The sequence below is a fragment of the Micromonospora sp. NPDC020750 genome, assembly GCF_044334565.1.
Taxonomy (GTDB): domain Bacteria; phylum Actinomycetota; class Actinomycetes; order Mycobacteriales; family Micromonosporaceae; genus Micromonospora.
This window is the reverse complement of the sequence record NZ_JBIRTH010000004.1, coordinates 112,973-170,147: the sequence shown is the minus strand read 5'-3', so window position 1 is coordinate 170,147 and position 57,175 is coordinate 112,973. Positions and strand designations below refer to the sequence as shown.

Below are 57,175 nucleotides of genomic sequence, written 5' to 3'. Positions count from 1 at the left end.
ACCGGCTGCGCCGTCACCTACACGACCAACAGCTGGGCCGGCGGGTTCACCGCCTCGGTCACCATCAAGAACCTCGGGGCCGCGGTCAGCGGCTGGACCCTCGGCTTCAGCTTCCCCCACTCCGGGCAGCGGGTGGTGCAGGGCTGGTCGGCCACCTTCAACCAGACCGGCAGCGCCGTCACCGCCCAGAGCCTGAGCTACAACGGTTCGCTGGCCACCGGAGCGAGCACCAACATCGGCTTCAACGGCTCCTGGACGAGCAGCAACCCGGCGCCGACGTCGTTCACGCTCAACGGCACGGTGTGCACGGGCGGGACGACGCCCACCACCGCGCCGCCGCCGACCAGCACTCCCCCGCCGACGACGCCCCCGCCCACCACGCCGCCGCCGGGGGGCACGACGCCCGTGGCGATCAACGGCCAGCTCCGGGTGTGCGGGGTCAACCTGTGCAACCAGTACGGCAGGCCGATCCAGCTGCGGGGCATGAGCACCCACGGCCTCCAGTGGTTCTCCCAGTGCTACAACGACGCGTCCCTCGACGCGCTGTCCAAGGACTGGCTGGCCGACCTGCTGCGCGTCTCGATGTACGTGCAGGAGGACGGCTACGAGACCGACCCCGCCGGCTTCACCAACCGGGTCAACACGCTGGTCGACGAGGCCACCGAGCGCGGCATGTACGCGCTGATCGACTTCCACACGCTGACGCCCGGCGACCCGATGTTCAACCTGGCGCGGGCCAAGACGTTCTTCGCCGCCGTGTCGGCCCGGCACGCCAGCAAGAACAATGTCATCTACGAGATCACCAACGAGCCCAACGGCGTGAGCTGGTCGACCATCAAGAACTACGCCGAACAGGTCATCCCGGTCATCCGCGCCAACGACCCGGACGCGGTCATCGTCGTCGGCACCCGCGCCTGGTCCTCGCTCGGGGTGTCCGAGGGCGGCAACTCCACCGAGGTCGTCAACAACCCGGTGAACGCCGGCAACATCATGTACGCGTTCCACTTCTACGCCGCGTCGCACAGGGACAGCTACCGCGCCGAACTGGAGCGCGCCGCCGCCCGGCTGCCCATGTTCGTCACCGAGTTCGGCACCGTCACGTACACCGGTGGCGGCGCCGTGGACGCGGCCAGCAGCACCGCCTGGCTGGACCTGCTGGACCGGCTGAAGATCAGCTACGCCAACTGGACGTTCTCGGACGCCGACGAGGGCAGCGCCGCGTTCCGCCCGGGCACCTGCTACGGCGGGACGTACACCGGCCCCTCCGTGCTGACCGAGTCCGGCACCTTCATGCGCAACCGGATCCGCACCCCGGACAACTTCCCCACCAGCTGAGCCCGCCACCCGTACCCGGTGGGACCGCCCGCGCTCGGCGGCCCCACCGGGTACGTCGTAATCAGAGCGGCTGCACGAAGTACGGGGAGACGTCGAACCAGCCGTTACCGGCCGCGCCGCCCAGCCGGCCGCTGCTGGCGGTGGACAGGGTGTACCAGGAGTCCACGTAGTCCGGGTCGTCGGTGTACCAGGAGGTCGGGATGGCGTCGAGGATCGCGCTCACCAGCGGCTGGTACACCCCGCCGTCCACGATCACCAGCAGCGCGCCGACGATCGCCTGGACCAGGGCCTTGTAGTTGGTGTCGCCGTCGTCCTCCATCATCACCACGTCGGCCAGGTTGTACTTGTAGGCCGAGAAGTGCACCAGGAGCTGGTTCGGGCGGTAGGTGGTGCCGTCGTGGTCGAGGTAGGGCATCTGGACCAGGTCGACCGTGGGCTTGCCGTCGAGCCCGAACCCGGCCACGAGGCTGTAGATCTCGGCGTCGCCCTTGAGCCACGGCTCGTGGTCGTCGTTGAGCCGTACCGCGTCGACTTTCGTGGCCCAGTAGCCGGACGCCGCCGCGGTCCGCGCGGTGGTCGCCGCCCGCGCGGCGGCGGTGTCGGTGATGCCCCGGCGGGCCAGTTCCCCGCGCATCAGCTTCAGGCCGGCGGACAGCGCCCGGCCGGTGTCGACCTCCACCAGCAGCACCGGGCGGTCGGGAACCCGGGCGGCGTCCAGCAGCACCGGCCGGGCAGCCCGGTCGTAGGCGGTGACGCTCGTCAGTTCGTCGTCGGTGGGGGTCGCCGCCACCAGCGGAACCGCGCCCCGGGTCGCCGCGGCGCGCATGTCCGGGGTGGCCCAGCGCAGCCGCAGCAGCGACCCGGCCGTTGCCGGCAGGCCCTTGGCCGCGAGCACCCGCCGGTTCGCGGCCCGCGCCTCGGCGGGCAGGCCCGCTGCCGCGAGCGGGACGGCGAGCAGGTCGGCCGGGCCGTCGGCGGTGGCCGCGAGGACCGCCCGGGTCGCCGCCGGGTCGGCGAGGGCCCCGGCGAGCCGACGGGCCAGCCCGTCGGTGACCGAGAGGACGGCGCCGGCCGGGGCGGCGGCTGGCGCGGGGCCCCGGTGCTCGGGGAAGGCGTACGCGGGGGTGGCAACCGGGGTGGCCAGGACGGCCGCCGCGAGGCCGGCCGCAAGCGCGGCGCGGCGGAGGGTGGGAGTGTGCACGCGGGCTCCTCTGCATGGTCCGACCGCCGGCTCGTGGCGACGGTGCAGAGAAGATATACATCCAGACCGTTGCACTTATCAATGTCATGGGTCGGCCCGCATCGCGCGGACGGCCTCCCCCGCGTACAGGCAGGCGGCCTCGTGCCCGGCGGCGACCTCGACCAGCGCCGGGTCGGTCTCGGCGCAGTCGGGGCGGGCCTGCGGGCACCGGGTCCGGAACCGGCAGCCGCTCGGCGGGTCGACCGGGCTCGGGATGTCGCCGCTGAGGATGATCCGCCGGCGGTGCCGCTCCACCTTCGGGTCGGCCACGGGGATGGCCGACAGCAGCGCGGCGGTGTACGGGTGGGCGGGCTCCCCGTACAGCTGCGCCGGCGTGCCGGTCTCCACGATCCGGCCCAGGTACATCACGGCGACCCGGTCGCTCATGTGCTCGACGGCGGCCAGGTCGTGCGCGATGAACAGGTAGGTCAGCCCGAGGTCGCGCTGCAGCCCGCGCAACAGGTTCATGATCTGCGCCTGCACGCTCAGGTCGAGCGAGGCGATCGGCTCGTCGAGGACGATCAGGTCGGGTTCCCCGGCCAACGCCCGGGCGATGCCGACCCGCTGGCGCTGCCCGCCGGAGAGCTCGTGGGGATGCCGGCCGGCGAGGTCGGCGCGCAGGCCGACCATCTCCAGCAGCTCCGCGACCCGCCGGCGGCGGGCGTCCGCGGAGTCGACGAGCCGGTGCACCACCAAGGGCTCGGCGATGCTCGCGCCGATCGTGAGCCGTGGGTCCAGCGACGCCTGCGGGTCCTGGAACACCATGGCCACCCGGCGGCGCAGGCCACGCAACTGGCGGCGGGACCACCACGTCACGTCCCGGCCACCGACCCGGACCGACCCGCAGGTCGCGTCGACCAGGCGCAGCAGCGCCAGGCCGGCGGTCGACTTGCCGCTGCCCGACTCGCCGACCAGCCCGAGCGTCTCGCCCCGCCGGATGTGCAGCGACACCCCGTCGACGGCGCGGACGGCGGTGCCACCGGGCGCGGGGAACCACACCCTGAGCTTGTCGAGCTCGGCGACGGGCTCGCCCGGACCGGCGGCGGGAAGGGGTACGCCCCGGGCGGTGTCGGCGGTCATGCGTCCTCCGAGAGCGGGTAGAAGGTGCGCACCCGGTGACCGGGGGCGACCGGGACCAGGGGCGGCAGCTCGTGCTCGCAGCGGGCGTCGCCGCGAACCGGGCAGCGGGGCCAGAAGGCGCAGCCGGCGGGCAGCTCGAGAGGGCTCGGCGGCGACCCCTGGATCGCCGGCAGGTCCCCGTCCCGAAGGCCAGGGCCGGGCCGGGCCGCCAGCAGCGCCCGGGTGTACGGGTGCGACGGCGCGTCGAACACGGCGTCGACCGGCCCCTGCTCGACGATCCGCCCCCCGTACATGACGGCGACGGTGTCGGCGACCCCGGCGACCACGCCGAGGTCGTGGGTGATCCAGACGACGGCGGTGCCGAGCCGGTGGCGCAGGTCGGTGACGAGCTCGACGATCTGCGCCTGGGTGGTGACGTCCAGCGCGGTGGTCGGCTCGTCGGCGATGAGCAGGGCCGGCTCGCAGGCCAGGGCCATCGCGATGACGACCCGTTGCCGCATCCCGCCGGAGAACTGGTGCGGGTACGCGTCCACGCGCTGCCGCGGCGACGGGATGCCGACCATGTCGAGCAGTTCCACGGCCCGCTCCCGGGCCTGGCGGCGGGTCATGCCCAGGTGCTCCTCGCAGGCCTCGGAGACCTGCCTGCCCACGGTCAGCACCGGGTTGAGCGAGGTCATCGGGTCCTGGAAGACGAAGCCGACCTGCCGGCCGCGCAGCCGGCGGCGGCGCGGCTCGGGCAACGCGGTCAACTCCCCTCCGAGCAGCCGGACCCGGCCGGTGACCCGGGCCGTGCGGGGGGCCAGCCCGGTGGCGGCCAGCACGGTCATGCTCTTGCCGCTGCCGGACTCGCCGACCAGGGCGAGAGTCTGCCCGGCCCGCACCGACCAGCTCACACCGGCGACCGCCCGCGCCGGGCCCCGGCGGGTGCCGAGCGTCACCGTCAGGTCCTCGATGGCCAGCACCGGCTCGGCGTCGGTCACGGCGCCGGGGTCGCGGTGGGCCGCCCCGGGATCACGGCCGGACTGTGCCGGGGTGCCCGTGCGTTCGCTCATGCCCCGCTCCTTCTCGCCTCGCCGACGGTGAGCTGACGCGGGTCCAGCACGTCCCGCAGCGCGTCGCCGACCAGGTTGAAGGCGAGCACGGTGAGGAAGATGGCGGCGCCGGGGAAGACGCCGAGCCACCACGCCTCGGTGACGAACCCGCGTCCGTCGTAGAGCATCCGGCCCCACGCCGGGTCCGGCGGCTGGATGCCGAGGCCGAGGAAGGACAGGGCCGCCTCGGACAGGATGGCGAAGGCCAGGGACAGCGACGTCTGCACGATCAGCGGCGCGGCGATGTTGGGCAGCACGTGGCGGCGGAGGATCCGGGCGTCCGACGCCCCGATCGACACGGCCGCCCGGACGAAGACCTGCTCCCGCACCGAGAGCACGCCCGCGCGGGTGACCCGGGCGAAGATCGGGGTGTAGACCACCCCGATGGCGACCATCGCGGTGAGCAGGCCCGGCCCCAGCACGGCGACGATCGCGACGGCGAGCAGCAGCACCGGGAACGCGAACAGCACGTCCATGCCGCGCATCAGGACGTTGTCCACCCAGCCCCGGTACCAGCCGGCGAGCAGCCCGACGGTGACCCCGACCAGCAGCGCGATGCCGACGCTGACCAGGCCCACCTGCAACGACACGCGGGCGGCCACGAGCACCCGGCTGAGCACGTCCCGGCCCAGCTCGTCGGTGCCGAACGGGTGGTCGAGGCTGGGCGGGCGGAGCATCCCGTCGACGTCGACGTCGTTGACCCCGTCCGGCGCCAGCCACCGGCCGGCCACCCCGACCACGAGCAGCAGGAGCAGGACGACGGTGCCGACGACGGCCGGTGGGTCGTGCCGCAGCGCGGACAGCGCCCGGCGCAGCGTGCCGTCCCCCGGGCCGCTCCCCCGGCCGCTCACCGGACGCCGATCCGCGGGTCGAGGCGGGCGTAGAGGACGTCCACCAGCAGGTTCATCAGCAGGAACAGGGCGGCAACGAACAGCACCGCGCCCTGGAGCACCGGGTAGTCACGGGCCTGGACGGCGTCGTAGGTGAGCCGCCCGACGCCCGGCCAGGCGAACAGCACCTCGATCACGATCACCCCGCCGATCAGGCTGGCAAACTGCACCGCCACCACGGTGACCACGGGGATCAGCGCGTTGCGCAGCACGTGCCGGACGACCACGACCCGGGAACGCAGCCCCTTGGCCTCGGCGGTGCGCACGTAGTCCTCGGAGAGCACCTCCAGCACCGAGGAGCGGATGAACCGGGTGAGGATCGAGGCGGTGACCAGCCCGACCGCCGCGGCCGGAAGGAGCACGTGGGACGCCCACCCCGCCGGGTCCTCGGTCAGCGCCACGTACCCCGACGGCGGCAGCCAGCCGAGCACCCCGGCGAAGAGCAGGATGCCCATGATGCCCATCCAGAAGTCGGGCACCGACACCCCGAACTGGCTGAACACCCGGGCGGCGTGGTCGAGGGCCGAGCCGCTGCGCACGGCGGAGAGCACCCCCAGCGGGAAGGCGACCAGCAGGGCGAGCAGCACGGCGGTCACCGCCAGGGACAGCGTGGCCGGCAGCCGCTCCAGCACGATGGTGGTGACGGGCTGGCCGCTGCGGAAGCTGACCCCGAGATCGCCGGTCAGCGCGTGGCCGACGTAGCTGACGTACTGCGCGACGAGCGGCCGGTCGAGCCCGGACCGCTCCCGCAGCGCGTCGTAGGTCTGCTGGTCGAAGCGGGTGCCGAGGGCGACCCGGACGGGATCGCCCGGCACCAGTTGGAGCAGGAGGAAGACGACGAGCGTCACCCCCAGCAGGACGACGACCGACTGGAGCAGCCGGCGGAGGACGAAGCGTGCCACGCGAGGCTCCCGTCAGCTCACCGGTCGAGGCCGACGTCGCGGAACCGGACGGCCCGGTCGGAGCGGACCTGATACCCGGTCACCTGCTTCGACCAGCCCTGCACCACCTCGGGGTTGTACAGGTAGAGGTAGCTGGCGTCGTCGACGATCTGCTTCGCGGCCTGGTCGTACGTCCGCTTGCGGGCCGCCGGGTCGGTCTGGGTCCGGCCGGCGTCGAGGAGCTTGTCGACGGCCGGGTTGCTGTACCTGTGGAAGTTGAACGTCGCGCCGGTGCGGTGCTGGGCGTAGTAGAACTCGTCCGGGTCGATGTTGCCGAGCCAGCCCAGCATGAACGCGTCGAAGTTGCTCCTGCCCTGCTCGTCGAGCCACTGGGCGAAGTCGAGGGTGCGGATCTTGACGGTGATCCCGACGTCCTTGAGCTGGGCGGCGATCACCTGGGCGGCGGCAACCGTCTCCGGGTACTCGTTGGTCACCATCAGGTCCATGGTCAGCCCGCGCACGCCGGCCTGCCCGAGCAGCTGCCGGGCCTGGGCCGGGTCGTGCCGGTACGGCGCGTACTCGTGGTACCAGGAGCTGCCCTCGGGGATGGCGGTCTGGTTCGGCTTCGCCAGACCGAACTTGGCCGCCTTGGTGATCGCCTCGCGGTCCAGGGCGAAGGCGACCGCCCGGCGCACGTTCACGTCGTCGTACGGCTTGCGGCCCTGGTTGAGCGCCAGGTACCAGTAGTCGGTGGAGGGCCTCGACTCGACGGCGACGCCGCCGCCTTCCTCCTTCAGCGCCGCAACCTGCTGGGGCGGGAGGTTGTCGGTCCACTGGACCTCGCCGCCGCGCAGGTTCTGCAGCGCCACGGTGGGGTCCTTGACGAAGGTGAAGGTGACCCCGTCGAGCTTGGGCCGGCCGCCCCAGTAGGCGTCGTTACGGACCAGCTTGACGCTGTCGCCGGAGGTGTAACCAGCCACCGCGAACGGCCCGCTGCCGACCGGCTTGGTCTTGACCGCCCCGGACTCCACGTTGGACTTCTCGACGATCGCGACGCCCTTGAAGCCGCCGAGGTTGGCCAGCAGGTTCGGGGTGGGCTTGGTGAGCGTGACGACCACGGTGGTCGGGGCCGGCGCGGCCACCGACTTCACGGTCTCGAACTTGTACGCCTGGTTCAGCTTCTCGGAGATGATCCGGTTGTACGAGTACGCGACGTCCTCCGAGGTCAGCGGCGATCCGTCGGAGAACTTGACCCCCTCGCGGAGGGTGAAGGTCCAGGTGAGCTGGTCGTCGCTGGTGGTCCACCCCGTCGCCAGCGACGGGCCCATGCGCAGGTCCGCGCCCGGCTCGACCAGGGTGTCGTAGACGTTCTCCAGCACCTGGAAGCTGTAGTAGGCCGAGGTCCTGTGCGGGTCGAGCTGGTCCGGTTCCCCGCCGATGGCCGCGGCGAGCGTCCCCCCGGCGCCCCCGCCGCCCGGGTCACCGGCGCCGCCGACGTCGACGCTCTCGCCGGAGCTGCACCCGGCTGTCGCAGTGAGCGCGAGCGCGAGTGCCGCGCCGGCCAGCCTGGATCTGGTCATGGACCGGTCCCCTCCCCTGGTGAGCGGGGCGGGCCCCGCGGCCGTCGAGCGCCGCGATCCGTCCCGTCCACTTTCGACGGCTTCCCACCACCATGCCCGCCCCGGCCCGAATGCGAAACCTGAGGCGAGGAAACCAGGGGGCGACGGGAGCCCCTGCGGCGGCGTCACCGCCGCGAGCCCCGCCGATCCCGGCGGCCCTCGGTTTTGTCACGCAACTGTCATACGACTGGGAGATCCCCTCCAAAACCACGTAGCAGGGTTGCGGTTGCCCAGACGCCGCGGCGGCCCCGTGCCGCCGCCAGGCGGTGACCGACGGGTCCGGGCCGGGTCGGTCGGTGTCACACCGATGCCCGGCCGACGTCCTCCGGGGCCCGACCGCGGCAGCGGACAACGAGAGGAATCCGGGATGACCGTCGTACCGGACGATCGCCTGATGACGCTGATCTGCGACGACTGCGGCGACACCACCACCGGTCACGCCTGTGTGCTGCCCGACGCCGAGGTCGTCTGGACACTGGTGTCCGAGCACGGCTGGAGCGGCTCACCCTTCGCGGTCGGCCCGCACCGCTGCCCGCCGTGCAGCATCGCCGGCCCGGAGGGCGGCCCCCGCTGGGCCGGCCCGGCCCTCGGTCTGGACCACGTCGACGACTGCGACGAGGTCACGGGCCGGGACGAGGGCGCCCTGCGCGCCGCGCTCGACGACAGGGTCGAGTTCGACGGGCGGGCCGTCGTGGACCTGCACGGCGTGGAGCAGATCGACCCGGCCGGGCTGGGCCTGCTGGTGCGCGCGCACCAGCAGGCCAGGAACCGGGGCGTCGTGCTGTGCCTCGCCGCCCCGTCCCGGTTCGTCCGCACCGTGCTGCACACGATGCGACTGGACGGCGTCTTCCCGGTCTTCGACACCCGGCGCGAGGCCCTGCTGGACCGACCCCGGCCCGTTCGTACCCCCGGGCGGTGAACCCCGGCCCGCCCGGCGCCGGGGTGACCACCGGACCGGGCGGGTGTGGATCCGGCCGGTTCAGCGGCCGTCGGGCCGCCCGGGCTCCGGCTGGTAGACGTCGGGCACCCCGTCGCGGTCGAGGTCGACGTTCTCGGCCTCGTGCACCTGCCGGTACAGCCGGCTGCGCCCGCGCAGGATCACCGTGGCCAGGACGGCGGAGACCAGGGAGCCGGTGAGCACCGCCACCTTGACGTGGCCGTCGCGCTCGCTGCCGAGCCCGAAGGCCAACTCCCCGATCAGCAGCGAAACGGTGAACCCGATCCCGCCCAGCAGCGCCAGGCCGAGAACATCGAGCCAGTTCAGTCCCTCGTCGAGGTCGGCCCGGGTGAACCGGGAGACCAGCCAGGTGGCCAGCACGATGCCGATCGGCTTGCCGAGCACCAGGCCGACCACGACGCCGACCGCCGCCCGGTCGGTCAGGGCGGTGGCCAGCCCGGCGAGGCCGCCGATGGTGACACCGGCGGACAGGAACGCGAAGACCGGCACCGCGACGCCGGCGGAGAGCGGACGGAACCGGTGCTCGAATTGCTCGGCCAGGCCCGGACCGGCGTCCGGGCCGCCGGCGGCCCGGCTGCGGAGGACCGGCACGGTGAAGGCCAGCAGCACACCGGCGACGGTGGCGTGCACCCCGGAGGCGTGCACCAGGGCCCAGGTCGCCGCCGCCAACGGCAGCAGCAGCCACCAGGAGCGCACCCGGCGCCGCACCAGCAGGGCGAAGGCCGCCAGCGGGACCAGTGCGCCCAGCAGTGGCCCGACGGCCAGGTCGGAGGTGTAGAACACGGCGATGATGACGATGGCCAGCAGGTCGTCGACCACGGCGAGGGTGAGCAGGAACGTGCGCAGCGCCGCGGGCAGGAACCGCCCGACCACGGCGAGCACGGCCAGCGCGAAGGCGATGTCGGTCGCGGTCGGGATCGCCCAGCCCTTCACCGCGTCGGCGTCGGCGATCAGGGAGTAGAGGACTGCCGGCACGAGCACCCCGCCTGCGGCGGCGGCCACCGGCACCGCGGCCCTGCGCGGGTCGCGCAGGTCACCGGCGACGAACTCGCGCTTGAGCTCCAGCCCTGCGACGAAGAAGAAGATCGCCAGCAGGCCGTCGGCGGCCCAGGTGGCGAGGCTGAGGTCCAGGTGCAGCGCCGCCGGGCCGAACCGGAGGTCCCGCAGCGCCTGGTATCCGTTGGACCAGGGCGAATTCGACCAGATCAGGGCCAGCAGGGCCCCGGCGAGCAGGAGCGCCCCGCCGACGGTCTCCTTGCGCAGGATGGCCGAGATGCGACTGGTCTCACCCCACGAGCGTCGGGCGAACAGGCTGGTACGGCGCCGGGGGGCGTCGGTCACGGGATCTCCTCGTCGGCAGGGGTCGCGTCATCCATCGCCGACCAGACTTCCCGGCACACCAGGATGCCAACGTTAGCCGGCACGCGGGCCGGACCGCAGCGGGGGAAGGCTCACCCGTCGGCGCCGGCCGACCGGCCCGCCCCGCCGGGGGCAGGGGCGCGGACATCGGGCACGGGTGCGGATGACACCGCTACCCCGTTCGCGAGGTTGCCAGACGGGCACAGGCTATCCATACTGATGGATGTTCCTGAGCCGGACATGATCGGGCGCCGGGCAGCCTCGATCGGCAACCCTGTCGCATTCGCATTCTCCGGAGGAACCCGTCCATGAGAGCGAAGATCAGATTGCTGTGCGCCGCCCTGGCGGCCGCCGCGGTGACCGCGCTGACGGCGCTGGCCGTCCCCACCCCCGCGTCGGCCGCGGCTCTGACCGAGGTCACCGGCTTCGGCACCAACCCGAGCAACCTGCGCATGTACCTGTACGTTCCGGACAACGTCGCGCCCCGACCGGCGCTGGTGGTCGCGGTGCACTACTGCACCGGCACCGGCCCGGCCATGTACTCCGGCACCCAGTTCGCCGCCCTGGCCGACCGGTACGGCTACATCGTGGTCTACCCGTCCGTGACCCGGAGCAGCCAGTGCTTCGACGTCGCCTCACCCCAGGCGCTGCGCCGCGACGGTGGCAGCGACCCGGTGGGCATCAAGTCGATGATCGACTACGTCCGGCAGCGCTACCCCGTCGACCCGAACCGGATCTTCGCCACCGGCGTCTCCTCCGGGGCGATGATGACCAACGTCCTGCTCGGCCTCTACCCCGACGTGTTCGCCGCCGGCGCGGCGTTCGCCGGTGTTCCGTTCGCCTGCTTCGCCACCACGAACGGCTCGGAATGGAACAGCGAGTGCGCCAACGGGCAGCTCACCAGGACGCCGCAGGCGTGGGGCGACCTGGTCCGCAACGCCTACCCCGGGTACACCGGCAAGCGGCCCCGGATGCAGCTCTGGCACGGCACGAACGACGAGGTCCTGCGCTACCCCAACTTCGGGGAGGAGGTCAAGCAGTGGACCAACGTGCACGGGCTGAGCCAGACCCCGACGTACACCGACACCCCGCAGTCCGGCCACACCCGCACCCGGTACGGCGGCAGCGGCCCCACCGCGCCGGTCGAGGCCATCAGCATGAGCGGCGTGTCGCACAACCTCCCCGTGGACGCCGCCCAGGCCATCCGCTTCTTCGGCCTCGACAGCACCACCCCGCCGCCGACCACCGCCCCACCGACCACGCCGCCGCCCACCACCCCGCCCCCGACCACGCCGCCGCCCGGCGGGGCCTGCCGGATCGGGTACGCGGTCAACGCGTGGAACAGCGGCCTGACCGCCTCCGTCACCATCACCAACACCGGCAGCGCCGCGGTCAACGGCTGGACCCTGGCGTTCACCCTGCCCGGCGGACAGACCATCACCAACGGCTGGAACGCGTCCTACTCCCCCGGCAGCGGGGCGGTGACCGCCCGTAACGTCTCCTACAACGGCGCCATCGCGCCGAACGCCTCGGTCGACATCGGCTTCCAGGCGACCCACACCGGCAACACCGCGAAGCCGACCTCGTTCACCCTCAACGGGGCGGCCTGCGCCGTCGCCTGACCGTCCGCGCGGGCAGCGGTGGGCGTCGGGGACGTCGACGCCCACCGCCACCCCACCCGCAGATTCCGGGGATGCCCACTGGGCGTCGGTGAGGTCGGGTCCTGCTACCGGCTCAGCTCCGGGACATGATTGCCGTCGCGCTTCATCCAGGCAAAGATCCATGGATGCCTACGAGCGTATCCACTGACCGGCTCCACGACCTACGGACCCGCACGGCCGAGATGGTGGGGCAACTCGGCCGTCTGGTCTCGGTCGAGACGCCGTCCACCGACCTGTCGGCCTGCCAGGCCGGGGCGGAGACGGTGTCCGGTATCGCCGAGGAGATCATCGGCGTGCCCGCGGATTCCGTCGAGGTCGACGGACGGACCCACCTGCGATGGCGCTGGCCCGCCGCATCGGGCCAGCCGACCGTCGCCCTGATCGGCCACTACGACACCGTCTGGCCGTTGGGCACTCTGGACCGCTGGCCGTTCACCCTCGACGACGCGGCCGGGACCGCCACAGGCCCCGGCTGCTTCGACATGAAGGCCGGGATCGTGCAGCTCTTCCACGCCGTGGCTACGCTGCCGGATCGCGCCGGGCTGGAGATCCTGCTGACCTGCGACGAGGAGATCGGCTCTCCCACCAGCCGGAAGCTCGTGCAGGAGACGGCCCACCGCTGCGACGCCGCTCTCATCCTCGAACCGTCCGTCGACGGAGCGGTGAAGACGAGTCGCAAGGGGATCGGCCGGTACCGCTTCGACGTGCACGGACGCGCCGCCCATGCCGGGCTGGACCCGGAGCTCGGCCGCAACGCGCTGACCGTGCTGGGTCGCCTGCTGCTCGACGTCGGGGAACTCGCCCGGCCCGACCTCGGCACGATCGTCACGCCGACCATGGCCGGTGGCGGCACCGCCGGCAACGTGGTGCCCGCGCACGCCTGGCTGGGGGTCGACGTCCGGGTCGCCGTCGAGAGCGAGGCGGAGCGCGTGGACGGGGAACTGCGCTCCCTCAAGCCCATCCTGCCCGACGTGTTCGTCGAACTCGCCGGTGGGGCGAGCCGGCCACCGCTGCCGGCGTCCTCCACCGCGGCCCTGTTCGCGCGGGCTGTGGCCCTCGCGCCGGCGCTGGGCCTCGGTCCGCTGCGGGGCGCCGACGTGGGTGGCGGGTCCGACGGCAACTTCACCGCGGCCGTGGGCTGTCCCACGCTCGACGGTCTCGGCGCCGTCGGGGACGGCGCGCACTCCGAGGGCGAACACGTCGTCGTCGCGGCCATGCCGGAGCGGGCGGCGCTGGTGGCGGAACTGATCGAGGACATCCGCCGGAACCAGAACGGGGGTCCACAGGACCGCTGAAGGGTCTCTGAACACGGCGGCGGGCCACTTGCCGCCGCTGGTGTCCTCCTGTCGGTGGCCGTCGCCGTGGCGGCCTGCGCCGGTGGGTTGATCGGTGCGCTGACCGGGACGGTCTCCGTGCTGGCGGCCGCCGGGTTGGTCGGGCTGGCCCTGGCCGCGGGCCGCCTCGCAGCCGGACTCGCCGTCCGCCGCTCCGGCACCGACCACGTCCTCCTGCTGGTAGCGCAGGGGCACGCAGATCAGGGGTGCCTGTTCGTCAGTGGCGGTCGGCGTACGCCCGGACCTTGGCCCGGTTGCCGCAGACGGCCATGCTGCACCAGCGCCGCCGGCCCCGGGGGTCGAGGAACAGCCACCCGCAGTCGGCCCCGGGGCAGGCGCGGACGTGAGCCCGTGCCGGCGTGCAGAGCAGGTCCGCGGCGGACCGGGCGCACGCGAGCAGCGGCAGGTCGAGGGTGTTGTCCGGAGAGAGGGTCCAGGACGCGACGCCGTCGGCGCCCGCCGTCAGACGTGCGGCGGCGGCGGCGCGCCGGGCCTGGGCCGCGACGGCGCGGAACGCCCCGGCGTCGCCCGGGTCGAGAAGGAGGGTACGCAGCGAGGTGCGGAAGGACCGCGCCGCGGCCAGGGCGCGCTCGGCCGTGGCGGGCTCCCGACGCGCGGCGGCGCGCAGCCGCCGTACGGTGGGCACGTCGAGCAGCGAGGCGTGCCCGGCCCAGGTGGCGAGGTGGTCGTAGCCGCGCAGCCATTCCCGTTGCGGGCCGGGGGGATGGCCCCAACCCGCCCAGGTGTTGCAGAGCTCCAGCCCCGGGTGACCGGCGAGCAGCACTGGCATCCGGAGGCCGTCGACATCGGTCCAATGCACGACACCAGTATGCCTTGACCGGCCGTCCACTAACCAGACATTGTCAACACACCGGTTAACTCGACGAGAATGGTTAGGTGAGGCATGTTGCTGTCCAAGGTCGCATCCCCGGGCCTACGGGTCATGCTGGCGCTAGCCGCGGTGGCGGTGGCCATCCCCGCGCCCGCCATGGCAGCCGGCACCGAACGTTCCGCCCAACGGTCACGCCAGCCCGAGCCCTGGCGGCCCTGGACGCAGGAGGAGTGGACCGCGCCGGCCGGCCGGTACTGCGCGTTTCCGCTGCGGGTCCAGGTGGTCTCACAGGACGTCCGGGTCCGGGTGGTCGACCGGTATCCCGACGGGGCCGTCAGGCGAGAGGAGTTCGCCGGTCCGCTCGTGGTCGATTTCGTCGACGTCGCCACGGGACGGATGACGCGCCGGGACGCGGGCGGGTCCGGCGCGGCCGACTACCGCCCGGACGGCGGGTGGCTGCGGTACACCATCGTCGGCCCCGCGGGCTTCGGTTTCCGGGCCGGGGACCACTATCCGCAGGGTTACTACCTGCTCGACGGGCTGCACGTCATCACGTTCGACGCCGCCGGAACCCGCCGGATGGCGGTCGCCGTCGGTAGGCAGGACAACGTCTGCCAGACGCTCGCCGGCCCGGCCTGACCGGCCGGGTCAGGTGGACGGCAAGGTGGTTCCGGCGATCGTGTCGGGCGCGGCAGGGGCTGGTCCGGCCGCCGGGACCGGTCCCCGGGGCCGGATCGTGGCGTGGGCGGTGTTGACCGGTACCAGCGGGTTGACCGCCGCCTCCGTGGTGGCCTGGTGTGTGGCGGCACCGCCCTGGCACCCGTGGATGCTCTACACGCTGGTGGACCTCGTGGTCGGCGCGGTCTACGGCGTGGTCGCCTGGCTGACCCTGCTGCGCCGTACCCATCTGGCCTCCTGGATCATGGCCGCGGCGGGCGTCGGCGGGTCGCTGTCGGCGGCGACGGCCTGCTGGAGCATGGTGGTGTACCGCTGGCCCGACCTGTGGATGACCGGGCAGCTCGCCGGCGTCGCGTACTGGGCCTGGGTGCCCGGCTTCTACGCCCTCGTGGTGTTGCTGCCCTGGCTCCTGCCGGTACGGCCGCTCGATCGGAGCACCCGGGTCGCCATCGGCGCCGGCGCCGTCCTCATCGTGGTCGCGCAGGCGTGCGCCCTCACCCTGCCCGGTGGCCTGCACGCGATCCCGCTCACCGACGACACCCTCGTCGCGGCCCGCGCGGCGGTCGATCCCTGGGTGGAGCCCGCGCTCGTCGTGCTCGGCGTCGCCGCCGCCGTCGGCGTGCTGGCCCGCCGCCGTACCCTGCCGCGGCAGCAGCGGCACGGCCTCGGTTGGCTCGCCATCGGCACCCTGCTGCTGGCGGCGGCCTTCCTGCCGCTCGCGCTGAACCCCGCCTTCCACGTCGCCGTCCCGGTGCCGTTCGCCCCGCTGCTCATGCTCGGTGCCCAGGCTTTCTTCCCCGCCTCCGTGCTGGTCGTGGTGCTGCGTCAACGGCTGTGGGGCCTGGAGTTGACCATCCGCCGGACCCTGGTCTGGGCGTTGATGACCGGGCTGGTGATCGGCGCGTACGTCGTGGGTGTGCTGCTGCTCGGCACGGTCATGCCGGCGACCTCGGCGGTGCCCGAGGCCGTGGTGACCGTGCTGCTCACCGCCGGGTTCCAACCCGCGCGCGCGTGGGTGCAAGGCAGGGTGGACCGGCTGGTGTACGGCGACGACGGGCCACGCCTGATCCGGCAGGTCGCCGACCGGCTGCGCGCGGCGGAGCCCAGCGCCCGGATGCTCGACGCGGTGGCGGACGGCATCGCCGACTCGTTGCGGCTGGCCTCGGCCACGATAACCCTGACGGGAGTCCCGCCCGTACCGCCGCGCCGCGCCCCGGCCTGGGAAGGGCCGTCGGCGCGCGGGCCGGCCCTGGTGGTGTGTCTGGACGGCGGGAACGGGTCGGTGGGAGAGCTGTGGGCCTGGCCGCGCCCCGGTGAGCGGCTCGACGGGCGGACCGCCGCGCTGCTGCACGACCTGGCGCCGGTCGTCACCGCGCTCGCCCTGCTCGCCCTCGCCCAGCGCGACCTGGACCGTTCCCGGGTGCGGCTGGCGCAGAGCAGGGACGAGGAGCGCCGCAAGCTACGCCGTGACCTGCACGACGACCTGGGGCCGGCGATCAGCGGAGTCGGGCTCGCACTCACCGCGGGCCGCAACATGCTGCGCCCGCACCGCCACCTGTCCGAGATCGCGGCGGCCGACGACCTCCTCGGACGGCTCGTCGCCGAGATGGACCGCCAGGCCGCGGGAGTCCGGGAGATCGCCCGGGACCTCGTGCCGCCACCGCTGGAGGGCGGCGGGCTACGGCCGGCGCTGTACCGGCTGCGGGAACGCTACGCCGATGCCGGGTTGACGGTGCTGGTGCGGGCGCCCGACGTGGCGCTTCCCGACACCGTGGCGATCGCGGTGTACGGCATCGTGGGCGAGGCCGTGCGCAACGTGCGCCGGCACGCCGGTGTGAACCGGTGCGTCATCGACGTCTCCGTGGCACCGGACAGCCTGGTCGTGTGCGTCACGGACGAGGGGGTGGGCATCCCCGCCCCGCTGGTCGCCGGCGTCGGCACCGCGTCGATGCGGGAACGCGCGGAGGGCATCGGGGCCGCGCTCACCATCGCGCGGGCGGATCCCGCCCACGCCCGCCCCGGCACCACCGTCCAACTCGTGCTGCCCGTCCCGGCGCTCGTGGCCCGCTGATTCATCCCGGCGGTGCCAGACTGGCCGCCATGACGGCGATCGGCAACCTGGCGCTGACCAACTACGGGCACTTCACCACGATGCGGGTGCAGGACGGTGCGGTCCGCGGCCTCGGCCTGCACCTCGACAGGTTGGTCACCGACTGCGCCACGGTGTTCGGGGCCGAACTGTCCCGCGGGCACGTCCGGGAGCGGATCCGCGGGGCGATCGCCGAAGCCGACGGCCCGCTGACGGTCCGGGTCACCGTGGCCGATCCCGGCCTGCGGCTCACCCACCCCGCCGCCCCGGCCGATCCGCAGGTGCTGGTCACCACGCGCGCCGCCACGCCGCAGGCGCAGCCGCCGATGCGGGTGCGCTCCACCACCTACGCGCGCGACGTGCCCGCGGTCAAGCACACCGGGCTGTTCGGCCCGCTGTTCGCACGCCGCCGCGCCCAGCTCGACGGCTACGACGACGCGCTGTTCACCGACGGCGGCGGGCGGGTCGCCGAGGGACCGACCTGGAACGTCGGCTTCGTCGACGGCGACACCGTGGTCTGGCCGCTGGCCGACGCGCTGCCCGGCGTGACCATGCGGCTGCTCGCCGCGGCCCACGACGGCCCGCAGCGCACCGAGCCGGTCGAGCTGTCCCGGCTGGCCGGCATGGCGACCGCCTTCGCCACCAACGCGGCCGGCGGGATCCGGCCGATCGTCGCCGTCGACGGGGTCACGTTCGCGACCGGTCACCCGATCATCGGCCTGCTGCGCCGGCGGTACGCCGAGGTCGTACCGGAACCCGTCTGACCGCGACGGACGGGCCGCCGAGCGGCCGGTCGGTCAGCTGAGCTGTCCTCCGTAGACCGGGCGCCGCTCGGCGAGCCGGTCGACCCGCGCCCGCAGCACCTCACCGGCCTCAGGCGCGGTCATCGCGGTGGCGATGATGTCGGCCACCTCGACGAAATCGTGCTCGTCGAAGCCCCGGGTGGCCAGCCCCGAGGTGCCGATCCGCAGCCCCGAGGTGACCATCGGCGGGCGGGGGTCGAACGGCACCGCGTTGCGGTTGACGGTGATCCCGACCTCCTGGAGCAGCCGTTCGGCCTGGGCGCCGTCCAGCTCGGCCCGCCTCAGGTCGACCAGGACCAGATGCACGTCGGTGCCCCCGCTGACCACCCGGATTCCGGCGTCGCGCACGTCGGTCGCGGCAAGGCGTTCGGCGACGAGCCGGGCTCCCCGCAGCGCCCGCCGCTGCTGGTCGCGGAACTCGTCCCCGGCAGCGATGCGGAAGGCCACCGCCTTGGCCGCGATCGCGTGTTCGAGCGGGCCACCCTGCTGGCCGGGGAACACCGCCGAGTCCAGCCGGCGGGCGAGTTCGGTGTCCGCGCTGAGAATGGCGCCACCGCGGGGGCCGCCGAGCGTCTTGTGCGTGGTCAGGGTCACCACGTGCGCATGCGGTACGGGGTTGGGATGCAACCCGGCGGCAACCAGCCCGGCGAAGTGCGCCATGTCGACGAGCAGGTACGCGCCGACGGCGTCGGCGATCCGCCGGAACCGCGCGACGTCCAGCACCCTCGGATACGCCGACCAGCCCGCCACGATCAGCTTAGGCCGGTGTTCACGGGCGAGCCGTTCGACCTCGTCCATGTCGACCAGGAAGGTCTCGGCGTTCACCCGGTAGCCCACCGCCCGGTACAGCCGGCCCGAGAAGTTGACGCGCATCCCGTGCGTCAGGTGACCGCCGTGCGCCAGGTCCAGGCCGAGGATGGCGTCGCCCGGCGTGAGCAGGGCCGTCATCACCGCCGCGTTGGCCTGGGAGCCGGAGTGCGGCTGCACGTTGGCGTACGCCGCTCCGAACAGCAGCCGGGCCCGTTCGATCGCCAGCCGTTCGATGGTGTCGACATGCTCGCAGCCGCCGTAGTACCGCCGGCCCGGGTAGCCCTCCGCGTACTTGTTGGTGAGCACCGAGCCCTGTGCCTGCAGGACTGCCCGGGGCGCGAGGTTCTCCGAGGCGATCATGCCGAGGGTCCGCTGCTGACGCCGCAGCTCGGCGGTGACCGCCGTGGCGATCTCCGGGTCGGCGTCCCGCAGGTCGTCGTCGAGTACAGCCACAGTGGCCTCCGTCAGTGGGATTCGGTGAGGTAGGTGCGGTACTCGTCGGCCGTCATCAGCGCCGGCGGGTCGGTCACCCGCAGCCGGAACAGCCAGCCGTCCCCGTAGGGGTCGCCGCCGATCAGGCTCGGGTCGGCGACGACCGCCTCGTTGGTCGCGAGGATCCGGCCGGTCACCGGCATGTACAGCTCGGCAACCGACTTGGTGGACTCGACCTCGCCGCAGACCTCCCCGGCCACCAGGTGGGCACCCGGGTCGGGCAGTTCGACGTAGACCACGTCGCCGAGCGCCGAGGCGGCGAAGGCGGTGATGCCGACCGACGCCGGCTCGACGCTGTCGTCGACCCACTCGTGGTTGGCGCTGTAGCGCAGGCGCGCGGGAACATCCATTTCCACTATCTCTTCCTCTTCCGGCAGGTTTGCGCATCAGCGCGGACGGCGGTAGAAGGGCAGCGTGACGGGCGTGGCCGAGAGGTGACCGACCAGCGCGTGGCCCAGCACGGCCGGGGCCAACGGCCCGCAGACCTCGATCTGTCCCATGTGGCTGAGGTCGAACAGGCCGGCCCGTTCTCGTACGGCCCGGTGCTCGGCGGTCTCGCTGCCTTGACGTCCTCTCCGCCCTGAAGGGCGAAGATTCCGGTCTGCTACACCCCCGAGGGGACAAGCTCCCGGCGGGTTACCGCTTCCCTGCGCGGTGCCGGAACAAGTCCCGGTCCTACCTGCGCTCCACGGTCGTTGAGGTCCGCCCGTCCGGCGGCCCTGATGTTGCGGGCCGCGTTGACGTCCCGGTCGTGGTGGCTGCCGCAGGGGCAGTCCCACGCTCGGACGTCCAACGCCATCTTGTCGTTGATCCGAGCGCAGTCGGAGCACATGCGGGTGGACGGGAAGAAGCAGACACTGCGTTTTTGCGCCCTAGCCCGCATTTGGTAGCGCAGCGGCATGGACCAACCGGCGAAGCCGGTGAACCGGGCACCCAGCTCGACGTGCACGGCGTGCAGGGGTGGGCGGGTCAGGGTCGTCGGACTCTGATGCATGGAGGCGCTCCTTCGTCCCGACGCGGTCGCGTCGTACGGTCGGTTGCCTCCCGCTCTGTCATGGACCTGAGAGCTTCACCGCCTGGCGGCGGTTTGCACCGTGGGTGAGACGACGGATCGTCTGCTTTCCAGAGTTCACCTCGCCTGCGCGGTAACGGGGCCTGAGAGTTTCTTGGGAGTTTGCTCCTTCGGCGCCCCGACGGTGGCCGGGGACTCTCCCGCGCGGGTTCGAACGGTGTCTGTGCAGTTGTGGGCGATGCTGCCCGCGACCCTAGGCGACCGGCCGAACACGTGTCAACGATGCGGCGCGGGTCGCCGGACCGTTCCCGCGTCGGGCTCGCGCCGGCCACGAGGTCGCCGGAGCTGGGCCGCTGCGGCCGACATCCCGACCCCATGATCGATCATCAACAATTCTTTACACCGATGTGTGATGTGTGCCATTGTACTGGCCACGTCCGGCGCGACATCGACCCAGATCGACGAGTGTCGACGCGGGATCCGCCCGCAAAAGCGGCGGAACCGACCACCACAACCGCCCTGACGTGCGCGGAGACACGCAGGGACCCCCGCACCCGGCCGAGCCCGGTCCACACCGGACCCGACCACATCCCCCCATCGACCCGGCCCCGAAGCCCCGTCGACACCCCGCCCAGGAGGCGACCCCCGATGATCCGACTGTTACGAAAGCGACGCGCCCGGCTGGCCGCCGCGCCCCTGACCCTGGCCCTGGCGCTGGGGCTGAGCCCGCTGGCCGCCCCCGCCACAGCGAGCGCGGCACCGGCGGCGACACCCGCCCAGGGCGCCGCCCCGGCCGACGCCGGCGCCGGCGACCGGCACGTCCGGCGGAACGCGCTGCCGCTCGACGAACGCGCCCCGCTGCCCGCCGCCCGCGACGAGCTGCGCCGCGACTACGACGAGCCCGACGGCGGGCAACGACGCACCGCCCCGTCCATGCGCGGCCGGGCCGCCCTGGCCGCCGCCCCCTGCGCGACCAGCGACTTCACCAGCCGCACCGGCAGCGCCCTGGTGCAGCAGATCAAGGCGTCCACCACCGACTGCGTCAACACGCTGTTCAACCTGACCGGCAACGACGCCTACCTGGCGTTCCGCGAGGCGCAGATGACCAGCGTCGCGTACGCGCTGCGGGACGACGCCGCCTCCTACGACGGCACCAACCGCACCGGCACCGCCTCCCTCGTGCTGTACCTGCGGGCCGGCTACTACGTGCACTGGTACTACCCGTCCACGGTCGGCACCTACGGCAGCGGCCTGCGTACCGCGATCCGCGCCGGCCTGGACGCCTTCTTCGCCAACGGCCACTCCGGCGACGTCAGCGACGCCAACGGCGAGATCCTGGCCGAGGCCGTCACCCTCATCGACAGCGCCGAGGAGAACGCCCGCTACCTGTACGTGGTGAAGCGCCTGCTGACCGGCTACAACAGCTCGTACAACACGTCCTGGTGGATGCTGAACGCGGTCAACAACGTCTACCTCGTGCTGTTCCGGGGCCACCAGGTGCCCGAGTTCGTCACCGCCGTCACCGCGGACCCGAGCGTGCTGGACACGCTGTACGCCTTCGCCTCCGGCCACCGCGCCCTGCTCGGCACCGACCAGGGCTACCTGGTCTCCAACGCCGGCCGGGAGCTGGGCCGTTTCCTCCAGCACACCGCGTTGCAGGCCAAGACCCGGCCGCTGGCCCGGGGACTGCTCAACCTGAGCGCGATCACCGGCCCCACCGCCGCCCTCTGGGTCGGCGTCGCCGAGATGACCGACTACTACGACCGGTCCAACTGCGCCTACTACGACACCTGCGACCTCCAGGCGCGGCTGGCCGCCGTCGTCCTGCCGATCACCTACACCTGCGGCACCACCATCCGGCTGCGCGCCCAGCAGATGACCTCCGCCGAACTGGACCGGGCCTGCGCCAGCATGCGCGACCAGGACGCGTACTTCCACTCCGTGGTGGCGGACCCCGGGCCGGTGGCCAACGACCGCAACACCACCCTCGAGGTGGTGGTCTTCGACTCCAGCACCGACTACCAGACGTACGGCGGGCCGATGTTCGGCATCGACACCAACAACGGCGGCATGTACCTCGAGGGCAACCCGGCCGCCACCGGCAACCAGCCCCGCTTCATCGCCTACGAGGCGGAGTGGCTGCGCCCCACCTTCGAGATCTGGAACCTCAACCACGAGTACACCCACTACCTCGACGGCCGGTTCGACATGTACGGCGACTTCACCGCGAACATCTCCACCCCGACGATCTGGTGGATCGAGGGCTTCGCCGAGTACGTGTCGTACTCGTACCGGAAGCAGACCTACCAGGCCGCGATCACCGAGGCCGGCAAGAAGACGTACGCCCTGCGCACCATCTTCGACACCACCTACGACCACGACACCACCCGGGTCTACCGCTGGGGCTACCTGGCCGTGCGGTACATGCTCCAGTCGCACCGCGCCGACGTGACCACGCTGCTCGGCCACTACCGCGCCGGCAACTGGGCCGCCGCCCGGACGCTGCTGACCAGCACCATCGGCAGCCGCTACGACCCCGACTGGTACGTGTGGCTGGACGCCTGCGCGGCCGGCGACTGCGGCGGCGGCACCAACCCGCCCGCCAACCAGGCCCCGGTGGCCGCGTTCACGGCGACCACCAGCGGCCTGACCGCCACCTTCACCGACCAGTCCACGGACGGCGACGGCAGCATCGCCTCCCGGGCCTGGACCTTCGGCGACGGCACCACGTCGACGGCGGCCAACCCCACCAAGACGTACGGCGCCGCCGGCACCTACCCGGTCACGCTGACGGTCACCGACAACAAGGGCGCGACCGGCACCACCTCACGCACCGTAACCGTCACCGGTGGCACCACGCCGTTGCCGGAGTGCACCGGGAGCGACATCCGGACGCTGGGCAAGAACTGCCGGCGGGGCGGCCTCCAGGCCACCGCCGGGAACCTCTACCACCTGTACCTCTACGTCCCGGCCGGCACCACCAGCCTGAAGCTCACGTCGTCCGGGGGCACCGGCGACGCGGACCTGTACTACAGCTCCACCGGCTGGGCCACCACGACCAGCTACACCCGCCGGTCGGTCAACACCGGCAACGGCGAGACGATCACGGTCAGCAACCCGGCGGCCGGTTACCACTACGTGAGCCTGCACGCCCGGCAGGCGTTCACCGGGGTCACGGTGACCTCGCAGTACTGAGCGCGCCGCACCGCCGCCGCGCCGTCCTCCTCGGAGCCGGTGGGCTCCCGCCCCGGCGGGACCACCGCCTCCGGGAGGGCGGCGCGGTCCGTGCGGCGTCGCCGCCGGGCAGGAGCGGTCAGCCGCCGGCGGCGAGGTGGCCGAGCGTGACCGGCTGCGCGACCGGGCGGGTGGCGAACCCGGTCAGATCCGCCCCGGTGAGGGCACGGCCGGCCGCCCGCGCGGTCAGGCAGGCGGTGGCGTAACCGCACGTCCGCCCCTGGCACCAGCCCATGCCGGCCCGGGTCATCAGCTTCGCGCCCCGCGCGTCGGCGACGGACAACTCCCGCACCGCCTGCCGTACCGCCCCGACCGGCACGTCCTCGCAGCGGCAGACCAGCGTGTCGTCGGCGCACCAGTCCGGCCAGCCGGCCGGCACCGGGTGCACCGCGTGCAGCGCCGAGGCGAACCGGCGCAGCCGGCGCCGGGCCCGCAGCAGCCGGCCGTGCCGCCGGCCCGACCAGGGCAGCGGGCGGCCCAGGGACAGCGCCGCGCCGGCACCGGCCAGCTCCCCCTCCACCAGGGCGAGCCCGGCCCCGCCCACCCCGGTCACCTCACCGGCGGCGTACACCCCGGGCACCGAGGTCGCCTGCGCCGCGTCGACGGTGAGCACCAGGCTCCCGTCGCCGTCGAGCCGGGTCGCGCACCCCAGGGCCAGGCCCAGCTCCACCTGCGGGGTGAAGCCGAAGCCCACCGCGAGCCCGTCACACTCCAACTCGGACTCGGTGCCGGGCAGCATCGCGCCGCCGGCGTCGACGGAGGCGAGGGTTACCCCGGTCAGCCGGTCGGTGCCGTGCGCGGCCACCACCACGGTCAGACGCCGGTACGGCACCCGGTGCCGCAGCATCCGCCAGCCGTACCGCCCCGCCTCGGCCAGCTTGCCCGCCGCACCGGCGACCGGGCGGAGCTGGCGGGCGTACCCGAGCGGGTCGTTCGCCTCGCAGACGCCGACCACGACGCTGCCGGCGGCGGCCAGGCCGGTCGCGACGGGCAGCAGGAACGGGCCGGTGCCGGCCACCACGACCCGGCTGGCGAAGCTCACCCCCTGCCCCTTGAGCAGGGCCTGGGCGCCGCCGGCCGTGACCACCCCGGGCAGGTCCCAGCCCGGGAAGGGCACCACCCGGTCATGGGCGCCGGTGGCCACGACCAGTCGCCGCCCGTACACCGTTCCGGCCCGGGTGTGCACCGCGAAACCCGGCTCCCCGGCGATGGTGTCGGCCTCGACGAACCAGACGGCGGCGTCGGCCCGGTGGGTGACCCGGCCGAGCTGTTCGCGCAGCCGGGTGAACGTCTGCCAGTCGTGGTGGCCGGCTCCGTCGGCCCCGGGGCGGTGCCGCCAGAACTGCCCGCCGGGCCGCGCCGCGGCGTCCAGCACCACCACCAGGCAGCCGGCCCGCGCCGCGCCGGCCGCCGCAGCCAGCCCGGCCGGACCGGCGCCGACCACCACCACGTCGTACCCGGTCATTCCCGCTCCTCGCCCTCGTCCTGGCTGTCGACCACGTCGCCCGGGCGGGCCACCACCAGGCAAGCCCGCTGCGCCGGCACCCCGTTGACCCGCACCAGGCAGTCGAAGCAGACCCCGATGCCGCAGAAGACGCCCCGGGGGCGGCCCTCGACCCGGCTGCGCCGCCAGGAGTTGATCCCGACGGCGAGCAGCGCGGCGGCGATGCTCCGCTCCCCGTCGCCGGGCACCGGCCGGCCGTCAAACGTGAACATCGTGGCGCTCCGGGGCGAATGGTCGAAGGTCCACCTGTGGGGGACGCCCGGTCAGCAGGGCCGCGACGGCGTGCCCCGTCGCCGGGGCGAGCCCGATCCCGGCGCCCTCGTGGCCGCAGGCGTGAAACAGGCCCGGCACCCGGGGGTCGGCCCCGATCATCGGCAGGTGGTCGGGGCTGTACGGCCGGAACCCCCGGTACGCGCGGATCACCGACACCGAGGCGAGGACCGGGAAGAGACGTACCGCCCCGGCCGCGAGCTGGCGCAGGGCCGACAGCGGGACGGTCCGGTCGAAGCCCACCCGCTCCCGGGTGGAGCCGATCAGGACGGTGCCCGCCCGGGTTCCCTCGACCACCGGGGAGACCTCCAGCCCCTCGGAGCCGCGCCCGACGTTGGCGACGTAGCCCGCCGCGTACACCTTGTGCCGGATCAGCGGCGGCAGCGCCTCGGTGACCAGGATGAACCCGCGTCGGGGCAGGACCGGCAGCCCCACCCCGGCCAGGCCGGCGACCCCGGCGGCCCACACCCCGGCGGCGTTGACCACCGCCGGGGTGGGTAGCGATCCCCGGTCGGTGACCACGCCCCGGATCGCGCCGGCCGCGTCGCGCCGCAGGCCGGTCACGGTGGTCCCGGTCAGGACCGGCACCCCGGCCGCGCGCAGCAGGTGCGCGGCGGCCAGCATCGGCTGGACCTGCATGTCCTGCGGGTAGTGCAGACCACCGGCGAGATCCCGGGCCAGGTGCGGTTCGTGCTCGGGCAGCGCGTCGGCGGGCACCTCCACCACCTCTACCCCGGCGGCGCGCTGGCCGGCGGCGAACGCCCGCAGCGCGGTGTGCTCCGCCGCCGAGGCGGCCACCACCAGCCCGCCCTTGCGCTCCAGCTCGATCCGCTCGCCGCCCAGGTCGTCGCCCAACTCGTGCCAGAGCCGCACGGAGTGCCGGGCCAGCGTCAGCTCCGGCCCGGGCGGCTTGTCCGAGAGCAGGATGTTGCCCTCACCGGCGCCGGTGGTGCCGCCGGCCACCCCGGCCCCGTCGACCACCGTCACCGCCAGCCCGGCCCGCGCCGCGTAGTAGGCGCAGGCCGCGCCGACCATTCCCGCCCCGATGACGACGACATCCGCGCCGGTGGCACTCATGACCCGATCCGGTGCATCCACGCCTCGACGTCGTCGGCCCGGCGGGGCAGGCCGTCGGAGAGCACCCGGTAGCCGTCGTCGGTGATCAGGATGTCCTCCTCGATGCGGAAGCCCAGTCCGCGCAGTTCGACCGGGATCAGCTCGTCGTCCGGCTGGAAGTACAGCCCCGGTTCCACGGTGAGCACCTGCCCGGCGGCGAGCCGACCGTCCAGGTAGACGTCGGCCCGGGCGGCGGCGCAGTCGTGCACGTCCAGACCGAGCATGTGGCCCGACCCGCACAGGGTCCACCGCCGGTACAGGCCGGACTCCTCCGCCAGCGCCTGCTCCGGCGGGCAGGGCAGCACCCCGAGGTCCGCCAGCCCGTGCGCCAGCACCGTCATCGCCGCCCGGTGGAACGCCCGGAACTCCACGCCCGGCCGCAGGCAGTCCAGCGCGGCGTCGTTCGCCCGCCGGCACAGCTCGTACAGGTCCCGTTGCAGAGGGCTGAACCGGCCGGAGACCGGCAGCACCCGGGTGATGTCGGCGGTGTAGAGCGACCGCGTCTCCACCCCGGCGTCGAGCAGCAGCAGGTCCCCGTCGCGGACCGGCCCGTCGTTGTCGGTCCAGTGCAGGGTGGCCGCGTGCGCGCCCGCCGCCACGATCGAGTGGTAGCCGACGTCGTTGCCCTCCAGCCGGGCCCGCTGCCAGAACACCCCCTCCAGGTGGCGCTCGGAGGTGCGCATCGCCGTCGGCAGCGCCCGGACCACGTCCTCGAAGCCCCGGGTCGTGATCGCCACCGCCTCCTCCAACTGGGCGATCTCCCACTCGTCCTTGACCAGGCGGAGTTCGGCCAGCACGGAGGCGAACTCCGCGTCTGCGCCCCCGGCTCGGCCGGGCGCCAGGGTGTCGACGTGCCCGTCGACGCCGCGCAGCACCCGGGTGGGCGCGGCCACGGCCACCGCCTCGGCCAGCTCGGCGACGTGCCGGGTCGGCAGCCCCAGCCGCCGGCTGCTCTCCCCCAGCGTCGGACGCCGGCCGGCCCACAGCTCGCCGTAGACCCGGTCCCGGAAGAACTCGCCGTCGGCGCGGCCGGAGCGGGGACGCAGGAAGAGCGTCGCCTCCCCGTCCGGCTCGACCACCAGCACCCCGTCGGAGGACTGGTCACCGGTCAGCCAGGCGTAGGCCGAGTGGGGCCGGAACCGGTGGTTCTGGTCGTTGGAACGCCGCTGATAGCTGCCGGCCGGCACCACCAGCCGCTCGCCGGGGAACATCCGGTGCAGCCGGGCGCGGCGCGCGGCAGCCCAGTCGGCCACCTCGTCGACCGGCAGGTCACGGTGCTCGGTGTCCGCCCAGCCGGTCAGCATGAACTCCTCGAGCGCGGAGCTGACCGGCAGGTCGTGGCTGCCGGTACGCAGGTCGGTACGGGTCACAGCGACTCCTTCACGGGACGGGTGGGGGCTGTCGGACGGGGGCGGTGGCCCGGTCAGGGGGCCGGCGGGGCCGCGAAGGTGACGGTCCGGGTGGCGGTGTAGAAGTCCAGGGCTGCGGTGCCCTGCTCGCGCGGGCCGTAGCTGGACGCCTTCTCGCCGCCGAAGGGCGCGTGGAAGTCCACCCCGGTGGTCGGCGCGTTGACCCGGACCAGGCCGGTGTCGAGGCCACGTACGGCGTGCAGCAGCGCCCCGACGTCCCGGCCGTGCACCGAGGTGACCAGGCCGTAGCGCACGCCGTTGGCCAGCTCGACGGCGCGGGCCAGGTCCGGCGCGGACAGCACGGTCGCCAGCGGGCCGAAGGTCTCCTCCTGGGCCACCGGATGGGTCGGCTCGACGCGGTCCAGCAGCACCGGTGCGACGAAGAAGCCGTCCCCGGTCCCGGGCCCGCCCCCGGTGAGCACCCGTGCCCCGGCCTCCCGCGCCGCCGTGACGGCGTCGCGCATCCGGGTCCGGGCGGCGGCGCTGATCACCGGACCGGCGGCGACCGCCGGGTCGGCGGGATCACCGACCCGGACCGCCTCGACCGCCGCCACCAGCGCCTCGGTGAACTCCGCGGGGTCACCCACGACCACGATCCGCCGGGTCGCGGTGCACTTCTGCCCGGCGTACCCCATGGCGGCGCCGGCCAGCAGCGCGGCGGTCGGGCCGGGGTCGGCGTCGGGCAGCACCACGGCGGCGTTCTGGCCGCCCATCTCCGCCTGCACCAGCCGGCCGGCGCGGGCGGCGGCGACCGCGACCTCCGCGCCGACCGAGGCGGAGCCGGTGAACGAGACGACGTCGCTCGCCGCGACGACCGCGCGCCCGGTCTCCGGCCCACCCTGTACGACCTGCAGCAGCCCGGCCGGCAGCAGCCCGTCGAACAGCCGCTGCACGGCCTCGCCGCAGGCCATTGCGTCCGGGGAGGGCTTGAGCAGCACCGCGTTGCCGGTGGCGAGGGCCGGTGCGGCCTTCCACAGCGGGATGGCCAGGGGGAAGTTCCACGGGGTGAGCAGCCCGGCGACGCCGCGCGGCCGGCGTTCGGTGTAGAGCAGGCCGGGCTGGTCCGCCGGCAGGGACGGTGGCAGCAGCTCACCGGTGGCGGCGAGGCACGCCTGCGCGTAGTAGTCCAGGATCGACGCGCCCCGGGCCACCTCGGCGCGGGCCTCGCCGACCGGCTTGCCCACCTCGCGGACGATCAGGTCGGCGAGCACGTCGGCCCGCTCCCGCAGCCGGTCGGCGGCGGCCCGCAGGGCGGCGGCGCGGCCGGTCGCCGACTCCCGGCACCAGCCGGCCTGCGCGGTACGGGCCCGCGCGGCCAGCGCGCGGACCTGGTCCGGGGCGACCGCCGCCCGCTCGACGACCAGCTCGGTGGGGCGCTGCGGGGAGCAGCTACGGATCAGTTCGCTCACAGCTGGAATCCTGCCGGGAAGGGGTCATCGGGGTCGAGGAAGAACTGCGCCGTGCCGGTCAGCCAGGCCCGCCCGGTCACCGTCGGCACCACCGCCGCAGCGCCCGCGACCGTGGCGGTGCCGACCAGCCGGCCGACGAACCGGGTGCCGAGCAGCGACTCGTTGGTGAAGTCCCGCTCCAGCGGAAGCAGTCCCCGGGCGTGCAACTGCGCCATCCGGGCCGAGGTGCCGGTGCCGCAGGGCGACCGGTCGAACCACCCCGGATGGATCACCATGGCGTGCCGGGAGTGCTGCGCGTCCGAGCCCTCCCCGGCCAGGTACACGTGGCGGCAGCCGGAGATCCCCGGCTGCTCGGGGTGCACCGGCCGGTCGGCGGCGTTGATCGCCGCCATGATGGCCAGGCCCGCGTCGAGCAGCCGCTGCCTGTCACCCCGGTCCAGCCGCAGTCCCACCTCGGCGAGGTCCACGATGGCGTAGAAGTTGCCACCGTAGGCCAGGTCGTAGCGGACCCGACCCAGGCCGGGCACCTGCACCGAGGCGTCCAGCGCCACCACGAAGGACGGCACGTTGCGGATGGTCACCGCGGTGGCGCGACCGCCGGTCACGGCCACCGACGCCACCACCAGCCCGGACGGGGTGTCCAGCCGTACGGTGGTGACCGGCTCGGTGACCTCGACCATTCCGGTCTCGACCAGCACGGTCGCCACCCCGATCGTGCCGTGGCCGCACATCGGCAGGCAGCCGGACACCTCGATGTAGACCACGCCGACGTCGGCGTCCGGCCGGGTCGGGGGTTGCAGGATCGCCCCCGACATCGCCGAGTGGCCCCGGGGTTCGTACATCAGGAAGGTCCGCAGGTCGTCGAGGTGCGCGATCAGGTGTTCCCGGCGCTGGGCCATGGTGGCGCCCGGGATCACCGGGACGCCGCCGGTCACCACCCGGGTGGGCATCCCCTCGGTGTGCGAGTCGACCACGTGGATCACCCGGCTGCTGCGCATCAGCGGTGACCCGCCGCGAGCAGCCGTTCGGTGGTCTCCCGGATGACCGTGGCGACCGCCGGAGACAGCGGCTGGCGCGGCGGGCGGGTGGGCCCGCCCGGGCGGCCGGCGACGTCCATGGAGAGCTTGATCGCCTGGACGAAGTCGGGCCGGGAGTCCCAGCGCAGCAGCGGGTGCAGCGTGCGGTAGAGCGGCAGTGCGGTCGCCAGGTCCCCGGCGACGGCGGCCTGGTAGAGGCGGACGCAGCTGGCCGGGACCGCGTTCTGGTAGCCGCCGATCCAGCCGACCGCCCCGCCGAGCAGGAGTTCGAGGGACACGTCGTCGGCGCCGGCCAGCAGGTCGAGGCCGGGGGCGAGCTCGGCCAGCTCGTACGCCCGGCGCACGTCGCCGCTGAACTCCTTGACCGCGACGATCAGGCCCTCGTCGTGCAGCCGGCGCAGCAGGGCCGGGGTGAGGTCGACCCGGGTGTCCAGCGGGTTGTTGTAGGCCACCACCGGCAGGCCCGCCTTGGCCACCTCGCGGTAGTGCGTCAGCACGGCGGCGTCGTCCGCCCGGTAGGCGGTGGGTGGCAGCAGCATGACGGCCGGGCAGCCCGCCTCGGCGGCCTGGTCGGCCCAGCGCCGCGCCTCGTCCGCGCCGTACGCCGACACGCCGGGAACCACCGAGAAGCCGGGCGGGGCCGCCGCGACCGCGGTGCGCACCACCTCCGCGCGTTCGGCTGCGGTCAGCGCCTGGTACTCGCCGAGCGAGCCATTCGGTACGACGCCCTGGCAGCCGTTCTCGGCGAGCCACCGCACGTGCGTGGCGTACGCCTCGTGGTCGACACCCAGGTCGGAAAGCCGGAACGGCAGTGCGGTGGCCACCAGGACGCCCCGCCACGGAATCTGTTCCACCGAACCTCCAGTAGTATGTTACATGGCACCGTAACACGGTTGGCTAGACCGACCAATAGCCACGGATGTCTTCCGACAGGCGCAGGCGCCGCCGCCCCGGTTCGTGGTGCCGGGCTGGGCGGCGGCCGGGACGAGGGCGGCGCGGAACGCCGCCGCGCCGCTACTGCTCGGGCCGGGCGGCCCAGATTCCCCGTACGTGCTGCAGGTGCCGGCGCATCAACTCGACGACCGCCGGCCGGTCCTTCGCCTCCAACAGGTCCACGAGCTGGACGTGCTCGTCCGCCGAGCTGACCAGCTGGCCGCTCTTGACCAGCCCGTCCAGCCCGTACAGCCGGGTGCGGTTACGCAGGTCGGCCACGGTCTCCACCAACCGCAGGTTGCCACCGGCGCTCAGCAGAGTCAGGTGGAACGCGCTGTCCGCCTCGATGTACGCGACGATGTCGCTCCGGCTCGCGGCGGTCACCACGGCCTCCGCCAGGGTCCGCAGTTCCCGGAGTTGCTCCTCGCCGAGCCGGCCCACCTGGTCGGCCACCACCGGGATCTCCAGCAGCTCGCGGATCTCGGTGATCTCGTCGAGCTCCCGGTCGGAGAGGGACTTGATCCGGAAGCCCTTGTTCTTGACGATCGTGATCAGGCCCTCCTTGGCCAGATCGAGAATCGCCTCCCGCACCGGCGTCGGGGAGACGCCGAACTGGGCCGCCAGGGTCGGCGCCGAGTAGATGGTGCCGGGCCGGATCTGGCCGGCCACGATCGCGGCACGGAGCGCCTGGGCCACCTCCTCGCGCAGGCTCAGCCGGCCCTGCAGGGCCACCAACGCCAGTCCCGACCCTGCTGCGCCGGCACCCCCTCCGGCCTGCCAGTCCACTGTCACGACCACTCCCACCCGGCTCGTCCGCCCGCGTCACGACCCACCACGCCCGGCGTCACCGCCGGGTCTCCCGGGGTCGACCGGGCCGGCCGGACGACGATCGGCGACCGGTCCGCCGACGCGTGCTCACCCGCCGACAGTACGCGCGCTGGAGGATGCAGCTTACCGACCGGCCCGCACCGGGCCAGGTGACCGCCGGCGGCCCACCCGCCCGGGACCGGCGGGGAGCACGGTCAGGGCTCGGGCCCCACCGGCTCAGCGGCGGATGAGGCCGAGATCCGTCGCCGCGGCGACGGCGGCGGTACGGGAGTCGACGCCGAGCTTGGCGTAGACATGGGCCAGGTGGGACTTGACGGTGCCCTCGGTGAGGTGCAGCCGCTGGCCGACGGCCTGGTTGGACAGCCCCTCGGCGACCAGGGCGAGAACCTCGATCTCGCGCCTGGTCAGGGCGGCCCTGGGGGCACGCAGCCGGTTCATGAGCCGGTCGGCGACGGTGGGAGCCAGGGTGCTGCGGCCGGCGGCGGCGGTGCGCACAGCGGCGGCCAGATCCTCGGGCGGGGCGTCCTTGAGGAGGTAGCCGGTGGCGCCGGCCTCGATCGCGGGCACGACGTCGGCGTCCGTGCCGTAGGTGGTGACGATCAGGACCCGGGGGGCTCCGGTCCGGGCGGTGATCACGGCGGTGGCCTCGGCCCCGTTCATCCCCTTGCCGAACTGCAGGTCCATCAGGACGACGTCGATGTCGCCCTCGGCGGCGCGGCTGACGGCGGCCTCGGCGGTGGCCGCCTCGGCCACGATGGTGAAGCCGGGCTCGGTCTCCAGCACGGCACGCAGCCCGGCCCGCACCACCGGATGGTCGTCGGCCAGGAGCAGCCGGATGAGCGACTCGGTCTCAGTCACGGGCGGTCCCGGCGGTGGTGAGCGGCAGCTGGGCGGCCAGGGCGGTGCCGCGGCCGGTCGCGGACTCGATGGTGAGGGAGCCACCCAGGGCGTCCACGCGGGCGCGCATGGCGGCCAGACCGAACCCGCCGTGGGGCGGGCCGGCGGTGGGCGGCCGGTCGTGGGCGAAGCCGGCTCCGTCGTCGACGACGTCGACGGCGACGCGGTCGCCGAGATAACTGAGGGTGACCTCGGCGTGGACGGCTCGGGCGTGACGGACGGTGTTGGACAGGGCGGACTGGGCGATGCGCAGCAGGGCGACCTCGTGCGCGGTGGGCAGGGGCACGGGATCACCGGTGAGGTGGAAGCGGGCGGTGAGCGGGTGGCGCGTGGACGTGGTGGCGCACAGGCGTTCCAGGGCGCCGGCCAGGGTGGTGCCCTCCAGGGTGGGCGGGGTGAGTGCCGCGACGAAACGGCGGGCCTCGGCAAGGTTGTCCACGGCTGCCTGACGGGCCTGGTCCACGTGGCGGGCGGCGGCGTCGGGCCTGCCGGGCAGGGCGCGTTCGGCGGCGCGCAGCAGCAGTTGGATGCTGGACAGCCCCTGGGCGAGGGTGTCGTGGATCTCGCGGGCCAGGCGTTCGCGTTCGGCCAGCACACCGGCGGCGTGCTGAGCCTCGGCCAGGTCGGCGCGGGTGGTGGTGAGTTCCTCGATCAGCTTCCGGCGCTGTTCGCTCTCCCGGTACAGCGCCTGATACCCCCAGACCACCGCCACTGCCACGGCCGCCCCGAGGGCCGGGCCGACCGCGATGGCCAGGGTGAAGGCGCCGTTGTGGGCGGCGAAGGCCGCGACGGCCGCCGCGGCGGTGGCGACGACCGCGACCAGGCCGACGCGGCGCGGCAGCAGGTGGAGCTGGAGGAAGTACAGCGGGAAGGCGACCCAGATCCCGTCGGGAGACAGGGCCAGCAGCACCAGCCACAACGCGCCGACGGCGGCCAGCCACACCGCGGCGGCGCGGCGGTCGGCGCGGACGCGCGGCAGCAGTTGGCCGGCCGCGTACGCCAGCCCCATCGCGGCGGCCGTCACGACGACGGCCGTGGGCCGTGGCGCCCCCTCGGCCACGGACCGGGCCGCGGCCAGAACGAGCAGGCCGACGATCAGCAGGTGCAGGCACCACGCGAGTGTGCGGGTGGTGGGGGTCGGCGCGGTAGTGGTCGTGTTCACGGTCCTTCCAGCGTAGGAGACGGCGACCCGCGGCGCGTCGATCGAAAGTTAGAGACCGCCTGCCACCCTCCGATCCGAGAACTGTCCCCCTGCGCCAGATGTCCCGACCGGGGACCGGCTGCGACGGTGGACGGGTACCGCTTCCAACCAATGAAAGTGCAGGTCACAGCATGTTTGTCGCCTGGAGGGACCTCAGGTTCGCCAAGGGGCGGTTCGCCCTGGTCGGGGCCGTCATCGTGCTGATCACCCTGCTGGTCGGGCTGTTGTCCGGGCTGACCGCCGGACTGGGCCAGCAGAACGTCTCCGCGATCACCGACCTGCCCGCGAACAAGATCGCCTTCGAGCCTCCAAGCGGCGGGCAGGAGCTGTCCTACGCCAACTCGACGGTCACCGAGGAGCAGTGGCGGCAGTGGGCCGCAGCCCCCGGCGTCACGAGCGCCGAGCCGCTCGGGATCACCACGACCAAGGCCACCGCCGGGGACAGGAGCGCCGGCGTGTCCGCCTTCGGCGTCCGACCCGGCGCCTCGCTGGCCCCGGACAGCGACAGGATCGACGATGACTCGGCGGTGCTGTCCCGCAACGCCGCCGACGAACTCGGGCTCGGGCCCGGCGACGCCCTCAGCATCGCCGGCCAGCCGCTGACCGTCGCGGCCGTGAGCGGTGACGCCTCCTTCAGCCACACCCCGGTGATCTGGATCAGCCTCGACGCCTGGCAGGAGATCACGCCCGCTGTCGGCGACGACCACGGCCCCAGCGCCACGGTCATCGCCCTGAACACCACCTCCGGCGTCGACGTGCAGGCCACCGACGAGGCCACGGGCACCAGGACGGTCTCCACGAGCAGTTCACTGTCCGCCATCGGCTCCTACTCCTCCGAGAACGGCTCGCTGCAGCTGATGCGCGGCTTCCTGTTCGCCATCTCCGCCCTGGTCATCGGCGCCTTCTTCACCGTCTGGACGATCCAGCGCAGCGCCGATGTCGCTGTCCTCAAGGCCCTGGGCGCCTCCACCGCCAACCTGCTGCGCGACGCGCTCGGCCAGGCCGTCGTCCTGCTCGCCGGCGGAACCCTCATCGGCACGGTCGTCGCCGTCGCGCTGGGCGCCCTCCTCGGCGGCACCGCCGTACCGTTCCTCCTCACCCCCGCCACCGTCCTCACCCCCGCCGCGGTGATGATCCTCCTCGGCGCGCTCGGGGCCGCCCTGTCCATCCGCCGGATCACCTCCGTCGACCCGCTGACCGCCCTGGGGAGCGCCCGATGAGCCTCAACCTGACCGACGTCACCCTCACCTACCCGGACGGGGACAGCCGCCTGACGGCCCTGGACCACGTCACCCTGGACGTCCCCAAGGGCACCCTGACCGCCGTCATCGGCCCCTCCGGCTCCGGGAAGTCCAGCCTGCTCGCCGTCGCCGCCACCCTGATCACCCCCGACTCCGGCACCGTCACCGTCGACGGCACCACCACGACCGGCATGACCCGCGCCGAACTCACCGACCTGCGCCGCCACAAGATCGGCATCGTCTTCCAGCAGCCCAACCTGCTGCCCTCCCTCACCGCCGCCGAACAGCTCCAGGTAATCGCCCACCTCGACGGCCGCTCCCCCACCCGGGCGCGCGGTCGCGCCATGGAACTGCTCGACGCCGTCGGCCTGGCCGCCCAGGCCGACCGCCGCCCCCACCAGCTCTCCGGCGGCCAGCGCCAACGGGTCAACATCGCCCGCGCCCTGATGAACGACCCCACCGTCCTGCTGGTCGACGAACCCACCAGCGCCCTCGACCACGAACGTGGAGCGGCCGTCATCGGCCTGATCACCCGTCTCACCCACCAGCAGGCCACCGCCACCGTCCTGGTCACCCACGACCGCACCCTCCTCACCGCCGTGGAACAGGTCGCCGAGGTGGACGACGGGTGCCTGCGGCTGCCCGCCCCGGCCCGCTGAGCACCACCCGGCCGGCAGCATCGAGAGCGGTGAACTCCAGCTACCCGCGCTGGTCGGCGGCGTAGGCGGGGCCGGGGCGGTCTCGCCAACCCGAGAACGGTGGCCGGTGGTGTCGGGAAACCGTTGCGGCGTCACGTGTGCCGATCGACCAATATAGGGGCATGGTGTGGCTGGAACACGACGATCGCGCGGGGGACGACACGGTGGGCGTCAGGGTTCGGGACGTGGTTCGCGATGTCGTCACGGAGGTCGCCCCGGCCGAGCTGCCGGTCGTGACGGGGCTGGCGACCTTCGACGACGCCGTGGTGGTGCGCCGGTTGGGCCGGCGGTCCCGGCGGCGTGAGCCGCTGGGGTTCGGTCTGGGCGAGATCGTGCCGCTGGTGACCGCGGTGGTGTGGCTGGTGCTGGACCAGATGGCACAGCAGGCGGCGGGCTCGGTGGCGGACCGCGCGGGCAGGGGCGTGGGTGCCCTCTGGCGCAGGCTGTTCCGCCGCAGGTCCCTGGCCGTGGTCGTCCCCGCGCTGACCCCGGCGCAGCTCGCCGAGGTGCATCAACAGGTGATCGAGGTGGGCGTGCGGCAGGGTCTGGAGAGGGAACGGGCGGCGGCAGTCGCCGACGCGGTGCTCGCCAGGCTGGTGCTGGCGTCGCCTGAGCACGGGGGCCAGGGACGGCTCGGTCCGGGCGACGCAGTCGGCGGCGACCAGGGTTGACGGGGGCGCCTGGTGCCGCCCGGCCACGGGTCACCGGGCCCGGCCCTGCTCCTGTAGCGGTACCAGCTCGCCGTCGGCGCCGTACCGCGCACGCCTGACGGACCGAACCGGGGCATGGTCGGTTGGCGCCACCGGCCCGACCCGATCGGACGGACGCGGCAGGCATCGACGCGTCGCTTCTTTAAGATCTTGAAATTAGCCATGTTTCGTTATCTGCACGTTATTGACGTGGCCCGCGTCACTCCGGTTGACTGCGACCGGAACCGCTTCCGCAACCGGTTCCGAAACACTCCCCCAACACCTTTGACCCGGGAGCGTCACGTGCCGATCACCATCGCCGACGTCGCCATCCGGGCGGGGGTGAGCAAGACGACCGTCTCCCGGGTCCTCAACGGCAAGGGCGAGCTCGGCCAGGCCACGGCGGCCCGGGTCCGCGCCGTGATCAAGGAACTGGGCTACGTGCCCAGCGACCGCGCCGTCGGGCTGGCCCGGGGCCGGGCCCGGGTGGTCGGCATGCTGGTCCCCTCGCTCACCTGGCCGTGGATGGGCGAGGTGCTCCAGGGAGCGGTCGACGTGGTGGAGAGCGAGGGCTACGGCCTGCTGCTGTTCACCTGCAACCGGGGGGACGAGTCGATGCGGCGGTTCGCCTCCCAGGTCTCCGCGAAGTCCTTCGACGGCCTGCTGGTGGTCGAGCCGGAGGGCACCCTGGACTACATCACCGCGCTGCACGACCGGGGGCTGCCGGTGATCCTCATCGACGACCGGGGGCACCAGCCGCAGTTCCCCTCCGTCCGGACCACCAACCGGGCCGGCGCCCTGGCCGCGGCCGAGCACCTGCTCGCCCTCGGCCGGCACCGCCCCCTGGTCGTCACCGGCCTGCACCGGTTCGGCTGCACCAGCGAGCGGCTGGACGGCTTCGCCGAGGGCTACGCCCGGGCCGGCCTGCCGCTGGACCCGAACCTGGTGGTCGAGGGCGACTTCACCCTCGACTGCGGGCGGGCGGCGGCGCAGCGGTTGCTGGCGGCCGGTACGCCCTTCGACGCCGTCTTCGCCCACAACGATCTGTCCGCCGCCGGGGCACTCCAGGCGCTGCGCGCCGCCGGCCGTCGCGTCCCCGAGGACGTGGCGGTCGTCGGCTTCGACGACCTGCCGCTGGCGGCGCACACCCACCCCCCACTGACCTCCGTGCACCAGCCGTTGCGCCAGATGGGCGAGGCCGCCGCCCGCGCCCTCATCGCCCACTTCGACGGCACCCCGCTGCCCGACACACCGACCGTCATACCCACCACGTTCACCGTTCGTGGCTCGACCGCCGGGTCCTGAGCCGGCCGCACCACCCGCAACCCGAGAGACACACCCTCCACGCCACCGGTCGGGGCTTCGAACCGACCGGGCGCGACACCGCACACCCTTGCCCCACCACCGACCCCGCGCCCGCAGCGGGGAGCATCGAGGGAGACCACCATGAGAAGACGCCAGTTCGTCGCCGTCGCGCTGGCCGGCGCGATCGCCGCCACCGGGACCGCGTGCAGCGAGACCGCGAACACCCGGAACCGGGACAAGGGCGGCAGCGGCGCGACCGTGCTCAACGTCGGCATGCCCAACGGCCCGCAGACGGAGAACCACAACCCGTTCCTGACCACCTCGTCGGCGGCGTCGCTGGGCTACCGGTGGCAGATCTACGAGCCGCTGATGATGTGGAATCCGGTCAAGCCCGCCGATCCGTTCAAGCCGTGGCTGGCCTCGAAGGCCGAGTGGACCGCGGATTACCGCTCGGTCACCGTCACCCTCCGGGACAACGCCACCTGGTCCGACGGCAAGCCGGTCACCGCCGCCGACGTCGCGTTCACCTACAACCTGCTCAAGGCCAACGAGGCGCTCAACATCGCGGCCACCCCGTACACCTCGATCACCACCGCCGGCAACCAGGTGACCCTCGGCTTCGCCTCGCCGCAGTTCGTCAACCAGCAGAAGATCATCGCCCAGGTGCCGATCGTGCCGCAGCACATCTGGTCGGCGATCAAGGACCCGGGCACCAACGTCAACAAGAACCCGGTGGGCAGCGGCGCGTACACGCTCACGTCGTTCACCCCGCAGACCACCACCCTGACCGTGCGCACCAGCGGCTACTGGCAGGAACTGCCGAAGGTCAAGGAGCTGCGCTACACCTCGTTCACCGACAACAACGCGCAGACCACGGCGCTGGCCAACGGCGAGTCCGAGTGGAGCTTCGTCTTCATCCCCAACGTCAAGACGGTGTTCGTCGGCAAGGACCCGGCCAACCACAAGGTGTGGGCACCACCGGTGCTCGGCATCCACGGCCTGTACATCAACACCACCCGTAAGCCGTTCGACAACCCCGCCCTGCGCCGGGCGATGAACATGGTGGTCAACCGGGAGGACATCTTCCAGCAGGCCTCGGCCGGGTACTTCCACCCGGTGGTGACCAGTGTGACCGGGCTGCCGAGCCCGGCCGGCGACGCCTACGTCGCCGCCGAGTTCAAGGGCCAGCAGCAGCGGATCGACGTCGACGGCGCGAAGAAGGTGCTCACCGAGGCGGGCTTCCGGTACGCCGGCGAGAAGCTGGTCGACCCGAGCGGCAAGCCGGTCACCCTCACCCTGACCGACCCGTCCGGCTGGTCGGACTACCAGACGAGCCTGGAGATCGTGAAGGACAACCTGTCCACCATCGGCATCACCGCCACCGTGGAGAAGGCCAACCAGGACGCCTGGTTCCGCAACGTCGAGGAGGGCCGGTTCGACGCGACCTTCCGGTGGACCAACGGCGGGGCGACCCCGTACGACATCTACCAGACGGTGATGGACGGCCGGCTGCTCAAGCCGATCGGCAAGGCCTCCCCCGCCGGCAACTTCGGCCGCTTCGACAACCCGCAGGCCACCGCCGCGCTCGCCGCGTACGCCAACGCCACCGACGACGCCGCCCGCACCGCGGCCCTGGCCACGCTCCAGAAGGTCTTCGTGGAGCAGACGCCGATCATCCCGGTCGGCGCGGACAACGTCGGGTCCGCGTACAGCACGAAGAACTGGACCGGGTGGCCGGACGACGCGAACGCCTACGGCGCGGGGCAGCCGACCCAGCCCAACGCGGCGGACGTCGTGCAGCACCTGCGGCCCGCCGGATCCTGAGCCGGGCGCCGGTGGTCCGGGCCCTCCGCCCGGACCACCGGCGGCCACGCCGCGACCATCCCTGAGCAGACAGGAACCCGGATGACGACGCCCACCCCGTCGGCCCCGGCCGCCGGCGAGGAGGTGCTGGAGGCGATCGGCCTGACCAAGCACTTCCCCGTCCGCAGGCGGCTGCGCGGCCTGTTCTCCCGTACCCGAACGGCCGTGCACGCGGTCGACGACGTGCAGCTGACCCTGCGCCGCGGCCGGGTCACCGCCCTGGTCGGCGAGTCCGGTTCCGGCAAGTCGACCGTCGCCCGGCTGCTCGCGCAGCTCTATCCGCGCACGGCGGGCACCATCGCGCTGCACGGCGAGCCGGTCACCGTCCGCGGCGGGCGGCCGTTCCGGGCGTACGCCCGGAAGGTCCAGCTGATCTTCCAGGACCCGTTCGCGTCACTGAACCCGGTGCACACCGTGCGCTACCACCTGACCCGGGCGCTGCGCGTGCACGGCAACGCCGGCCGCACCGACGCCGACCTCGACGCGGCGCTGCGGCGGCTGCTCGAACGGGTCCGGCTCACCCCGGCCGAGCGCTACCTGGACTCCTTCCCGCACGAGCTGTCCGGCGGGCAGCGGCAGCGGGTCGCCATCGCCCGCGCGCTCGGCGCCGACCCGGAGGTGCTGCTCGCCGACGAGCCGGTGTCCATGCTCGACGTGTCGATCCGGCTCGGCGTGCTCAACCTGCTGCGCGAGCTCAAGGAGCGGTTCGACCTGGCGATCCTCTACATCACCCACGACATCGCCTCGGCCCGCTACTTCGCCGACGAGACGCTGGTGATGTACGCCGGCCGCCTGGTCGAGGGCGGGGACAGCGAGACGGTCACCCAGCGCCCGGCGCACCCGTACACCCGGCTGCTGATCGGCTCGGCGCCCGACCCGGACCGGATCACCGGCGACGCCGGGGCGGACGTGGCCGAGCGCGGCGACGGCGAGCCGCCCAGCCTGATCCGGCCGCCCGCCGGCTGCCGGTTCCACCCGCGCTGCCCGGTGGCCCTGCCGCGCTGCGCCGAGGAGCTGCCCCCGAGGCTGACCGTCGGCGACCACGACGGGCACTGGACGGCCTGCTGGCTCTACCACCCCGACGTCACCGGGGCCGGCGCGGCGGCAGCGACGGTGGGCGGGGAGGCCAGCCGATGATCTTCCTCCTGCGGCGCGTCGCCTTCTACCTGTTCACCGCCTGGGCGGCGCTGACCATCAACTTCTTCATCCCCCGGATGATCCCCGGCGACCCGGTGAAGTCGCTGGTCTCCCGCTTCCAGGGACAGCTCAGCACCGACGCCATCCACTCGCTGTACGTGCTGTTCGGCCTCGACTCCGACGACAGCCTGTGGGACCAGTACGTCGACTACTGGCGACAGCTCGCCCACGGCGACCTGGGGCTGTCGTTCACGGCGTTCCCGTCGCCGGTGTCGGAGGTCATCGGCGACGCGCTGCCCTGGACCCTCCTCTTGGTCGGCGTCACCACCGCGGTCAGCTTCGTGCTCGGCACCGGGCTCGGGGTGCTGGCCGGCTGGCGGCGCGGCTCCTGGGTGGACGGGCTGCTGCCGGTCACCACGTTCCTGTCCTCGGTGCCGTACTTCTGGCTGGGCCTGGTGGCGATCGCGGTGCTGGCCGGTCCGGGCAGTTTCTTCCCGTCCTCCGGCGGCTACGAGCCGGGCCTGGTCCCCGCCCTGGACAGCATCTTCCTGGGCAGCGCGGTCCAGCACAGCCTGCTGCCCGCCGCCACCATCCTGATCTCCTCGATGAGCGGCTGGATCCTCAGCATGCGCAACATGATGGTCACTGTCGCCGCCGAGGACTACATCACGGTGGCGCACGCCAAGGGCCTGCCCGAGCGGCGGGTCGCGATGAGCTACGCGGCGCGCAACGCGCTGCTGCCCAACGTCGCCGGGTTCGCCCTGTCGCTCGGGCTGATCGTCGGCGGCACCCTGCTCGTGGAGATCGTCTTCTCGTACCCCGGGCTCGGGTTCCTGCTCTTCCGGGCCGTCAGCGCCAAAGACTACCCGCTGATGCAGGGCATCTTCCTGGTCATCACGCTGTCGGTGCTGGTGGCCAACCTGCTCGCCGACGTGGTGTACCTGTTCCTCGACCCGCGTACCCGCAAGGAGGGCTGAGCCGTGAGCATTCCCACCTCCAGTGTGGAGCAGGTCATCCCGGAGCAGGGGGCGATGGCGCAGCCCAGCGTCCGGCCGGGCCGCCGCCGTCGGTTGCGGTTCGTCAGCGGCGGCAAGGCCGCCACCGGACTGGTCGTGGTCGCCGGGTACCTGCTGCTCGCGGTGATCGGCCCGTGGATCGCGCCGTACGACCCGGACGCCCGCAGCGCCGACCTGCTCGAGCCGCCGTCGGCGGCACACTGGTTCGGCACCACCCACCTCGGACAGGACGTGTTCAGCCAGATCCTGGTCGGCACCCGCGGGGTGATGCTGGTCGGCCTCACCGCGGGCGTGGTGGCCACCGTGCTGTCCGTCCTGGTCGGGGTGACCGCCGGCTACCTGGGCGGGCTCGCCGACGACGGCCTGTCCGCGCTGTCCAACGTGTTCCTGGTGATCCCGGCGCTGCCGCTGATCATCATCGTCACGTCCACGGTCGAGGGGGCCGGCGACCTGGTCGTCGCCCTGGTCATCGGGCTCACCTCGTGGGCGTGGGGTGCCCGGGTGCTGCGCGCCCAGACGCTGTCGCTACGTCGGCGCGACTACGTGGAGGCCGCGCGGGCCACCGGCGAGCACACCTGGCGGATCATCGGCTTCGAGATCCTGCCGAACCTCACCGCGATCATCGCCTCGGGCTTCGTCGGTACGGTGATCTTCGCGGTCATGTCGGAGATCACCCTGGCCTTCATCGGCATCTCGTCGGTCTCGTCGTGGAACTGGGGCACCATCCTGTTCTGGGCGCAGAGTCAGCAGGCCCTGGCGCAGGGCGCCTGGTGGTGGTTCGTGCCGGCCGGGCTGGCCATCGCGCTGCTCGGCACCGCCCTGGCGCTGATCAACTTCGGCATCGACGAGTTCGTCAGCCCTCGCCTGCGCAGCGCCGGGCGGTCCCGGATCCGCACGGCCGACGGGCGCACCGTGCGGATGCGGGTGGGCTTCACCCCGGTGTTGGCGCCCCGGCCGGCGTCGCCGGCCGCGCCCGGACAGCGAGAGGAGGCCGGTCGATGAGCGAACCGGTGCTGGAGATCCGTCGGCTCAGCGTCGACTACGGCCTCGGTGAATCGGCCGTGCGCGCCGTCCGCGAGGTCGACCTCACCCTGCACCGGGGCGAGGTGCTCGGCCTGGCCGGGGAGAGCGGCAGCGGCAAGTCCACCCTGGCGTACGGGCTGACCCGGCTGCTCCCGCCGCCCGGGGTGATCAGCGGCGGCGAGGTGGTCTACCACCCCGTCGACGGCCCGCCGGTCGACGTGCTCGCCCTGTCCCCCGCGCAGCTGCGGGCGTTCCGCTGGGCGGAGACGTCGATCGTGTTCCAGGGGGCGATGAACTCCCTCAACCCGGTGCACAAGGTCTCCACCCAGCTCGTCGACGTGATCAGGGCGCACCAGCCGGGGCTGAGCCGCCCGGCCCGGCTGGCCCGGGCCCGGGAGTTGCTGCGGCTGGTCGGCATCTCCGCCGACCGGCTGGACAGCTACCCGCACCAGCTCTCCGGCGGCATGCGGCAGCGGGTGATGATCGGCATGGCGCTGGCCCTGGAGCCGCAGGTCGTCATCATGGACGAGCCGACCACCGCCCTGGACGTGGTGATGCAGCGGCAGATCCTCAGCCAGCTCGCCGAGCTGCGCGAACGGCTCGGCTTCGCGGTGCTGTTCATCACCCACGACCTGTCGCTGCTGGTGGAGTTCTCCGACCGCATCGCCATCATGTACGGCGGCCGGATCGTCGAGCAGGCCCCGGCCGCGCAGCTGTACGGCGCGGCGCTGCACCCGTACACCGACGGGCTGCTGCACTCCTTCCCCGCCCTGCGCGGGCCGCGCCGGGAGCTGACGGGCATCCCCGGCTCCCCGCCAGACCTGCGCGCGATGCCCGAGGGGTGCGCGTTCCACCCGCGCTGCCCCCGGGCGGTCGCGCCGTGCGACAGCCGGCTGCCGACGCTCGGCCCGCCGGCCGGCGACCCGGGCCGGGCGGTCGCCTGCTGGCTGCACCAGGCCGACGAGGCGGTCGCCCGGTGACGAGCACGTTCCCGCGTACCGGCTCAGCGTCGCACCGAGGAGCAGCATGAAGTCCACCGCCGCCGGGTCGGCGACCACCGACCCGATCGACACCCTCCCAGCTTCCTTCCGCTGGGGGGTGGCCACGTCGTCGTACCAGATCGAGGGCGCGGTCGCCGAGGACGGACGGACACCGTCGATCTGGGACACCTTCTGCCGCGTCCCGGGGGCGGTGGCCCGCGGCGACACCGGCGACGTGGCCTGCGACCACTACCACCGGATGCCGCAGGACGTGGCCCTGACCGCGGACCTGGGCGTGGACACGTACCGGTTCTCGACGGCCTGGCCCCGGGTGCAGCCGGGCGGGCGGGGCCCGGCCAACCCGGCGGGCCTGGCCTTCTACGACCGGCTGGTCGACGAGCTGCTCGGCCGGGGCGTCGACCCGTGGGTCACGCTCTACCACTGGGACCTGCCGCAGGAGCTGGAGGACGCCGGCGGCTGGCCGACGCGGGACACCGCCTACCGGTTCGCCGACTACGCGATGCTGGTCTTCGACGCCCTCGGCGACCGGGTACGGACGTGGACCACGCTCAACGAGCCGTGGTGCTCGGCGATGCTCGGCTACGCGTACGGCGAGCACGCCCCGGGCCGACGCGACCTCGGCGACGCCATCGCGGCGGCGCACCACCTGCTGCTCGGCCACGGGCTGGCGACCCGGCGGATCAGGGCGGCGGCCACCACCCCGGTCGAGGTGGGCATCACGCTGAACCTGGCCACCGCCGAACCGGCCACCGACAGCGCCGCCGACCGCGACGCCGCCCGGGCCTCCGACGGGCTGGGCGCGCGGTTCTACCTGGACCCGCTCGTGCACGGCCGGTACCCCGACGACGTGCTGGCCGACCTGGCGGCCGACGGGGTGACGGTCCCGGTGTACGACGACGACCTGACGGTCATCGCCGCCCCGCTCGACGTGCTCGGGGTCAACTACTACTTCGGGCAGGTCTTCTCCGGGGTGGACGCCGACGGCCGGGACCGGGACGCCGACGGCCGGCCGGTGCGCCGGGTCGTCCCACGGGGCCGACCGCGCACGGCGATGGACTGGGAGATCGTCCCGGAGTGCTTCACCGACCTGCTGCTGCGGATCAGCCGCGACTACCCCGGCCTGCCGATGGTCATCACCGAGAACGGCGCGGCGTTCGACGACCGCCCGGACGCGCGCGGCTTCGTCGCCGACGACGACCGGGTGGACTACCTCGCCGAGCACCTGCGCGCGGTGGCCCGGGCCCGGCGGGCCGGCGCGGACGTGCGCGGCTACTTCGCCTGGTCGCTGCTGGACAACTTCGAGTGGTCGTACGGCTACGACAAGAGGTTCGGCATCGTCCGGGTCGACTACGACACGCAGGAACGCGTCCCGAAGCGCAGCGCGCTGTGGTTCCGTGACACCGTCCGGCGGGTGCGCGGGCGGGGCTGAGCGACCGGACGGCACGGCGGGGAGGCGGCGACGGTGCCGTCACCCCGCCCCTGTCCGTGCCGGCCCGTCGCTTTTTTCAGTGCTTGACATAAGAGTTACAACAGTGTTTCCTCAGTCATGACCGTCGATTCCTCACCCCTCACCCCACCCACCACCCACCGCTCGCCGGCCCGCGCCGCGCTGGCCGGGGCCCTCACACTCTGCCTGACAACCGGCGTCCTGACCCTCGCGGCCTCGACCGCGCAGGCCGCCGGTGAGAGCGTGAACGTCTGGCTCACCACCACCTCCGACGCCGGCGGCCGCGCCGTCACCCGCGGGCTGCAACAGCAGGCTCCGGTGAGCTTCGCGGCGTCCAGCAGCGGAGCCACGCACACCGTCACCGTCGACGAGAACACCCGATACCAGCCGTTCGAGGGCGCCGGCGCGTCGATCACGGACACCACCGCGTACCTGCTACGCGGCGGCCCGGTCAGCGTGGCCACCCGCGACGAGGTGATGCGCAAGCTGTTCAGCCCCACCGACGGCATCGGGCTGTCCTTCGTCCGCAACCCGATCGGGGCCTCCGACCTGTCCCGCCCGGGGCACGTCTCCCTCGACGACACCTGCTGCGACCTCACCGACTTCGGCGCCAACGGCTACGACACCAACGTCGAGCTGCTCACCGCCCAGGCCCGGCAGCTCAACCCCGCCCTGCGGGTCAAGGTCGTGCCGTGGAGCGCGCCCAGCTGGATGAAGGACAACGGCCGGATGGACCAGATGGGCTGGCTGAAGTCCCAGTACTACGCCACCTACGCCCAGTACTTCGTCAAGACCGTCCAGGCGTACGCGGCGCGTGGCGTGAAGGTCGACTACCTCTCGGTGCAGAACGAGCCTAACTGCTGCCAGTCGGGCAACCCGGCCGCGATGGACTACCCCGGGATGAGCTGGAACTCCTCCGGCCTGGCCGAGCTGACCAAGAACTTCGTCTACCCCGCGTTCCGGGCCGCCGGCATCACCACGAAGGTGCTGGTGCACGACTGGAACTACGGCGACTACGCCACCATGGGCGCCGGGGTGCTCGGCGACGCCGCGGTACGCACCGACCCGCTCTTCGGCGGCATCGCCTGGCACGGCTACTTCGGGGACCCGGCGGTCGGCAGCCAGGTGCAGGGCCAGTACCCGTCGGTGCCGCAGTTCAGCACCGAGCACTCCGGTGGCACCTGGATCGGCAACCAGCACAACGAGGACATGGCAGACATCGTCAACTACGCCCGGAACTGGAGCCGGAGCATCGTCAAGTGGAGCCTGGCGCTCAACCAGAACATGGGCCCGCACAACGGCGGCTGCGGCACCTGCACCGGCCTGATCACCGTGCAGGAGGGCGGCTCCCGCGCCGGCCAGGTCGACTACACGATCGAGTACTACACCACCGGGCACCTGACCAAGTTCGTCCGGCCCGGGGCGCAGCGGATCGCCTCCACCGCCAACGGCACGGTGCAGAACGTCGCCTACCGCAACTCCGACGGCACCAAGGCGCTGCTGGCCCACAACGGTGGCACGTCCGCTCAGTCGGTGAAGGTGGTCTGGGGCGGGCAGTCGTTCACCTACACCCTGCCGGCCCGGACCACCGCCACGTTCACCTGGGCGGGCACCCAGTCCGGGCCCGGGACGCCCACCGGGCCGACCGGACCGGTCACCGGCCTCGGCGGCAAGTGCCTGGACGTCACCGACAACAGCAGCGCCGACGGCGCCGCGGCGCAGATCTGGAGCTGCGCCGGCAGCGCCAACCAGACCTGGACCCGCGCCTCCGACGGGACGCTGCGGTCGCTGGGCAAGTGCCTCGACGTCTCCGGCGGCGGCACCGCCGACGGCACGAAGGTACAACTGTGGACCTGCAACGGCAGCGCCGCGCAGCAGTGGACGTGGACGGCCGGGCGGGACCTGGTGAACCCGCAGGCGAACAAGTGCCTCGACATCACCGGCAACGTCTCCGCCGACGGCACGAAGACGCAGGTCTGGTCGTGCACCGGCGGGGCCAACCAGAAGTGGAACCTGCCGGCCTGACGGCCCGTACGGTCGGCGGCGCCCGGGACAGTGCGCCGCCGACCAGGGGCGGACAGCGCGGGATGGGAAAACTCCCGAACCTGCCCACTCCGGACATCACCTTGCGGGTTTCCCGCGTCGACTGCCGGCAGGTCGTTCATCGTGCCGGGCACGGACGGGCTCGACGTTGACCGCGGCCATCGGCCCGACCCGCCATCGAAAGAAAATTTCGTGGCTGCGGTTGCGGTATGTAGACATTATTCTTGCCGCCGCTTATCGTCACCGCATCGCCCATAGGTACAGATCGATTTAAGGAGTGTGTCGATGGGACAGTTGCGGCGGTGGGCTGGCATTCCGATGGCTCTGTTGGCGGCGGGGATCCTGATCGGCGGTGATCCGGCGAGCGCCGGGGCGGCGCCGAAGCCGGTGCCCCCGACCGTCACCGAGGCCGTGACCAACAAGCTGCTCGGTCAGGCCGAGCGTTCCAGCACGGGTGATGTCGCGACACCGGAAACCCGCGTCACGATCAGCCGGCAGGAGGGGCGGTGGGCGTTCGGCACAGCCGTCGCGGTCGCCCCCCGCAAAAAGGACGCCCACCCGACCGGCTCGGTGTTCATCGCGCGCGCCGATGCCGGACGGTGGCGGGTCGCGTTCGACGGCGAGGCCGACTTCAGCGAACTGGCCGGCGAGTCGCCCCTCGTGTCGGAGCGGGAGCGGCAGGTCTTCAAGACCACGCCGGCCCCCACGTACGCCGGCGGTGACTACCGGACCGGGATGGCCCTGCCGTTCGCGGTCGGCCAGACCTGGACGCTCACCAGCGGCCCGCACGGCTGGGGCGGCAGCGAGTCGCCGTACAGCTCCGTGGACCTCGCCGGCGGCGACCAGGTCGTCCGCGCCGCCCGGGGCGGCACGGCGTACACGATGTGCCAGGGCTGGATCCGGGTGATCCACGACCGGGGCTACTCGACCGACTACTACCACCTGTGGAGCAGCATCTCGGTCAACGGGGCGGCGGTCGGCGCGGGCGCCTACCTGGGCTACACCGGCACCGACGTCACCTGCGGCGGGGCCGCCTACGGCCGGCACGTCCACTTCGGGCTGCGGCAGAACAGCGCGTACGTCCCCATCGCCGGTCACGGCATCGGCAAGTGGGCGTTCGAGAACGGCGCCGCCGCCTACCAGGGTGGCACGCGGCACGGATCGGCCTGGGCCGGGGCCGGCAGCGCCGTCTACAACTACGGCGCGCTCGGCTTCACCCAGGGAGTGGTTGACGCCAACGGCGGTGGGAGCCTCACCCGGCGTGCCGGGCCCGGCACCGGCTACGCCGCGCTCGGATCGGTCGGCGACGGGGCCACCGTCACCATCTCCTGCTCCGCGAACGGAACCTCACATGCCGGGCGGTACGGCACCACGTCGCTCTGGAACCGGCTCAGCGACGGTAGCTGGGTCTCCGACGCGTACCTCTGGACCGGGGTGAACAGCACGATCAACGGCTGGTGCTGATCGCCTGCCCGGCGCGGCGGCGAGCCGTCGCGCCGGGCACGGCACGTCTGGGCAGAACCTCCCCTGACTGTCCAGCCGCGGGAGCAACGACAAGCCGGGACGGACGTGCTGCGTCCGGGCCAGGCGGCGGCGACAACGGCCGGACTGGGACAATGACGGCATGCAGAAGATCTCGCTCGCAGCCCTCGCCCGCCAGCAAGTCGATCGCGCAGCCGACGCCGGTGGCCGGCACACCGCCGATACCGTCTACGGCGGCCACGAGAAGGTGCTACGCCAGACGGTCATCGGCATGAGCGGGGGCGCACGCCTCGCGGAGCATGAGAACCCGGGCGAGGCCACGGTCCAGGTGCTCCACGGCCGGGTCCGCATGATCGCTGGTGAGCAGTCGTGGGAGGCGCGCACCGGTGACCTGCTGATCGTGCCCGACGCACGCCACAGTCTCGAGGCGCTGGAGGATTCCGCGATCCTGCTGACCGTTGCCAAGTTGCCCTGATCCGACGGTGCCGGACAGACCACCGGCAGGCCGGGCCGACGCCCGCCGTCGGTGGCTGCCGGCCATCCAACCGGGGCTCCGTTGGCGGGAATGGATACCCCAGGGGGTATGTTGTGATGGTCGGTCCGGCGAGAAGCACACCTCCGGCAAGGTCGACATCGAGGCCGACCGGATACCCCCCGGGGTAGGTGTACGGTGAGAGGGGAGGTGGTCGAGATGAAGTTGCGTCCCGAGATGACCGGCGAGGCGCTGACCCGCCTGAAGCGAGCGCGAGGGCAGCTCAATGCGGTCATCGAGATGATGGAGAGCGGTCAGGACTGCCGCGAGGCGCTGACCCAGCTCGCCGCGGTGTCGAAGGCGATCGACCGGGCGGGGTACAAGATCATTGCCTCCGGCATGCGGCACTGCTCCGGCGCCCGCGATCGCGGCGAGCAGCCGGAGATGACCGAGGAGGAACTGGAGAAGCTGTTCCTGGCGCTGGCGTGACCCACCAGGGCTGACGCCGACGCCCGGGTGGCGTGTTCGCCGCCGGGGCGGGTAAGCGCCTGTTCGAGTTCGACCAAGGGTGACGACTGTCTCCTGCATACCCCCCGGGGTATGTAGGTAGTGAAAGGAGTAGACGGATGACGGTGCAGGTGTCGGTCCTCGCGACCTCGTCCCTCGGGGACCGCAGCTACCTGGCGACGGACGGCCGGGTGGCGGTGGTGGTGGACCCGCAGCGGGACATCGACCGAATCGTGTATCTCGCGGGTGAGAAGGGTGTGCGGATCACTCACGTGGTGGAGACGCACATCCACAACGACTACGTCTCCGGCGGCCTGCAACTGGCCCGGCTGACCGGCGCGGAGTACCTGGTCTCCGCCGCCGACGAGATGGGCTTCGACCGGATGCCGGTCAACGACGGCGACGAGGTGGCCGTGTCCTACCTGCTGCGGCTGCGGGTGGTCGGCACTCCCGGGCACACCTTCCACCATCTGTCGTACGTGCTGGACGAGGCCGGCGACGGCGGCTGGTCCCCGGTGGGGGTGTTCACCGGCGGGTCGCTGCTGTTCGGCACGACCGGGCGTACCGACCTGCTCGGCCAACAGCACGCCCACACCCTGGCCCACCACCAGCACGAATCGGCGCGGAAGCTGGCCGACCTGCTTCCCGACGGCGCCCAGGTGTGGCCCACCCACGGCTTCGGCAGCTTCTGCTCGGCCAGCCAGGCCGACGCCCCGGAGTCGACCATCGGCCGGGAGAAGCAGGCCAACCCGGCGCTGCGGCTGGCCGCCGACCAGTTCGTCACCGAGACCCTCGCCGGACTGGACGCCTACCCCGCCTACTACGCCCACATGGGAGTGGCCAACGCCGCCGGGCCCGCCCCGGTCGACCTCAGCCCGGTGACCCGGGCCGACGCCACGCAGTTGCGGGGGCGGATCGCTGCCGGGGAGTGGGTGGTCGACCTGCGCCACCGCAAGGCGTACGCGGGCTCGCACCTCGCCGGCACCGTCAGCCTCGGCCTCGACGGGCCCATGTCGACGTGGCTCGGCTGGCTGATCACCTGGGGGGTGCCGATCACCCTCCTGGCGGAGACGCCGGAGCAGGTCGCCGACGCCCAGCGGGAACTGGTCCGCATCGGCATCGACCGCCCGGCCGCCCAGTCCACCGGAGCCCCCGAGCAGTGGGCGGCCGGCCCGGCCGACCTGCGGGAGCTGACCGTCGCCGACTTCCCGGCCCTCGCCGCCGCACAGGCCGGGAACACCCCCGAGGGCCTGCCCGCCCCGCAGGTCGTGCTCGACGTGCGGATGACCAACGAGTGGAAGGCCGGCCACATCGACGGCGCGGTGCACGTGCCGCTGCCCGACCTGCCCACGCGGCTCGGCGACGTGCCGGCCGGCACCGTGTGGGTGCACTGCGGCTCCGGCTACCGCGCCACCGCCGCCGCGTCGCTGCTGGCCAACGCCGGCCGTGAGGTCGTCCTGATCGACGACATGTTCAGCCACGCCGAGCAGGCCGGCGTCCGGATGGCCGCCACCGCCTGACCGAAGCTACTTTCGACGGAGGAAGAATGACCACGACCCCGACCACCCCCTCGACGCTCGACGCGGCCACCCTGCGTGAGCTGATCGCCACCGGGCGGGCGCCCCGGCTGCTCGACGTGCGTACCCCGGGCGAGTTCGAGACCTCGCACATCCCCGGTTCCTACAACGTGCCGCTGGACCTGCTCAAGGAGCACCGCGAGGAGCTGCGCCGCCACCTCGACGAGGACGTCGTGCTGATCTGCCGCTCCGGGGTCCGCGCCGCCCAGGCCGAACGGACCCTCGCCGGGGCCGGTCTAGCCAACCTGAAGGTGCTCGACGGCGGCATCATGGCCTGGCAGGCGGCCGACGCGCCGATCAGCCAGGGAAACCCCCGCTGGGACCTGGAGCGCCAGGTACGCCTGGTCGCCGGATCCGTCGTCCTGGCCAGCGTCCTCGGCTCGGTGTTCGTGCCGCAGCTCAAGTGGGTCGCCGGGTTCATCGGCGCCGGCCTCACCTTCGCCGCAGTGACCAACACCTGCGCGATGGGCATGCTGCTCGGCAAGCTCCCCTACAACCGGGGCGCCAGCTGCGACCTGGACACCGTCGTCGGCCAACTCCGGGAGAGATCGACGGCCGGGCGGCGGGCATGACGGGCAGCCTCGCGCTGACCGTCGGGCTGGCCGTGCTGATCGGGATCAGCCTCGGCCTGCTCGGCGGCGGCGGCTCGATCCTCGCCGTGCCGCTGCTGGTCTACGTCGCCGGCCTGCCGGCCAAGGAGGCCATCGCCACCTCGCTGCTCGTCGTCGGGGTCACCAGCGCGGTTGGCGTGTTACCGCATGCGCGAGCCGGGCGCATCCGGTGGCGCACGGGGCTGATCTTCGGCGTGGCCGGTATGACCGGCGCGTACGCGGGCGGCCGTCTCGCCGGGTTCATCCCGGCCGGGGTGCTGCTCACCGGGTTCGCCCTGATGATGCTGGCCACCGCCATCGCGATGATCCGCGGTCGGCGCGGCGCCGAGAGCCGGCCCGTGGCGCACGAGCTTCCCGTCGGGCCGGTCGTCCTCGACGGTGTCGTGGTCGGCCTGGTCACCGGCCTGGTCGGCGCCGGTGGCGGCTTCCTGGTGGTGCCGGCGCTGGCCCTGCTCGGTGGCCTGCCGATGCCGGTCGCCGTGGGCACCTCGCTGGTCGTCATCGCCATGAAGTCCTTCGCCGGCCTGGCCGGCTACCTGTCCAGCGTCAGCATCGACTGGCGCCTGGCCGCCGTGGTGACCGCCGCGGCCGTCGTCGGCAGCCTGCTCGGCGGCCGGCTCACCGGCCGGATTCCCGAGGACGTGCTACGCAAGGCGTTCGGCTGGTTCGTCGTGGTGATGGGCGTCTTCGTCCTCGCCCAGCAGCTTCCCGACGCGGTGCGGACCAACCCGCTGCTGTGGATCGCGCTCGGCCTGGCCGCCGTGGTGACGGCCGGCGTCACCGTCCGGCAGAACCGCCGGCGGGGCCGGCACACCGCCCGTGAGGCCGTGGTGGCCGGACGGTCGTGACGCGCAGGCAACGTGCCGGGGGGCGATCGTGCGGGTCAGCGGGCGCGCGGCCGGCGGGCCGGGCGCGTGGACGCCGCGGGGCGGGCGGCGGCCGATCGGGGCACTCCGCCGTCGCGCAGCAGCCGGGCCATCGGCAGGGTGGCCGCGCCCATCGCGACCGCGTCGGGCCCGAGCTGGCACAGCTCGATCGAGGCCTGGGCGTACGGCTGGCGCAGCGCGTGCCGTGCGGTGGCCTCCCGGATCCGGGGCAGGAACCGCTCGCCGAGGGCCAGCCCGGCCCACCCGCCGAGCACCACCCGCTCGGGGTTGAACAGGTTGATCAGGGTCGCCACCCCGGCGCCGAGGTAGCCCACGGTCTCGTCGAGCACCGCCTCGGCGGTCTTCGTCGAGGAGCGCAGCAGCTCGCCCAGCGCGCTCTCCTCGTCGCCGCCGGCCGCCGGCCGGCCCCGGTTGGCCTGCCGGTAGCGGTCGAGGATGCCCTCCGCCCCGACGTACGCCTCCAGGCAGCCCAGGTTGCCGCAGCGGCACCGGCGACCGCCGTACGCGATGGTGGTGTGCCCCCACTCGCCGGCGCTGCTGTGCGCGCCCCGGTAGCTCACCCCGTCGGTGATCACGGCAGCGCCCACTCCGGAGCCGACCAGCGCGACGACGGCGTGCCGGGTGCCCCGGCCGGCGCCGAACCACATCTCGGCCTGGCCGAGCGTCTTCGCCCCGTTGTCGACGTGCACGGGGATGTCGGTGCCGGCGCGGAGCATGGCGCCCAGCGGCACTCCCTCCCAGCCGAGCGTCTGGGCGTGCACGACGGCGTCGGCGGTGCGCTCCACCGTCCCGGAGATTGCCACCCCGAGCCCGAGCACCGCGGCGGGGTCGACGCCGGCCTGCTCGGTCACGGCGGTCAGCCCGTGCAGCAGGTGGGCCACCACCGCGTCGGGGTCGGGCTCGGCGGCGGCGATCGGGTACTCCGCCTTGGCCAGGGCGGTCATCGTCAGGTCGAACAGCTCGACCTGGATCCGGGTCTCCCCGACGTCGGCGCCGACCAGGTAGCCGTAGCTGGGGGTCACCCGTAGCAGCACCCGGGGTCGGCCGCCGTCGGACTCGACCGAGCCGGCCTCCTCGACCAGCCCCTCGTCGATCACCTCGCCGACCAGGTTGCTCACGCTGGCCAGGCTCAGCGCGGTGGCCTCCCCCAGCTCGTGCCGACTCAGCGGGCCGTCCAGCCAGATCCGGGTGAGCAGCACCGCGCGGTTGGCGCGACGCATGTCGCGCACGGTGGTGCGTCTGGCGTCCATCGGTCCGGTCCTCCCCCTGGGGCGCCAACGACCGGCACCCCCACCAGCATGCATCAGCAGCACGATTAATGCCATGAACTAAGGTTTGAAGTATGCTGCGGACCGGCCGGCACGCCGGCTCTGCCCGGCCGGCGCCCCGCCCGACGCGCGCCGCCGCGACCACCCCGTCCCAACCACCTCCTGCCGTCCCGCGCCACCCAACCGGAACCCAAGGAGCACGCCCGTGGCCGACCTGACCGCCCTGCCCGCCCACTTCCGCTGGGGCGTGGCGACCTCCGCGTACCAGATCGAGGGCGCCGTCGACGCCGACGGCCGCGCACCCTCCATCTGGGACACCTTCTGCCAAGTGCCCGGCGCGATCGACAACGGCGACACCGGCGACGTCGCCTGCGACCACTACCGGCGCTGGCCCGAGGACGTCGCCCTCATGCGCGGGCTCGGTGTCGACGCGTACCGGTTCTCGGTGGCCTGGCCCCGGGTGCTGCCCGAGGGCACCGGCCGGGTCAACCAGGCCGGGCTGGCCTTCTACGACCAACTGGTCGACGCCCTGCTGGAGGCCGGCATCCGGCCGTTCGTCACGCTCTACCACTGGGACCTGCCGCAGGCCCTGCAGGACCGGGGCGGCTGGCCGGCCCGGGACACCGCGTACGCCCTGGCCGACTACGCGGCCGTGGTGGCCGGCGCGCTCGGCGACCGGGTGCGCGACTGGACGACGATCAACGAGCCGCTCTGCTCGGCCTGGATCGGCCACCTGGAGGGCCGGATGGCCCCCGGCGACACCGACCTGGCGCTGGCCGTCCCCGCCGCCCACCACCTGCTGCTCGGACACGGCCTGGCAACCGCGGCGATCCGCGCGAACGCCGCCGAGCCCGCCTCCGTCGGCGTGGTGTGCAACCTCAGCCCGATCGAACCGGCCAGCGACCGCCCCGAGGACGTCGCCGCCGCCGTCCGCGCCGACGGGCACGTCAACCGGTGGTGGCTGGACCCGCTCTTCGGCCGCGGGTACCCCGCCGACATGCTGGAGGTGTACCGCACCGCGCCGCCGGTCCGCCCCGGTGACCTGGAGACGATCGCCACCCCGCTGGAGTTCTTCGGGCTCAACTACTACTTCCGGCAGCGGGTCGTCGCAGACCCGGACGGTCCCCCGCCGTACGCCCGCCAGGTGCCGGTGCCCGGCGCGGCCGAGACGGCGATGGGCTGGGAGACCCACGCGGCGGGCCTGGAGCAGCTGCTGGTGCGCCTCGCCGAGGAGTACGACGCCGGCCCGGTACACGTCACGGAGAGCGGCTCCGCCTGGCCGGACCGGGTGAACCCGGACGGCACCGTCGACGACCCGGAGCGCACCCGTTACCTGGAGGAGCACCTCGCGGCGTGCGCCGCAGCGGCCCGGCGGGGTGTGGACGTGGCCGGCTACTTCGCCTGGTCGCTGCTGGACAACTTCGAATGGGCGTACGGCTACGACAAGCGGTTCGGCCTGGTCCACGTCGACTACGCCACCCAGCGGCGCACGGTCAAGGCCAGCGGCCGACGGTACGCCGACCTGATCCGCGCCCACCGCAGCGTGCTGGCCTGACCGCCGAGCCGGCCGGGACAAAGGTGGCCCGCGGAGCACAACGCTCCGCGGGCCACCGTCACGATCGGTACACCGCCAGGGTCAGAGCAGGCCGAGACCCTGCACGGCCGCGCGCTCCTCCTGGAGCTCGGCCACGGACGCGTCGATGCGCTGCCGGGAGAACTCGTCGACGTCCAGGCCCTGCACGATCTCGAACCGGCCGTCGCGGGCGACCACCGGGAACGACGAGATCAGGCCCGCCGGCACCCCATAGGAGCCGTCGGAGACGATCGCGGCCGAGGTCCAGTCGCCCTCCGGCGTGCCGTTGATCCAGTCGTGCACGTGGTCGATCGCGGCGGACGCGGCCGACGCAGCCGACGACGCCCCCCGTACCTCGATGATCTCGGCACCGCGCTTGGCGACGCGGGGGATGAACTCGTCGGCCAGCCAGGACCGGTCGTCGATCAGCTCGGCCACCGGGCGGCCGTCGACCTCGGCGTGGAAGACGTCCGGGTACTGGGTGGCCGAGTGGTTGCCCCAGATCGTCAGCTTCTTCACCTGCGCGACGGTGACCTGGAGCTTGCGGGCGAGCTGCGCGATCGCCCGGTTGTGGTCCAGCCGGGTCATCGCGGTGAAACGGTCCGCGGGCACGTCGGGGGCGTGCGCCTGGGCGATGAGGGCGTTGGTGTTGGCCGGGTTGCCCACCACGAGCACCTTGATGTCCGGTGCGGCGCCGGCGTTGATCGCCTCGCCCTGAGGCTTGAAGATGCCGCCGTTGGCCGCCAGCAGGTCCCCGCGCTCCATCCCCTTGGTACGGGGCCGCGCGCCGACGAGCAGCGCCACGTTGGCACCCTCGAACGCCCGCTTCGGGTCGTCGAAGACGTCCACGCCGGCCAGCAGCGGGAACGCACAGTCGTCCAGCTCCAGGGCGGTGCCCTCGGCCGCGCGCACCGCAGCCGGGATCTCCAGCAGCCGGAGCTTCACCCGCCTCCCGCCACCGAGCAGTTGCCCGGACGCGATCCGGAACAGCAGCGCGTAGCCGATCTGTCCAGCTGCGCCGGTGACGGTAACGGTAAGGGGCGTCTCTGCCATCAGGGCTTCTCCTGCCGAAGGGACGATCGGTGCCGATCAGGGGCGCAGTCACCATATCGCGAGTCCCGAAACGCAGGCTCAGCAGCGCCTGGTGGCCCCGGTCACCTCCCCGCCGACCGGTTCCGAACAGGACGTGCCGGGCGGGCGCCCGCGCCGCGGCCCGGCGCGGACGCCCACGACGGTCAGCGGTCGGCCGCCACCGGCAGGCCGCTCTCGCGCGGCAGCAGCGCCACGGCGGTGAGCAGCACGGCCGAGCCGACGACCAGGTTCACCGTGAGCC

The 57,175-nt window shown here is 73.2% G+C and carries 50 protein-coding genes, 1 pseudogene and 1 riboswitch (2 of these 52 cut by a window edge); of the genes and pseudogenes, 26 read left to right on the top strand and 25 right to left on the bottom strand.

All coding sequences use genetic code 11. From position 1 onward, the window contains the following. Positions 1–1,335: the 3' portion of a cellulase family glycosylhydrolase gene (locus ACH4T9_RS14655; RefSeq protein ID WP_396672901.1), read on the top strand. It extends 111 nt beyond the left edge of the window; 1,335 of the gene's 1,446 nt are visible here — the last part of the coding sequence; its start codon lies off the left edge, out of view; its stop codon occupies positions 1,333–1,335. 61 nt (positions 1,336–1,396) lie between these two features. Here ACH4T9_RS14655 and ACH4T9_RS14650 read toward each other — a convergent pair whose 3' ends face one another. The 6 genes from ACH4T9_RS14650 to ACH4T9_RS14625 all read right to left on the bottom strand — a co-directional run bounded on the left by ACH4T9_RS14650 (position 1,397) and on the right by ACH4T9_RS14625 (position 8,097). Then, complete coding sequence (locus ACH4T9_RS14650; protein WP_396672902.1) at positions 1,397–2,536, bottom strand: DUF3103 family protein; 1,140 nt, start codon at positions 2,534–2,536, stop codon at positions 1,397–1,399. An 84-nt stretch (positions 2,537–2,620) separates the two neighbouring features. Further along, entirely contained in the window at positions 2,621–3,655 is a 1,035-nt protein-coding gene (locus tag ACH4T9_RS14645; protein ID WP_396672903.1) for an ABC transporter ATP-binding protein, read from the bottom strand. After that, positions 3,652–4,635 carry an ABC transporter ATP-binding protein gene (locus tag ACH4T9_RS14640; protein WP_396673059.1) on the bottom strand — a complete coding sequence of 328 codons (984 nt, stop codon included), beginning with the start codon at positions 4,633–4,635 and terminating at the stop codon, positions 3,652–3,654. The genes ACH4T9_RS14645 and ACH4T9_RS14640 overlap by 4 nt, the downstream gene beginning before the upstream one ends. A 68-nt stretch (positions 4,636–4,703) precedes the next feature. Beyond that, complete coding sequence (locus ACH4T9_RS14635; RefSeq protein ID WP_396672904.1) at positions 4,704–5,597, bottom strand: ABC transporter permease; 894 nt, start codon at positions 5,595–5,597, stop codon at positions 4,704–4,706. Beyond that, a complete protein-coding gene (locus ACH4T9_RS14630; protein ID WP_396672905.1) occupies positions 5,594–6,538 on the bottom strand; it encodes an ABC transporter permease in 945 nt (314 codons plus the stop codon). The genes ACH4T9_RS14635 and ACH4T9_RS14630 overlap by 4 nt, the downstream gene beginning before the upstream one ends. 17 nt (positions 6,539–6,555) lie before the next feature. After that, positions 6,556–8,097, bottom strand: coding sequence for an ABC transporter substrate-binding protein (locus ACH4T9_RS14625; RefSeq protein ID WP_396672906.1), 1,542 nt, complete (start codon positions 8,095–8,097; stop codon positions 6,556–6,558). A 406-nt stretch (positions 8,098–8,503) separates the two neighbouring features. Here ACH4T9_RS14625 and ACH4T9_RS14620 point away from each other — a divergent pair, with 406 nt between their 5' ends. Continuing rightward, the gene (locus ACH4T9_RS14620; protein ID WP_396672907.1) at positions 8,504–9,055 is read left to right on the top strand and encodes an STAS domain-containing protein; all 552 of its coding nucleotides are present in this window, start codon (positions 8,504–8,506) and stop codon (positions 9,053–9,055) included. Between the two features lie 60 nt (positions 9,056–9,115). Here ACH4T9_RS14620 and nhaA read toward each other — a convergent pair whose 3' ends face one another. Beyond that, positions 9,116–10,435, bottom strand: a complete 1,320-nt coding sequence (gene nhaA, locus ACH4T9_RS14615; RefSeq protein WP_396672908.1) for a Na+/H+ antiporter NhaA — start codon at positions 10,433–10,435, stop codon at positions 9,116–9,118. 326 nt (positions 10,436–10,761) lie between these two features. Between nhaA and ACH4T9_RS14610 the strand changes: the two genes are divergently transcribed. Both ACH4T9_RS14610 and ACH4T9_RS14605 read left to right on the top strand, forming a co-directional pair. Beyond that, complete coding sequence (locus tag ACH4T9_RS14610) at positions 10,762–12,075, top strand: PHB depolymerase family esterase (RefSeq protein ID WP_396672909.1); 1,314 nt, start codon at positions 10,762–10,764, stop codon at positions 12,073–12,075. A 164-nt stretch (positions 12,076–12,239) separates the two neighbouring features. Then, positions 12,240–13,409 (top strand): M20 family metallopeptidase, encoded by a 1,170-nt coding sequence (locus ACH4T9_RS14605; RefSeq protein WP_396672910.1) that lies wholly within the window; start codon positions 12,240–12,242, stop codon positions 13,407–13,409. Positions 13,410–13,665: 256 nt separating this feature from the next. Here the strand turns inward: ACH4T9_RS14605 and ACH4T9_RS14600 are convergent, their stop codons facing one another. Further along, positions 13,666–14,268: a CGNR zinc finger domain-containing protein gene (locus tag ACH4T9_RS14600; RefSeq protein WP_396672911.1), complete on the bottom strand. Its 603-nt coding sequence runs from the start codon at positions 14,266–14,268 to the stop codon at positions 13,666–13,668. 84 nt (positions 14,269–14,352) lie between these two features. On the opposite strand from ACH4T9_RS14600, the gene ACH4T9_RS14595 reads away from it, so the two are divergent. The 3 genes from ACH4T9_RS14595 to ACH4T9_RS14585 all read left to right on the top strand — a co-directional run bounded on the left by ACH4T9_RS14595 (position 14,353) and on the right by ACH4T9_RS14585 (position 17,811). Further along, entirely contained in the window at positions 14,353–14,919 is a 567-nt protein-coding gene (locus ACH4T9_RS14595) for a hypothetical protein (protein WP_396672912.1), read from the top strand. 109 nt (positions 14,920–15,028) lie between these two features. Continuing rightward, positions 15,029–17,029 carry a sensor histidine kinase gene (locus tag ACH4T9_RS14590; RefSeq protein ID WP_396672913.1) on the top strand — a complete coding sequence of 667 codons (2,001 nt, stop codon included), beginning with the start codon at positions 15,029–15,031 and terminating at the stop codon, positions 17,027–17,029. Positions 17,030–17,058: 29 nt separating this feature from the next. Continuing rightward, complete coding sequence (locus ACH4T9_RS14585) at positions 17,059–17,811, top strand: aminotransferase class IV (RefSeq protein WP_396672914.1); 753 nt, start codon at positions 17,059–17,061, stop codon at positions 17,809–17,811. Between the two features lie 33 nt (positions 17,812–17,844). Here the strand turns inward: ACH4T9_RS14585 and glyA are convergent, their stop codons facing one another. The 4 genes and pseudogenes from glyA to ACH4T9_RS14565 all read right to left on the bottom strand — a co-directional run bounded on the left by glyA (position 17,845) and on the right by ACH4T9_RS14565 (position 20,146). Continuing rightward, a complete protein-coding gene (gene glyA / locus ACH4T9_RS14580) occupies positions 17,845–19,113 on the bottom strand; it encodes a serine hydroxymethyltransferase (RefSeq protein WP_396672915.1) in 1,269 nt (422 codons plus the stop codon). Between the two features lie 11 nt (positions 19,114–19,124). Beyond that, positions 19,125–19,502, bottom strand: a complete 378-nt coding sequence (gcvH, locus tag ACH4T9_RS14575) for a glycine cleavage system protein GcvH (protein WP_396673060.1) — start codon at positions 19,500–19,502, stop codon at positions 19,125–19,127. Between the two features lie 36 nt (positions 19,503–19,538). Next, positions 19,539–19,700: pseudogene (locus tag ACH4T9_RS14570) on the bottom strand (hypothetical protein); the annotation flags it as partial. Positions 19,701–19,756: 56 nt separating this feature from the next. Next, positions 19,757–20,146, bottom strand: coding sequence for a zinc ribbon domain-containing protein (locus ACH4T9_RS14565; protein ID WP_396672916.1), 390 nt, complete (start codon positions 20,144–20,146; stop codon positions 19,757–19,759). 139 nt (positions 20,147–20,285) lie between these two features. After that, positions 20,286–20,377, bottom strand: a riboswitch (glycine riboswitch). A gap of 435 nt (positions 20,378–20,812) precedes the next feature. Between ACH4T9_RS14565 and ACH4T9_RS14560 the strand changes: the two genes are divergently transcribed. After that, on the top strand, positions 20,813–23,359 hold the full coding sequence (locus tag ACH4T9_RS14560; protein ID WP_396672917.1) for a collagenase: 2,547 nt from the start codon (positions 20,813–20,815) through the stop codon (positions 23,357–23,359). A 118-nt stretch (positions 23,360–23,477) separates the two neighbouring features. On the opposite strand, the gene ACH4T9_RS14555 is transcribed toward ACH4T9_RS14560, so the two are convergent. From ACH4T9_RS14555 to ACH4T9_RS14510, 10 genes are all read right to left on the bottom strand, one after another. Then, the gene (locus ACH4T9_RS14555) at positions 23,478–24,863 is read right to left on the bottom strand and encodes an FAD-dependent oxidoreductase (RefSeq protein ID WP_396672918.1); all 1,386 of its coding nucleotides are present in this window, start codon (positions 24,861–24,863) and stop codon (positions 23,478–23,480) included. Continuing rightward, positions 24,860–25,114, bottom strand: coding sequence for a (2Fe-2S)-binding protein (locus tag ACH4T9_RS14550; protein ID WP_396672920.1), 255 nt, complete (start codon positions 25,112–25,114; stop codon positions 24,860–24,862). Before ACH4T9_RS14550 ends, ACH4T9_RS14555 begins: the two co-directional genes overlap by 4 nt. Continuing rightward, positions 25,101–26,249, bottom strand: coding sequence for an NAD(P)/FAD-dependent oxidoreductase (locus ACH4T9_RS14545; RefSeq protein ID WP_396672921.1), 1,149 nt, complete (start codon positions 26,247–26,249; stop codon positions 25,101–25,103). Before ACH4T9_RS14545 ends, ACH4T9_RS14550 begins: the two co-directional genes overlap by 14 nt. Continuing rightward, positions 26,246–27,658 carry an aminopeptidase P family protein gene (locus ACH4T9_RS14540; protein WP_396672922.1) on the bottom strand — a complete coding sequence of 471 codons (1,413 nt, stop codon included), beginning with the start codon at positions 27,656–27,658 and terminating at the stop codon, positions 26,246–26,248. The genes ACH4T9_RS14545 and ACH4T9_RS14540 overlap by 4 nt, the downstream gene beginning before the upstream one ends. A gap of 53 nt (positions 27,659–27,711) precedes the next feature. Then, positions 27,712–29,106: an aldehyde dehydrogenase family protein gene (locus ACH4T9_RS14535; RefSeq protein ID WP_396672923.1), complete on the bottom strand. Its 1,395-nt coding sequence runs from the start codon at positions 29,104–29,106 to the stop codon at positions 27,712–27,714. Continuing rightward, a complete protein-coding gene (locus tag ACH4T9_RS14530; protein WP_396672924.1) occupies positions 29,103–30,104 on the bottom strand; it encodes a proline racemase family protein in 1,002 nt (333 codons plus the stop codon). The genes ACH4T9_RS14535 and ACH4T9_RS14530 overlap by 4 nt, the downstream gene beginning before the upstream one ends. Beyond that, a complete protein-coding gene (locus tag ACH4T9_RS14525) occupies positions 30,104–30,997 on the bottom strand; it encodes a dihydrodipicolinate synthase family protein (RefSeq protein ID WP_396672925.1) in 894 nt (297 codons plus the stop codon). The genes ACH4T9_RS14530 and ACH4T9_RS14525 overlap by 1 nt, the downstream gene beginning before the upstream one ends. Positions 30,998–31,157: 160 nt before the next feature. Next, positions 31,158–31,868, bottom strand: a complete 711-nt coding sequence (locus tag ACH4T9_RS14520) for a GntR family transcriptional regulator (RefSeq protein ID WP_396672926.1) — start codon at positions 31,866–31,868, stop codon at positions 31,158–31,160. Positions 31,869–32,120: 252 nt separating this feature from the next. After that, positions 32,121–32,762, bottom strand: coding sequence for a response regulator (locus ACH4T9_RS14515; RefSeq protein WP_396672927.1), 642 nt, complete (start codon positions 32,760–32,762; stop codon positions 32,121–32,123). Beyond that, positions 32,755–33,963: a sensor histidine kinase gene (locus tag ACH4T9_RS14510; protein ID WP_396672928.1), complete on the bottom strand. Its 1,209-nt coding sequence runs from the start codon at positions 33,961–33,963 to the stop codon at positions 32,755–32,757. Before ACH4T9_RS14510 ends, ACH4T9_RS14515 begins: the two co-directional genes overlap by 8 nt. A 170-nt stretch (positions 33,964–34,133) precedes the next feature. Here ACH4T9_RS14510 and ACH4T9_RS14505 point away from each other — a divergent pair, with 170 nt between their 5' ends. From ACH4T9_RS14505 to ACH4T9_RS14425, 17 genes are all read left to right on the top strand, one after another. After that, complete coding sequence (locus ACH4T9_RS14505; protein ID WP_396672929.1) at positions 34,134–35,222, top strand: ABC transporter permease; 1,089 nt, start codon at positions 34,134–34,136, stop codon at positions 35,220–35,222. After that, positions 35,219–35,902 carry an ABC transporter ATP-binding protein gene (locus ACH4T9_RS14500; RefSeq protein WP_396672930.1) on the top strand — a complete coding sequence of 228 codons (684 nt, stop codon included), beginning with the start codon at positions 35,219–35,221 and terminating at the stop codon, positions 35,900–35,902. Before ACH4T9_RS14505 ends, ACH4T9_RS14500 begins: the two co-directional genes overlap by 4 nt. Before the next feature lie 224 nt (positions 35,903–36,126). Next, positions 36,127–36,612, top strand: a complete 486-nt coding sequence (locus ACH4T9_RS14495; protein ID WP_396672931.1) for a hypothetical protein — start codon at positions 36,127–36,129, stop codon at positions 36,610–36,612. Between the two features lie 321 nt (positions 36,613–36,933). Then, positions 36,934–37,935, top strand: a complete 1,002-nt coding sequence (locus tag ACH4T9_RS14490) for a LacI family DNA-binding transcriptional regulator (protein WP_396672932.1) — start codon at positions 36,934–36,936, stop codon at positions 37,933–37,935. Between the two features lie 141 nt (positions 37,936–38,076). Next, a complete protein-coding gene (locus ACH4T9_RS14485) occupies positions 38,077–39,759 on the top strand; it encodes an ABC transporter substrate-binding protein (RefSeq protein WP_396672933.1) in 1,683 nt (560 codons plus the stop codon). Positions 39,760–39,840: 81 nt separating this feature from the next. Then, entirely contained in the window at positions 39,841–40,935 is a 1,095-nt protein-coding gene (locus ACH4T9_RS14480) for an ABC transporter ATP-binding protein (protein ID WP_396672934.1), read from the top strand. Next, the gene (locus ACH4T9_RS14475) at positions 40,932–41,912 is read left to right on the top strand and encodes an ABC transporter permease (RefSeq protein WP_396672935.1); all 981 of its coding nucleotides are present in this window, start codon (positions 40,932–40,934) and stop codon (positions 41,910–41,912) included. The genes ACH4T9_RS14480 and ACH4T9_RS14475 overlap by 4 nt, the downstream gene beginning before the upstream one ends. 3 nt (positions 41,913–41,915) lie before the next feature. Further along, complete coding sequence (locus ACH4T9_RS14470; protein ID WP_396672936.1) at positions 41,916–42,953, top strand: ABC transporter permease; 1,038 nt, start codon at positions 41,916–41,918, stop codon at positions 42,951–42,953. Further along, entirely contained in the window at positions 42,950–43,954 is a 1,005-nt protein-coding gene (locus ACH4T9_RS14465; RefSeq protein WP_396672937.1) for an ABC transporter ATP-binding protein, read from the top strand. The genes ACH4T9_RS14470 and ACH4T9_RS14465 overlap by 4 nt, the downstream gene beginning before the upstream one ends. A gap of 46 nt (positions 43,955–44,000) precedes the next feature. Next, positions 44,001–45,404, top strand: coding sequence for a GH1 family beta-glucosidase (locus ACH4T9_RS14460; protein WP_396672938.1), 1,404 nt, complete (start codon positions 44,001–44,003; stop codon positions 45,402–45,404). Positions 45,405–45,521: 117 nt separating this feature from the next. Beyond that, entirely contained in the window at positions 45,522–47,447 is a 1,926-nt protein-coding gene (locus ACH4T9_RS14455; RefSeq protein ID WP_396672939.1) for a ricin-type beta-trefoil lectin domain protein, read from the top strand. 336 nt (positions 47,448–47,783) lie between these two features. Beyond that, on the top strand, positions 47,784–48,929 hold the full coding sequence (locus ACH4T9_RS14450; protein WP_396686832.1) for a peptidoglycan DD-metalloendopeptidase family protein: 1,146 nt from the start codon (positions 47,784–47,786) through the stop codon (positions 48,927–48,929). 160 nt (positions 48,930–49,089) lie between these two features. After that, complete coding sequence (locus ACH4T9_RS14445; protein ID WP_387018055.1) at positions 49,090–49,422, top strand: cupin domain-containing protein; 333 nt, start codon at positions 49,090–49,092, stop codon at positions 49,420–49,422. Between the two features lie 216 nt (positions 49,423–49,638). Continuing rightward, a complete protein-coding gene (locus tag ACH4T9_RS14440) occupies positions 49,639–49,908 on the top strand; it encodes a metal-sensitive transcriptional regulator (protein ID WP_091089764.1) in 270 nt (89 codons plus the stop codon). 137 nt (positions 49,909–50,045) lie between these two features. Continuing rightward, a complete protein-coding gene (locus tag ACH4T9_RS14435; RefSeq protein ID WP_396672941.1) occupies positions 50,046–51,446 on the top strand; it encodes a rhodanese-like domain-containing protein in 1,401 nt (466 codons plus the stop codon). A gap of 26 nt (positions 51,447–51,472) precedes the next feature. After that, a complete protein-coding gene (locus tag ACH4T9_RS14430; RefSeq protein ID WP_396672942.1) occupies positions 51,473–52,075 on the top strand; it encodes a rhodanese-like domain-containing protein in 603 nt (200 codons plus the stop codon). Then, complete coding sequence (locus ACH4T9_RS14425; protein WP_396672943.1) at positions 52,072–52,962, top strand: sulfite exporter TauE/SafE family protein; 891 nt, start codon at positions 52,072–52,074, stop codon at positions 52,960–52,962. Before ACH4T9_RS14430 ends, ACH4T9_RS14425 begins: the two co-directional genes overlap by 4 nt. 35 nt (positions 52,963–52,997) lie before the next feature. On the opposite strand, the gene ACH4T9_RS14420 is transcribed toward ACH4T9_RS14425, so the two are convergent. Next, positions 52,998–54,251 carry an ROK family protein gene (locus ACH4T9_RS14420; protein WP_396672944.1) on the bottom strand — a complete coding sequence of 418 codons (1,254 nt, stop codon included), beginning with the start codon at positions 54,249–54,251 and terminating at the stop codon, positions 52,998–53,000. Between the two features lie 223 nt (positions 54,252–54,474). On the opposite strand from ACH4T9_RS14420, the gene ACH4T9_RS14415 reads away from it, so the two are divergent. Then, positions 54,475–55,824, top strand: a complete 1,350-nt coding sequence (locus tag ACH4T9_RS14415) for a GH1 family beta-glucosidase (RefSeq protein WP_396672945.1) — start codon at positions 54,475–54,477, stop codon at positions 55,822–55,824. Positions 55,825–55,905: 81 nt separating this feature from the next. Here the strand turns inward: ACH4T9_RS14415 and ACH4T9_RS14410 are convergent, their stop codons facing one another. Then, positions 55,906–56,895 carry a malate dehydrogenase gene (locus tag ACH4T9_RS14410; protein WP_396672946.1) on the bottom strand — a complete coding sequence of 330 codons (990 nt, stop codon included), beginning with the start codon at positions 56,893–56,895 and terminating at the stop codon, positions 55,906–55,908. 182 nt (positions 56,896–57,077) lie between these two features. After that, positions 57,078–57,175, bottom strand: the final stretch of a protein-coding gene (locus ACH4T9_RS14405; RefSeq protein WP_396672947.1) for a DMT family transporter. It continues 802 nt past the right edge of the window; 98 of the gene's 900 nt are visible here — the last part of the coding sequence; its start codon lies beyond the right edge, outside the window — the gene reads right to left on this strand; its stop codon occupies positions 57,078–57,080.

What these genes read in the sequence shown, in the direction of transcription:
- ACH4T9_RS14645 (WP_396672903.1), bottom strand. Translation starts at nt 3,655, where the DNA reads ATGACCGCCGACACCGCCCGGGGCGTACCCCTTCCCGCCGCCGGTCCG.
- ACH4T9_RS14625 (WP_396672906.1), bottom strand. Translation starts at nt 8,097, where the DNA reads ATGACCAGATCCAGGCTGGCCGGCGCGGCACTCGCGCTCGCGCTCACT.
- ACH4T9_RS14620 (WP_396672907.1), top strand. Translation starts at nt 8,504, where the DNA reads ATGACCGTCGTACCGGACGATCGCCTGATGACGCTGATCTGCGACGAC.
- ACH4T9_RS14610 (WP_396672909.1), top strand. Translation starts at nt 10,762, where the DNA reads ATGAGAGCGAAGATCAGATTGCTGTGCGCCGCCCTGGCGGCCGCCGCG.
- ACH4T9_RS14605 (WP_396672910.1), top strand. Translation starts at nt 12,240, where the DNA reads ATGCCTACGAGCGTATCCACTGACCGGCTCCACGACCTACGGACCCGC.
- ACH4T9_RS14595 (WP_396672912.1), top strand. Translation starts at nt 14,353, where the DNA reads ATGTTGCTGTCCAAGGTCGCATCCCCGGGCCTACGGGTCATGCTGGCG.
- ACH4T9_RS14585 (WP_396672914.1), top strand. Translation starts at nt 17,059, where the DNA reads ATGACGGCGATCGGCAACCTGGCGCTGACCAACTACGGGCACTTCACC.
- gcvH (WP_396673060.1), bottom strand. Translation starts at nt 19,502, where the DNA reads ATGGATGTTCCCGCGCGCCTGCGCTACAGCGCCAACCACGAGTGGGTC.
- ACH4T9_RS14565 (WP_396672916.1), bottom strand. Translation starts at nt 20,146, where the DNA reads ATGCATCAGAGTCCGACGACCCTGACCCGCCCACCCCTGCACGCCGTG.
- ACH4T9_RS14560 (WP_396672917.1), top strand. Translation starts at nt 20,813, where the DNA reads ATGATCCGACTGTTACGAAAGCGACGCGCCCGGCTGGCCGCCGCGCCC.
- ACH4T9_RS14555 (WP_396672918.1), bottom strand. Translation starts at nt 24,863, where the DNA reads ATGACCGGGTACGACGTGGTGGTGGTCGGCGCCGGTCCGGCCGGGCTG.
- ACH4T9_RS14550 (WP_396672920.1), bottom strand. Translation starts at nt 25,114, where the DNA reads ATGTTCACGTTTGACGGCCGGCCGGTGCCCGGCGACGGGGAGCGGAGC.
- ACH4T9_RS14545 (WP_396672921.1), bottom strand. Translation starts at nt 26,249, where the DNA reads ATGAGTGCCACCGGCGCGGATGTCGTCGTCATCGGGGCGGGAATGGTC.
- ACH4T9_RS14530 (WP_396672924.1), bottom strand. Translation starts at nt 30,104, where the DNA reads ATGCGCAGCAGCCGGGTGATCCACGTGGTCGACTCGCACACCGAGGGG.
- ACH4T9_RS14505 (WP_396672929.1), top strand. Translation starts at nt 34,134, where the DNA reads ATGTTTGTCGCCTGGAGGGACCTCAGGTTCGCCAAGGGGCGGTTCGCC.
- ACH4T9_RS14500 (WP_396672930.1), top strand. Translation starts at nt 35,219, where the DNA reads ATGAGCCTCAACCTGACCGACGTCACCCTCACCTACCCGGACGGGGAC.
- ACH4T9_RS14485 (WP_396672933.1), top strand. Translation starts at nt 38,077, where the DNA reads ATGAGAAGACGCCAGTTCGTCGCCGTCGCGCTGGCCGGCGCGATCGCC.
- ACH4T9_RS14480 (WP_396672934.1), top strand. Translation starts at nt 39,841, where the DNA reads ATGACGACGCCCACCCCGTCGGCCCCGGCCGCCGGCGAGGAGGTGCTG.
- ACH4T9_RS14475 (WP_396672935.1), top strand. Translation starts at nt 40,932, where the DNA reads ATGATCTTCCTCCTGCGGCGCGTCGCCTTCTACCTGTTCACCGCCTGG.
- ACH4T9_RS14465 (WP_396672937.1), top strand. Translation starts at nt 42,950, where the DNA reads ATGAGCGAACCGGTGCTGGAGATCCGTCGGCTCAGCGTCGACTACGGC.
- ACH4T9_RS14460 (WP_396672938.1), top strand. Translation starts at nt 44,001, where the DNA reads ATGAAGTCCACCGCCGCCGGGTCGGCGACCACCGACCCGATCGACACC.
- ACH4T9_RS14455 (WP_396672939.1), top strand. Translation starts at nt 45,522, where the DNA reads ATGACCGTCGATTCCTCACCCCTCACCCCACCCACCACCCACCGCTCG.
- ACH4T9_RS14450 (WP_396686832.1), top strand. Translation starts at nt 47,784, where the DNA reads ATGGCTCTGTTGGCGGCGGGGATCCTGATCGGCGGTGATCCGGCGAGC.
- ACH4T9_RS14445 (WP_387018055.1), top strand. Translation starts at nt 49,090, where the DNA reads ATGCAGAAGATCTCGCTCGCAGCCCTCGCCCGCCAGCAAGTCGATCGC.
- ACH4T9_RS14440 (WP_091089764.1), top strand. Translation starts at nt 49,639, where the DNA reads ATGAAGTTGCGTCCCGAGATGACCGGCGAGGCGCTGACCCGCCTGAAG.
- ACH4T9_RS14435 (WP_396672941.1), top strand. Translation starts at nt 50,046, where the DNA reads ATGACGGTGCAGGTGTCGGTCCTCGCGACCTCGTCCCTCGGGGACCGC.
- ACH4T9_RS14430 (WP_396672942.1), top strand. Translation starts at nt 51,473, where the DNA reads ATGACCACGACCCCGACCACCCCCTCGACGCTCGACGCGGCCACCCTG.
- ACH4T9_RS14425 (WP_396672943.1), top strand. Translation starts at nt 52,072, where the DNA reads ATGACGGGCAGCCTCGCGCTGACCGTCGGGCTGGCCGTGCTGATCGGG.
- ACH4T9_RS14420 (WP_396672944.1), bottom strand. Translation starts at nt 54,251, where the DNA reads ATGGACGCCAGACGCACCACCGTGCGCGACATGCGTCGCGCCAACCGC.
- ACH4T9_RS14410 (WP_396672946.1), bottom strand. Translation starts at nt 56,895, where the DNA reads ATGGCAGAGACGCCCCTTACCGTTACCGTCACCGGCGCAGCTGGACAG.